Consider the following 56,079-nt stretch of genomic DNA (forward strand, 5'->3'; position numbering starts at 1 on the left):
GCCCTGGCCTTGATCAAGTCCATCGCCGGCAAAAACCAGCTGTTCAAGACCTACATCGGCCAGGGCTACTACGGCACCCACACGCCGTCGCCGATCCTGCGCAACCTGCTGGAAAACCCGGCCTGGTACACCGCCTACACCCCGTACCAACCGGAAATTTCCCAGGGCCGCCTCGAAGCGCTGCTGAACTTCCAGACCCTGATCAGCGACCTCACCGGCCTGCCGATCGCCAACGCCTCGCTGCTCGATGAAGCCACCGCCGCCGCCGAAGCCATGACCTTCTGCAAACGCCTGAGCAAGAACAAGGGCAGCCACGCGTTCTTCGCNCGCCAACGCCTCGCTGCTCGATGAAGCCACCGCCGCCGCCGAAGCCATGACCTTCTGCAAACGCCTGAGCAAGAACAAGGGCAGCCACGCGTTCTTCGCCTCGGTGCATTGCCACCCGCAAACCCTCGACGTGCTGCGCACCCGGGCCGAGCCGTTGGGCATCGACGTGGTGGTTGGCGACGAACGTGAACTGAGCGACGTGACGCCGTTCTTCGGCGCCCTGCTGCAATACCCGGCGAGCAACGGTGACGTGTTCGACTACCGCGAACTGACCGAACGCTTCCACGCCGCCAACGCCCTGGTGGCGGTCGCCGCCGACCTGCTGGCCCTGACCGTGCTCACCCCGCCGGGCGAGTTCGGCGCCGACGTGGCCATCGGCAGCGCGCAACGTTTCGGCNGCCAACGCCTCGCTGCTCGATGAAGCCACCGCCGCCGCCGAAGCCATGACCTTCTGCAAACGCCTGAGCAAGAACAAGGGCAGCCACGCGTTCTTCGCTTCCGTACATTGCCACCCGCAAACCCTCGACGTGCTGCGCACCCGTGCCGAGCCGCTGGGCATCGACGTGGTGGTCGGCGACGAGCAAACACTGACCGACGTAACGCCGTTCTTCGGCGCGCTGCTGCAATACCCGGCGAGCAACGGTGACGTCTTCGATTACCGCGAGCTGACCGAGCGCTTCCACGCCGCCAAYGCSCTGGTGGCGGTCGCCGCCGACCTGCTGGCCCTGACCGTGCTCACCCCGCCGGGCGAGTTCGGCGCCGACGTGGCCATCGGCAGCGCGCAACGTTTCGGCGTGCCGCTGGGCTTCGGTGGCCCGCACGCGGCGTATTTCTCCACCAAGGATGCGTTCAAGCGYGACATGCCGGGCCGTCTGGTCGGCGTCTCCGTGGACCGTTTCGGCAAGCCGGCCCTGCGCCTGGCGATGCAGACCCGCGAGCAACACATCCGCCGCGAGNATGCCGGGCCGTCTGGTCGGCGTCTCCGTGGACCGTTTCGGCAAGCCGGCCCTGCGCCTGGCGATGCAGACCCGCGAGCAACACATCCGCCGCGAGAARGCCACCAGCAACATCTGCACCGCGCAAGTCTTGTTGGCCAACATCGCCAGCATGTACGCCGTGTACCACGGCCCGAAAGGCCTGACGCAGATCGCCAAYCGCGTGCATCACCTGACCGCGATTCTGGCTACAGGCTTGAGCGCATTGGGCCTGAAGGTCGAGCAAGAAAACTTCTTCGACACCCTGACCCTGAACACCGGCGCCAACACCGCCAAGCTGCACGATCAGGCGCGCGCGCAGCAGATCAACCTGCGCGTGGTCGATGCTGAACGTCTGGGCCTGTCCCTCGACGAAACCACCTCGCAAGCCGATGTGGAAACCTTGTGGGCCCTGCTGGCCGACGGCAAAGCGCTGCCGGACTTCGCCGCCCTCGCCGCTTCGGTGGTCAGCACGATCCCGGCCGCCCTGCTGCGTCAATCGCCGATCCTCAGCCACCCGGTGTTCAACCGTTACCACTCGGAAACCGAGCTGATGCGCTACCTGCGCAAGCTCGCCGACAAGGACCTGGCGCTGGATCGCACCATGATCCCGCTCGGTTCCTGCACCATGAAACTCAACGCCGCCAGCGAAATGATCCCGGTGACCTGGGCTGAATTCGGTGCCCTGCACCCGTTCGCCCCGGCCGCGCAAAGCGCCGGTTATCAGCAGCTGACCGATGAACTGGAAGCGATGCTCTGCGCCGCCACCGGGTACGACGCGATCTCGNCACCCGTTCGCCCCGGCCGCGCAAAGCGCCGGTTATCAGCAGCTGACCGATGAACTGGAAGCGATGCTCTGCGCCGCCACCGGGTACGACGCGATCTCGCTGCAACCGAACGCCGGTTCGCAAGGTGAATACGCCGGCCTGCTGGCGATTCGCGCCTACCACCAGAGCCGTGGCGAAGACCGTCGCGACATCTGCCTGATCCCCTCGTCCGCCCACGGCACCAACCCGGCCACCGCCAACATGGCCGGCATGCGTGTGGTCGTCACCGCCTGCGATGCCCGCGGCAACGTCGACATCGAAGACCTGCGGGCCAAGGCCATCGAGCACCGCGAACACCTCGCCGCGCTGATGATCACCTACCCGTCGACCCACGGCGTGTTCGAAGAAGGCATCCGCGAAATCTGCGGCATCATTCATGACCACGGCGGCCAGGTGTACATCGACGGCGCCAACATGAACGCGATGGTCGGCCTCTGCGCCCCGGGCAAGTTCGGCGGCGACGTGTCGCACCTGAACCTGCACAAAACCTTCTGCATCCCCCACGGCGGTGGCGGCCCGGGCGTCGGCCCGATTGGCGTGAAGTCGCACCTGACCCCGTTCCTGCCGGGTCACGGCACCATGGAGCGCAAGGAAGGCGCGGTCTGCGCGGTACCGTTCGGCAGCGCGAGCATTTTGCCGATCACCTGGATGTACATTCGGATGATGGGTGGCGCGGGTCTCAAGCGCGCGTCGCAACTGGCGATCCTCAATGCCAACTACATTTCCCGTCGCCTCGAAGAGCACTACCCGGTGCTGTACACCGGCAGCAACGGCCTGGTGGCGCACGAATGCATCCTCGACCTGCGTCCGCTGAAAGACAGCAGCGGCATCAGCGTCGATGACGTCGCCAAGCGCCTGATCGACTTCGGCTTCCACGCCCCAACCATGTCGTTCCCGGTCGCCGGCACGCTGATGATCGAGCCGACCGAAAGCGAATCCAAGGAAGAACTGGACCGTTTCTGCGACGCCATGATCCGCATCCGCGAAGAAATTCGCGCAGTGGAAAACGGCACCCTGGACAAGGACGACAACCCGCTGAAAAACGCCCCGCACACCGCGGCGGAAATCGTCGGCGAGTGGACGCATCCGTACAGCCGTGAGCAAGCGGTCTATCCACTCGAAACCTTGATCGATGCCAAATACTGGCCGCCCGTAGGTCGCGTCGACAACGTGTTTGGCGACCGCAACCTGATCTGCGCCTGCCCGTCGATCGCTGACTACCAGGACGCCTAAAAACAACACATAACCCCTGTGGGAGCGAGCTTGCTCGCGATAGCTGACTGACATTCACCATCAATGTCGACTGAAAGACCGCTATCGCGAGCAAGCTCGCTCCCACAGGTGTACATCAGCCAATTCAGAGAACAAAAAGAGGACTCCACCATGTTCAGCAAGCACGACCAGATCAAAGGCTACGACGACGAACTGCTGGCGGCGATGAACGCCGAGGACGCACGGCAAGAGCACCACATCGAGTTGATCGCCTCGGAAAACTACACCAGCCAACGGGTGATGGAGGCCCAAGGCAGCGGCCTGACCAACAAGTACGCCGAAGGCTATCCGGGCAAGCGCTATTACGGCGGCTGCGAACACGTCGATGTGGTCGAACAATTGGCCATCGACCGCGCCAAACAGTTGTTCGGCGCCGATTACGCCAACGTCCAGCCGCACTCCGGCAGCCAGGCGAACGCAGCGGTCTATCTGGCGTTGCTGCAAGCTGGCGACACCGTGTTGGGCATGAGCTTGGCCCATGGCGGTCACCTGACCCACGGCGCCAAAGTCAGCTTTTCCGGCAAGTTGTACAACGCCTTTCAATACGGCATCGACACCGCGACCGGGTTGATCGACTACGACGAAGTCGAACGCCTGGCTGTCGAGCACCAGCCGAAAATGATCATCGCCGGCTTCTCCGCTTACTCGAAGACCCTGGACTTCCCACGCTTCCGGGCGATTGCCGACAAGGTCGGCGCTTACCTGTTTGTTGATATGGCCCACGTTGCCGGGCTGGTGGCGACCGGTCTGTACCCGAACCCGATTCCCTTTGCCGATGTCGTCACCACCACAACCCACAAAACCCTGCGCGGTCCGCGCGGCGGCCTGATCCTGGCCAAGGCCAATCCGGAACTGGAGAAAAAACTCAACTCCGCGGTGTTCCCCGGCGGTCAGGGTGGCCCGTTGATGCATGTCATCGCGGCCAAGGCTGTGTGCTTCAAAGAAGCGCTGGAGCCGGCCTTCAAAACCTATCAGGCGCAAGTGATCCGCAACGCCCAGGCGATGGCTAAAGTCTTCATTGATCGAGGCTACGACGTCGTGTCGGGCGGTACCGACAACCACCTGTTCCTGGTCAGCCTGATTCGTCAGGGCCTGACCGGCAAAGACGCCGACGCCGCCCTGGGCCGTGCCGGTATCACCGTGAACAAGAACGCCGTACCGAACGACCCGCAATCGCCGTTCGTGACCTCCGGCCTGCGCATCGGCACGCCGGCGATCACCAGCCGTGGTTTCAAGGAAGCCCAGAGCATCGAGCTGGCGGGCTGGATCTGCGACATTCTCGACCACCTCGGCGATGCCGATGTCGAGGCTCAAGTCGCCAGCTTGGCTGCTGCGATGTGCAGCGATTTCCCTGTCTACCGCGACTGACATGCAGCGCGATCCGTAGCAGCTGGCGCAGCCTGCGTTCGGCTGCGCAGCAGTCGTGAAATCAGGCAATGCGGTGTTTCAGAAAAACCTCGCACTCAGGTTTTACGACTGCTGCGCAGCCGAACGCAGGCTTCGCCAGCTGCTACAGGTCGCGTTGTGGGCCTGCCCTCCCGCTCGCACAAAAGGAAAAAGTACATGAGCACTCTCGTGGAATCGACCGGCCAAGCACCGGTAAAAATGCAAGTCGGGGTCAAACTGCGCGGTGCAGAAAAGGTCGCGCGAATTCCGGTGAAGATCATCCCGACCGATGAGTTCCCACGCAAACCCGACTGGATTCGCGTGCGCATTCCGATCTCCCCCGAGGTCGACCGGATCAAACAGCTGCTGCGCAAACACAAGTTGCACAGCGTCTGTGAAGAAGCCTCCTGCCCGAACCTCGGCGAATGTTTTTCCGGTGGCACGGCGACCTTCATGATCATGGGTGACATCTGCACCCGCCGTTGCCCGTTCTGCGATGTCGGCCACGGCCGGCCAAAACCGCTGGACGCCGACGAGCCGATGAACCTCGCCGTGGCCATCGCCGACCTGCGCCTGAAGTACGTGGTCATCACCTCGGTGGACCGCGACGACTTGCGCGACGGCGGCGCCCAGCATTTCGTCGATTGCCTGCGCGAAATCCGCAAGCTGTCGCCGGGCGTGCAACTGGAAACCCTGGTGCCGGATTACCGTGGCCGCATGGACGTTGCCCTGGCGATCACCGCCACTGAGCCACCCGATGTGTTCAACCATAATCTGGAGACCGTCCCGCGCCTGTACAAAGCCGCGCGGCCGGGTTCGGATTTCGAGTGGTCACTGGATCTGCTGCAGAAGTTCAAGCTAATGGTCCCGCGTGTACCCACCAAATCCGGCCTGATGCTGGGCCTTGGCGAGACCGACGAGGAAGTCATCGAAGTCATGCAGCGCCTGCGTGAGCACGATGTCGACATGCTCACCCTCGGCCAGTACCTGCAACCGTCGCGCAGCCACTTGCCGGTCCAGCGTTTCGTGCACCCGGACGTGTTCGCCTGGTTCGCCGAGGAAGGTACGCGGATGGGCTTCAAGAACGTTGCGTCCGGTCCCCTGGTGCGCTCGTCCTACCATGCGGACCAACAAGTTCAGCGGGCAACGAGCACTGTGGATTCCCTCCTTACTGCTGGATTCGACTCCCCTTGAAAGCCTCACGCCGTGCGTCGTAGACGGCCAATAAAAGCCATCCTTGAACCAGTCTTTGCCAACCCGCCCGATGGCGCCCGCTCGTTGAGCGGGGCCGCCGGACAAGTCCGCGGTCTCAGCCCTTGGCCGCCATCGCGGTGACTTCCACGCGCATGCCTTCAACCGCCAGGGAGGCCACGCCAACGGCGGCCCGAACCGGCCAGGGCTTGGCGAAGAAGCGCTGGTAGACCTCGTTGAAGGCGGCGCGGTCGGCCATGTCGGTAAGGTAAATGGTCAGATGCAGAACCCGGTCCATGGAACTGCCGGCGAGCTCGAGCGCTACCTTGAGCGCCTGCAGCGTGCATTCGCTTTGCAGGGTGATGTCGCCCAGTTCCAGGCTGCCGTCGGCGCGGGTGGGGATCTGAGTGGAGACCAGTAGGCCGCCGAAACCGGCAACATCCGAGGAGATGGATTGCGGATCAGGATCGGGGAGAAAGGTGAGGTCGTGGTTTGCCATGGGTGTCTCTTGCTTGAGGGGGTAAAGGGGCCGTCGAGTATATAGCGGCTGGAAAACTCAGTGTGGAACGCCCAGTTTGGTAGCTCATTCCACTAGCGAAACCAGACGCGGCTCAATTGAGGTCTCAAGCACCTCAAGCAGAGCCAGCGTCACCGGCAGCTTGAAGCGCCGGCGTCCCGCGCTGCCGGGATTGAGGTAGAGCTGTTCGCCGCGCCATTCTATGCGGGGCTTGTGCGAGTGGCCGGTGATTACCAGCTTTATGCCTGCATCAAGCACGGCTGGGACATCGGCACTGTCATGTACCAGCAAGGTCTGCCATCCGTTCAGGTCGAAACATAAGCAGTCGGCGAGATTTTCTGCCCAAGGGGCGTCCAGATCATTGTTCCCGCGGACCACGTGCAGCGGGGCTATTGATGCCAGTTGATCGAGGATTTCGGGGTTGCCGATGTCGCCCGCGTGAATAATCCGTTCACACCCCTGCAGTGCAGCAAGGGCTTCGGCGCGGAGCAAGCCATGGGTATCGGAAATCACGCCCACTTTCATACAACGCTCCAGACCCGGTTCAAGTATCGGCACCTACTCCTCAAAGCGACTCGTGGCGTCACGGTCGCGCTCGTATCGTCTCGTGAGTGGAAACGGCGGCAACCAGGACTCGCGACGCACGATCCAGCTTTCGTAGGTTGGCATCAGTTGGTCAGGGGTATCCAGGGACCCCAGGTTCACTTCGATTTCGTCGTCGGTGCGCGCAAAAACGGACGAGCCGCAGCGGGGACAGAAAAACCGCCCGGCGTAGTCGCCTGTTTCGCCTTCGATCGTCACCGCACTCTGAGGGAATATCGCGGAAGCATGAAAAAGCGCCCCATGATGCTTGCGGCAGTCGAGGCAGTGACAAAGGCCGACCCGGTATGGCAGTCCCGACGCCTCAATTCGGACGTTGCCGCACAGGCAACCACCCGTGAATCGCTCCATGCTGCGTCTCCTTTAAAATCAAGCGGTCGGAATGTGATCCCCCGACTCAAGGCGCATTAACCACGACATACGTCACATCGCTGCCCTGATATTGCGGTTGATACCAGGTTGAACCGCACTGCATGTAAGCCGTGTTGTACTGGATGACTTGCACGCAACTGGGGGGCAATTGCGCTGGCGTGAAGATCGATCCGACCACCGCTGCTGTCACCGCGACCGTTGCGGTGACGACCGCCGCCGCGGCGATCGGATGGTAGTGATCGTCGTAGCCATAGCGGCCATTCCCGTCTACGTCGATGTCCACGTCGCGGCTGTTGTCGATGTTGACGTTACGGTTGCTGTTGTTGACGTTGGTTCGGTTGCCGACCGTGTTTCCGGTATTGGCCCGATTGCCAGAGTTGACTGTGTTGACGGTGTTGACGGTGTTGCCAGCATTGACCCGATTTCCAGAATTGACCCTGTTGCCGGTATTGGCCCGATTGCCCGCGTTGACGTTGCTAGCGCGTTGCGCGGTATTGCCGGTGTTGACGCGCTGAGCCCTTTGGGCCGAGGGCGGTGGCGCACGATTGACCGATGCCCTGGCGTGCCCTTGGGCGCGCTGGGGTCGGGCATCCACATAACTGACCAGGCTCAGCGTCAGTACCGAGGTGGTTACGAGCGATAACAACAGGCTCCACGACATCGTCCTGTTCATGTCATTCCCCTCCCTGATCACTGGCTTTCTTCAAAGGAATCGCCACATCGCCCTTACGCGGTGCGAAGGTGAAGATCGAGTCCTTGATGCCCGGCTTCAGGTTCCAGCGATACACCGCGCTGTATTCCGGAAAACCCGGCTCATCGGTGGTCGTGATCACCAGTTTGCACGGCAAGGGCTTGTCGGATCGGGTGATCCACAACTGCCAGTCAACGCCCTCCTGCCGAAAGGCCAGGTGATCACACAGTTGCCCCTTGATCGTCGACGGGCCGACATACAGCGCCTCTTTCAGCGCATCGATCTGTGCCTGATCGCTGCCAAACAGAAACAGGTCCTCCATGGGCACCTGAATCCCGTAATGGTTTTCTATCAAGTGCAGCGTATCGGAGACTTCAGGCGGCGCATCCACGGTGGTGTAGTACTTGAGAAACGGTGAATACTGGGTCAATTTCTTGCCGTTGTAGAAGAACTCTCGCGTTCGAACATCGCCTTCCGTCTTGGCATACATCCGATCGCGACCCACCACTTTCAAGACCGTAGAGGCCTCGGTCTTGATCTTCTGGCCGGACTCCAGAACGGTATCCCGGGACACTTCGGCGTCGACCTGAAACGTCGGCAGACTGCGTAGATAAGTGCCCATATCGATGAGTTTATCGACCACTTGCGGGTTGATCGTCGTAGTGGCGTCCGGTGTTGGCGGGTCGTCGGCACGAGCGCCCGGGGCCAGCGCAAGGGTGAACAACAGGCAGAAAACACTCGCGTTGACTTTCATTGATCCCGCTCCTTGGCCTGTGCACGACGCTTAAGCCTAGACCCGGCGTGATCCGTTCGCCAGAAGGGCAAGAAACCCTATGGGCAAACCCGATTGCAGCACTCTATGATTGAACCCCATGACCACCACGCCTCCGATCCGCCAACCCTGCCCGCCCGGCGCCTGCGACTGCGGGCGTGACCCGCTGCTGGAAACACCGGGCGCGGACGTGCGCATCCTGTTTCTGACCCGTTCAGAGGAAAAGCGCCTGATCGAACGTCTGGAAAACCTCCAGAGCCTGAGTGACCTCGAGCGCCTGCAACAGCGGATGTTTGAGCAGTTGGGCATCCGCGTCGACATCGACCCTGGTTTCAACGAAGTACGCACCATGCGCGGTATCGGTATCAACCTCGGCGAACAACCGGGGCTATGCCGCAAAACCCGTCAGTCGATCCCGGCCGCGATTCGCCGCGCACTGGAGAAACGCCCGGAGATTGCCTACGCGCTGCTCAACGCCAACGACCTGTTGCGCGATGCGTGAGCCCTTCCGGCGTGGTGAAACAGGCTTCATCCACGGACTGATACAAAGGCAACGAAACAGGATCAGCGGTCATACGCAACGTCTGACCCGCTGCTATGCCTTCTCATGGGAGCAATGGTTTCAAGCCAGTCAGGGATGAAGCTGGACACTCAAGCGTGACCGTGGTCCCGGCACCCGCCAGGTGCGCGAAGAGCAACAGGTGCCAATCCGTAGCAGGAGGTGGCAAATGTTATTCATAGTCAGTTGGTCTATCAGCTCAGCAAATCGTAACAGCGCGATCGAGCGTTTCCTCAAGACCGGAGGTGCTCCACCCGCTGGCGTCAAGATGCTGGGACGCTGGCACGCCGTCGGTGGTGCATCCGGTTTTGGCGTGGCAGAGGCCAGTGATCCGGCAGCGATTCAGAAGTGGGTGCTGGAATGGAGCGACCTCATGACCATGGAGGTCCAGGCGGCACTGACCGATGAACAGATAGCGCCGCTGTTGGCGGCCGCTGTCGGCAAGCAATAGTTGTTGGGGCGGCGAGCCGGGCTCGTCGCTCCATGCCCTCCCGCACTTCGAACAACACATCCCTTATGGCCGGTCCAGGCACGGATTGAGGAAATCGTCTGGTTGAAGTGTCAGCAATCATCCGAATCCACGACCCAGCTGTAAAGCCCATGAAACAAAGGCCTGCGGCCGAAAAACAAATAACTGGATATTTCACAATTCGTACCTACTCTCTTCGCGGGGGATCCAATTTTTTCGTGGACGGTCGGGGGCTCGTCTCAGGGTACTAACGCTGCACAGGAGCTCGATATGAACCGGACAAAGCTATCCTCGGTGTTCGCTGTATCAATACTTTTGGCTGCAATGGTTGTCCCCGGCCTCTCTCAAGCTGCCGACAAAACAACCCCCAACATTGTCGTCATCATGGGCGACGATATTGGCTGGTCCAATATCGGTGTCTACAACCAGGGCATGATGGCCGGTCGAACACCCAACCTCGACCAGCTCGCTGCTGAAGGCATGCGTTTCACCGACTACTACGCCGAGGCCAGTTGTACCGCTGGGCGCGCCAACTTCATTACCGGCGAACTGCCGATCCGTACCGGGATGACGACTGTCGGGCAGGCCGGTTCTCCCATTGGTATTCCCGCCGAAGCCGTCACCATCGCCACCACACTCAAGTCCATGGGCTACGCCACCGGCCAGTTCGGCAAAAACCACCTGGGAGACTTGAACCAGTTCCTGCCAACCGTGCATGGTTTCGACGAGTTCTTCGGCTATCTCTATCACCTAGACGCCATGGAAGACCCCGCGCACCCCAATTATCCGAAGGAGCTTCTGGATACCGTCGGCCCACGCAACATGGTCCACAGTTGGGCGACGACGACTGACGACACGACCGTGATGCCGCGTTGGGGCAAGATCGGCAAACAGAAAATCGAAGACGCCGGCACCCTCTATCCGGACCGGATGAAAACCGTCGATGACGAGATTCGTGACAAGGCCTTCACCTTCATCGACAAGGCCAAGCAGGACAACAAACCGTTCTTTCTCTGGCTCAACCCGACCCGCATGCACATCGTCACTCACCTCTCCGACAAGTACGAAGCCATGCGCAATGCGCAAAATGGCTGGTCGGAACAGGAAGCCGGCATGGCGCAGATCGACGACATCGTCGGCGACGTGATGGCCAAGCTGAAAAAAGACGGCATGGATGACAACACCATCGTGATTTTCACCACGGACAACGGCGCTGAAACCTTTACCTGGCCGGATGGCGGCACCACGCCGTTTGCCATGGGTAAAGGCACGGTGATGGAAGGTGGTTTCCGGGCTCCGGCGATCATTCGCTGGCCGGGCAAGGTACCTGCTAACCAGGTGGCCAACGGCATCATGTCAGGCATGGACTGGTTCCCGACCCTGGTCGCGGCGGCGGGCAACCCGAACATCACCGCAGAATTGCTCAAGGGCAAACAACTGGGCGAAACCACTTACAAAGTGCACCTCGACGGCTACGACCAGACACCGATGATTACCGGCAAAGGTCCGTCCAATCGCCATGAGATTTTCTATTTTGGCGAAAGCACTCTGGGCGCGATTCGTATCGATGACTTCAAGTACCGCTTCATTGATCAGCCCGGTGGCTGGCTGGGAGCAAAAACCACGCTGGACGTGCCGATCCTGACCAACCTGCGTCTCGACCCGTTCGAGCGCGCCGGATGGCCGGAAAACATGGCGGCCAATGGCTCGCTGGAGTATTTCGAGTGGTTCAAATTCCAGTTCTGGCGCTTCGTGTTTGTGCAGCAGCAGGTGGTCAAACTGGCTGAAACAGCGGTTGAGTTCCCGCCCATGCAAAAAGGCGCGAGCTTCAACCTCGAAGCCGTCAAAGCCAAGATCGAAGCGGCTCGGGCGGCCATGGGCAAGTAAGCAGTTGAATTCGCGGGTGGCCAGCGCTCCCCACCCGCGTCCATGACGGACATTTGCTGAGGTAACCCCATGCAGATAAAAACATCCGCCCTGCCCGCCATTACCCTGTGTGCCCTGTGCAGTCAGCATGCTTACGCCGGCGGCATCATGCTCTACGAAATCGGCACCGATAACGCTGGCCTGGCCAACGCCGGTGCCGCCGCCCGTGCTCAAGGGCCCTCGACCATCGCCAGTAACCCGGCGGGCATGAGTTATCTGCCCGGCACTCAGATCACCGGAGGTTTGCAGGTTCTCTACGGCGACCTGACCTTCGATCGCGACTCGAACACCAACGGCACGGGCAGCGGCAGTGGCAACGCCCTCGACCCGATTCCCGGCGGCAGTTTTTTCATCAGCCATCAACTCGATGACCACTGGAGCGTTGGCTTCGGCCAGTATGCTGACTTCGGGTTGGCTGAGAATTACGACAACGACTGGTCCGGGCGCTATTTCGCGCAGAACGCCAGCCTCGGCGGTTTATCTTTTGTACCCAGCGTGGCTTATCGCTTTAACGAGCAATGGTCGGTGGGCGTCGGCGTGAAAGCCATGTACGGCATGCTGCAATCCGACACCGCGATCGACCGCTCGCCGTTCGGCTTTACCGACCGCAGCGACGGCCAGCTCAAGTACAAAGACAACGATTGGGGTTTTGGCGCGAATGTGGGGGTGATCTACGCTCCACAAGCCGGCACGCGCATTGGCCTGGCTTACACCAGCAAGATCGATCTTCAGTTTGAGGACGGGCTGGACGTCAAAGGTAATGGTCCGGCGCTGGATCGATTGAACGGCCTGAACACCCAACTCGACGTAACCGTGCCACAAACCGTCACCCTGAGCCTGTTCCAGCAACTCGACCGGCAGTGGGCCTTGCTCGCCTCGGTCAATTGGCAGGACTGGTCAGAGTTCGGCGAGGTCGGGGTCCAGCTCGACACCACAGCGGTCGATGCCCGATCGACCACGATTGATGCCAACTACAAAGACACCTGGCAACTGGCGCTCGGCGCTCAATTCCAGGCCACGCCACAATTGTTGTGGAACTTCGGAGTGGCCTACGACAGCAGCGCCGTCTCGGACAGTGATCGCACTGTAACTGTGCCAATGGCCGAATCCTGGCGCATTGCGACAGGAGCCACCTATGCTCTGAATAAGGACACCGACGTCAACGTCAGTTGGGCGATGGTCTGGCTCGGTGATATGCCGGTCGACCAGACCAAATCAACGTCCGGCAATCGAATTTCAGGTCAGTTCGACAATGCCTGGATTCAGGCCTTGACCGGCAACATGACCTGGCGCTTCTGATGCCCTGCTACTGAAAAAAAACGACTTAATCCATGGAGCAAACACCACTATGAACTTGTCCCGAAAACTGTTTATTGGCGCTGCGCTGGCCAGCCTGCTGCTCGGCGGTTGCACCTCGAAAGTCACCGAGCGTGAGCAGTATTCCGGCTTCCTGTCCAACTACAACAACCTGGGAGAAGTGACGACCACCAGTGGCGAGAAAGCCATGCGCTGGGTGAGCCCGTCCTGGAATCCAGATGCCTATAACACCGTTGCCTTCAACAAGCTGGAGCTCTACCCGGCGCCCAAGCCCACTGAGCGGGTTAACCAGCAAACCCTGGACGAGTTGCAGAACTACATGACCAGCAAGGCCAAAGGCGTGCTGGGCCAGAAATATCGGGTGGTGTCGAGCGCGAAATCAGCGCCAGCCGGTTCAAAAACCTTGATCATGCGCGCGGCGATCACTGGGGTGAGTGCCGAAAACGAAGGCATGAAGTGGTATGAAGTGGTGCCGGTTGCGGCTGTAGTCGGCGCTACACAGGCCGCCACCGGTCACCGGGACCAGGACACCACCCTGTTCATCGAGGCCGAGTTCATCGACGCAAAAACCAATCAAACGGTGGCCAAAGTGGTGCGCAAGGTATTTGGCAGCCAACTGTCGAACGAGAGCCAGAAGATCACCACCAAGGATTTCAAAGTGGCGATCGACAAGCTGACCAGCGATCTACAGGCATTTATCAAGTAACCCCCTGTAGATACCGTCTTGAACCTCACCGGGCAAGCGCAAGTTCGGGTCATAGGGTTGACCCGACTTGAGCACGCCGTAAACGAAATGCAGCAGCTTGCGCATCGCTGCACAGGTGATCTGCTTGGGGGCCTTGCCGTTGGCCTTCAAGCGATCCTTCATGGCCATGATTGCCTTGTTATGCTGCAACGCCACCAAGCCAGGCATGTAAAGGCCTGACCCGCGCCATGCCGCGCGCCCAGCGCCCGGAAGCCGGCCTGCTGCACTCGGTCCAGTGTGGGAGCGGGCTTGCTCGCGAAGAATCCCTCGCGGTCTAGTTGACCAGCTCATCCCAAGTAACGGACCACATTTCCCTGAACGGGATTGATGATACGGCCGCAAACTACGACCTGATTGCCTACCGTAACTACGCTGTCCTTGTGGAGAACTAGCCCTGCACCATCATTGAAGTCGGCCCAACCATCATCTCCAAACAACTGATCCAGGGAGCCATCGGCGAGATAGCGGGCAGTTACCATCGTGCTATTTTCATCGAGAGACTGACCGCCGCCCTGCCCGGTGACGATGATTTTTCCATCCGTCTGCAATGCACACCGCCGCCAGGACAATCCATTCGGCAGGAAATCAGAGATCACTGGCTTTCCATTGTTGAAGACGAGATTGAAATCCCCGCCAGGGTTTAGAGCGACGAGCAATCCCGCCCCTTTGTCATGAGTTGTCGAGGTGCCGGCGGCGACGATCCCACCGTCCGGTTTTAGCGCCATCGCTTCAAGGGAGAATTTTGTTCCGTTACCTTTGATGGTCACCAAACCACTTGCACCGTATTCCGAATCGACTGTTCCGTCCTGAAGGTAGCGCAGCACATAAGCCTCGACGAACGCACCCGTCTCATTACGGATGAAATCACCACAGACCAAAACCTTCCCGTCCCCCTGAATTGCGACATCCAGAGCATATGTCCAAGGATGCGTCACGCCTGGAAGATTGACGAATACAAAGCCTGTCTGATTGAAGGTCTTATCCAGCGAGCCATCAACATCAAGACGCAGCACAATCCCCAGCAAATTATCGAAAGCAAAGAAAACGGTGCTGACCAAGACGAGTTTCCCATCCTGTTGCTCGGCTGCCGACACAACAGCTAAATTCGGAACTTCACCGTGCATCTCAGCTGACTTTTCGTTGTGACGGCGAGTAACAAACCTGGCGTCAGCTCCGACACAGCTATCCAAAAGTTCGTTGATTTTAAGGATGACTTTACCGTCATTACCAAATGAAGCATCCAGCTGTCCATCTTCAAACTGGCGGACGATGGCCAGATCGCCGAAAGTATCACCTGGGTTTTCATCTGCCACGCCAACAGTCACCCATCCGCGATTTTGAAGCGGACGCAGTTGATATGGCACAAACCGTTCCCCATCCCCGAAAGGGAGATCAACGAAACCGCCCGCGCCAAACAAATAATCGATCTCTCCAGCCTTATTCAGCCGTATCACCTTGGCCGGTGAATTCTGCGCTTCCGTTGGGCTAACAGCGATAAGTAATTTGTTATTTGGCAAAGCGAGAACAGCCGTCGGAATGCCTCCGACAATGTCAGGGAACGGCAGCTTCACCACGCCATCCCTACCAAAGGACGGATCAAGAGTACCTGCTGTATTTGTTTTTATCTGATCCATGAGCGCGCTCCATGGTGGTGTAAAAGGATGTCCCTTCCAGGGGGCTTGCCCGCGAAGCGATCCAACTCGCTTCGTTTGAGCACTTCAAGCCGGGCGATCAGTCAGCCCAAAAAACGAAGTACAAAACCGCTAATATCTCCGGCGTCGCTGATGACCAAAGTGGCTGTAACAACTCTGTTATCCTCCATGTAGGTGGTACTGCGAAGCATGTCCTCACCTTCCGGATAATTAAATTCGATATAGCCTTGGCCGTCTCCAAAACCCCCATCCAATTTTCCGTTTGGCAAATAACGTGCGACCAGTTGCCCTCTGGATCCGCCAATTAAAGCCCCCCCGGCAGCAACAATTTTTCCATCACTCCGTACAACGCAGCTTCCCCAGACGTGCCCGCTGACTAATTGCTCAATGAGTGGTTTTCCGTTGTTAAAGACCATGTTGTAGCTGCCAGTTTCGTTGAGGTTGATCATCAGGGACTTGCTCGCTAATTGCACGCTCCCACCCCCAACGGCGAGCACCCCACCATCTTTTTTAAGGTTAAGACGACTGAGAAAAAGACTTCCTCTTTCGTCAGGATCAGAAATAGTCACTGCGCCATTTTTCGTGGGGCCGTACTGCGAATCTACCGTACCGTCTTCGTTGTAACGAATGACAAAGGCCTCGCTGGGCACGTCAAGGCCTCGATCAAAGTATCCACAGACAACAATCTTTCTGTCCGACTGAACAACCACGCCACGGGCGTAATTGAAAAGGTAGTTAACGCCAGGAATGTCAACCAAGAGATAACCAGCCTCATTGAAACTTTTATCCAGAATACCTGTTTCATCGAGGCGTAATACGATCCCTTGAATATCATCGAAACCAAAAGTGAGTGAAGAGCTCAGCAATATTCTTTCTTTGCTCCCAGACCCAAATGGCTCTACAGCGGAAAATACATTCAAGTTGAGCGTTGCAGGTAGCTTGGCATCAACTTTCTCACTGACGCTTTCGGATACAAGCCTGGCTTTTGCCCATTTTTTGCTATCCCCCAGCTCCTCGATCTTGAGGATAACAATGCCGTCAACACCAAAGGCGCTGTCCAAAGCACCTTCTGCATTCATGCGTACAACCGCCAAAGTGTCTGGGTCAAAAATTGAATCTGGGACTGCTCGCCCGGCAATGATCCAGCCGTCGCTTTCCAGCAAATGAATACTGCCAGGTGAAAAACTCATTCCTTTAACGAACGGAATATCTACAACGCCATTTTTGCCGAATGTATTATCAATTTTTCCGGAGGGATCTAACCGTGCAATTTTGCACAGGCCGTTACTTGGTTCTGTATAAACCAGAAGTAACTTTGCCTCCGGCAAAGCCTGAACAAGCGACGGGAATTTTCCCTCGACCCCAGGGAATGGCAGTGTCAGCACCCCACCATCGGCAAAGGACGGGTCAAGTCCGCTGACCACCGCTTTATCAAGAATCCGGCTCATGTGTCGCACTCCCTAGTGACGATTGATAAATGCCTTAAAGGGGCATAAATACGAGTGGAACACGAAGGAGTGCGGTTGTTAGCCTGTTATAAATGACAGTTTTATTGTCTTTAAGAGCCTGATTAGCGACTTAGCGTGCCAAAATGAATTCAAACTTTCGGCTTTGCCTTCCTTGGCTTCAAATACTTGGTCAACCCCTGGAACCAGATCACCAGCGCCGGGCTGCCCTTGATCTGGATCGACTTGTCATGAATCCCCGACATAAACGCCAACTGCTTGTTCTTCGCCTGCATCGTGGCAAAACCGTAGGCCGCATCTTTAAAAGCAATCGCAAATGCAAGCTCTGCATACACCTCGGACTTGCTGCTAATGCGAGATCGTCCGAACGCGGCCCGAGCCTTCGCCAGCTCCTACACCGACCGTGTTCACCCAACCGCTATTTTTTCATCCCGACCCGCCGCCGCATCTCGGCGGTGATCGACTGGCGGGTTTTCTTCAAGTCCTTCCAAGGCTCGTCACCGACCTCGGCCAATCGTTCATGCAAGGTGTGGATGTTCCACTGATTGCCCCCCTTGAGCTCGCCCACCTCTTCGCGAAAGATCGGCACCGACACCGGCAGCCCTTCGCGGGTGCGCACGGCGTAGGCGCAGATGGTCGTGGCGCCCAGACCGTTTCGCAGGTAATCGATGAAGATCCGCCCGACCCGGTTCTTCGGTCCTGACACAGCGGAAAAACGCTCCGGCAGTAATTTGGCCATGTGGCTGACGATCGCGTGGCTGAAGTCTTTCACCTCATCCCAGCCCAGCTTGTGGGTCAGTGGCACCACCAGGTGAATCCCTTTGCCGCCGCTGGTCTTGAGGAACGCCTTGAGCCCCAGTTCATCGAGCACCGACAGGGTCAGCTGGGTGGCTTCGACCATGCTTTTCCAGGGCAGCGCCGGGTCCGGATCGAGGTCGAGGACGAAGCGGTCGGGTTTGTCGAGGTTGTCCGAGGTGGCGTTCCAGGTGTGCAACTCGACGGTGCTCATCTGCACGGCGCCGATCAGGGCTTCGGCGTTGTTGATGATCATCACCGGTTGGCCGGTGAGTGCCTTGTCCAGGGTGGTGATTCCCGGAATGGCCAGGCGCTCGGCGTTCTTCTGGAAAAACAGTTCGCCGGCGATGCCGTCCGGGGCGCGCACCAGCGCCACGGGCCGGTCCTTGAGCTCGGGCAAAATCCATTCGGCGACGCTGGCGTAGTACTCGGCCAGTTGCACTTTGGTGGTGCCGCTGCTGGCGTCGATCACCCGGTCCGGGTGAGTGATGCGCACCTTGCCCTCGCCCAGGCCGATTTGTGAGGGCGCGGGCGCGGCTTTCTTTTTGGCAGGGGTGGAAGGTTTTTCGGCAGTGGTTTTTTTCGCGGCTGAAGTCTTCACGGCTTTCGGACGCTCCTCGGTAATGTCTTCGGCAGGTTTGTCGTCACGCAGGCCATGGAACACCGCGTGACGGACTGAACCTTCTTTGGTCATTTCGGCATAAGCGACCTCAGCCAGCAGCGTGGGCTTGAGCCAGTGCACACCCTTGGCTTCAAAACCACTCGGCGGGTTGACCACTGAAGTCTTTTTGGTCTGCAACGGTTTCAGTTGCTCGTAGATGCGCTTGAGCGTCATCTCGTTAAACCCGGTGCCAACCTTACCCGCGTAACGCAACTCACCGCTGTCGCGGTCATGCAATCCCAGCAGCAGCGCACCGAAGGCATTGCGCGAGCCTTTAGGGTCAGTGAAGCCGACAACCACAAATTCCTGCCGATGCTTGCACTTGAGCTTGATCCAGTCGCTGCTGCGTCGCGACACGTAAGCCGAGCCCAGACGCTTGCCGATCAACCCTTCCATCTGCATTTGGCAGGCGCTGTTGAGCAGCGCTTCCGGTTCTTCACTAAAGGCATCGGAGAAGCGCAGCAGCGGGTCTTTGTTGGGGTTGAGCACGGTCGACAGCGCCACCCTTCGCTCCTCGACAGGCACCTCGCGCAGGTCCACGCCGTTGAGGTAAGGCATGTCGAACAGGTAGTAGACGATGTTGCCGCTGCGGCCCGAGTCGAAGGCGTTTTGCAAGGCCTGGAAGTCCGGCACGCCCTGCTCGTCGGCGACCACCATTTCCCCGTCGAGCCAGGCGGATTCGAGGCCTAGCGCCGCCAACGCCTCGGCTTGTTTCGGCAGTTTGTGGGTCCAGTCGTGGCCGTTGCGGGTGAACAGTTTGACCTCGTCGTGGTCGATGCGCGCCATGATCCGATAGCCGTCGAACTTGATCTCATAGCTCCACTCGCCGCCCGGGGCCTTTTCGACCAGCGTCGCCAGTTCCGGTTTGAGCAGCTCCGGCAATTTGGCTTTGCGGGCGCCCGTCAACGGCGCCGACTTTTCTTTGCGCGCCGGGGTGGCGGGTTTTTTGACGGGTTTTGGTTTGGCAGCGGCCTTCGGCTTTTTGGCCACGATGGTCCGGTCACTGAGCACGCTGTCGGGTTCGGCGGCGACCACGTCGTAATCGCTTTCGGGTTTGGCCGCGCCGTCCTGATGCTTGATCAAAAACCATTGCTCCTGCTTGCCTGGCATGTGCGTGCGCACCAGGTTCCACAGGCCGCCGAGCTTCTCGCCTTTCAGCTCGAATTTGAGCTTACCCTTGGCGTAAGCCTCGGCCGGATCGTCCTGAGGAATCCACACCCCACGGTCCCAGACAATTACGTCGCCGGCGCCGTAATGCCCTTCGGGAATGCTGCCCTCGAACGTTGCGTAATCAATAGGATGGTCTTCGACGTGCACCGCCAGGCGCTTGACCTTGGGGTCCAGTGACGGGCCTTTGGGCACTGCCCAGCTTTTCAGCGCGCCATCGAGCTCCAGGCGAAAATCGTAATGCAGGCGCGAGGCGTCATGCTTCTGAATGCAGAACTGCAAGGCATGGTCTTTCGAGGTTTTCTTGCCCGAACGTTTGCCGGCGGCCGGTTCAGAGGTCGCCGAGAAATCGCGCATGCGGTTGTAATCGTCCAGGCTCTTGGTCATGGCGCACCGGCTGACGTAACGGTGCCCCCGATGCCCGGGCCGATCCTCGTGACAATCAGGGCGACGACGGCAATGCGTTCCACCCGCTGATAGCCAGGGGTCAACAGTTCTTCACCGAACACATCGGGGTCGAGTTCGTGGTAAGTCCAGCCAAACATCGGCGATTCCAGATACGGAGTCACCGCATCCAGAAACGGATCGACGCCATCGATCATCGCCACGCCGGTGTACAGCACCAGGGAGCCACCGGGGGCCAACCGATACAAGGCTTGCTCGACAATGCGCAACGACAATTGCGCGCCAAGCGCGCCGCCGCCATTCCGGTAAGCACGCTCGGCCGGGTCGGCCATGTAGGGCGGATTGGCGACGATCAAGTCGAAGTGGCCGTCGACGTCTTGCAGCACATCGCTGGCTTCAATGCAGACGTTAGCCACCTCGGCAAGCGCGACGTTGACCGCCGTCATGCGTAACGCCAACGGGTTGATGTCCACGGCCAGCACCTCGGCTTCACGGCGTGCGCGGGCAATCACAATCGCTCCGGCGCCAGCGCCGCAGCCGATGTCCACGGCGCGCCTGATCGGCGCGAAGCTCTGTTGCAGATGGGTGTGAATCAGCTGAGCAAAACGGTAGGTGTCAGGACCAAAGAACACCGCGTCAGCGGCATCAGTGGGGTAACCCGAATGCACGAACAACAGGTCATCGAGGCTTGACCAGCGCACATGACTTTTCAATCGACCATTGCATTCCTCTAGGACGCCTGCCTGTTGCAACTGCCGCTGCTCATCCACCGACAACAGACCGGGCTCAAACCACCGCGACCAGCCAAATACTTCGCGCAGGGTCCGGGCGCTTTGCCCGAAGACGCGATCATTGACCCGCTGATGGGTCAGCGGCGTTGGCGTGATGAAACGGTAACCGTCGGCCTGCAAGCGGCGCCCCAGTTGCAACAAGGCCAGATCGGCGGCGCCAAGGTGTTCTTCCTGATTCATGAAGGGCTCCCTATCGAAAACCGGATTTGAGTTCGATGAACCGTCGCGTGGCCATCAGGCCCGCGGGGTGGGCGTGCCGATGGGCAGACAACCATGGAATCAACACCTGCATTTGCTCGTCGGCGGCAAGCCCTTTAAGTGTAGCGTGCAGGCTTTGGACATCCGGGTCATTGACGGGCACTGGTGGTTCGGCCGCGGCACGGTTGCCGCGGCGAACCGCGGCCGGCGCTCGCTCAGCTCGCCAGTCCCCGGCAATCCAGTCGTGCAGCAGTTGTTTTTCGTAGGGGCTGAACACCCCGAACATCGCCGCGCCGTCGCCCTCGACCAATTGCCAGAAACGGCTGGCTTGCGGGTCCTGGTGGCGCTTGATCCAGCCCTTGTTTTCCATCGCGCTGAGGAAGCCTGGCAACTGCTCCGGTGACGACAACCATTGATTGACGGTCCTGCCCTCAAATCGGCAAAAGTCGGAATGCATGTGCTGACCAAACGGGCGCTTGCGCTCAAGCATGCTCAGCAATTCGCCGTACAGATTGAACGACTCGATGATCGTGCGACTGCCCTGCCCCAGATCGTTGAGCCGATAACCCAGCGCAACCCTGCGCAGAAAGTCTTCACGGTCGCCTTCCACCGGCAACAATTGCAACACCGACTGCACGGCCTTTTGCGCGTGACCGGTGCTGGCATTGTCGATGGTCACGTGCAGGGTGAAGTAATACGGATCGATGCCCAGCTCGCTGAGTTCATAGGCGCTGATCAGCAAGTGCAGCGGCAGTTGTTCATAACCGAGGTTGTAGCCGATCACTTCCGGCAAAAAATCGTCACTGCAATAACCCAACGCCAATTGCAGCGCGCCTTGCAGGTAGCGCTCGTCCGGGATGAACGCGTTGTCCAGCAAGCCATGTTCGGCGAGCAGCTTGCGGTAAATCACCACATGATTTTGCGCCGGGTTGCCGTCGCCCAGTTCTTCCAGATAGGTGCAAATCAGGCCTTCGAAACGCGGGTCATGCCAGTGCCGCAGCAGGCCATACAGCCACGCGCCATCCACCAGTTTGGTCGGGGCAACGGCTTGCAGGAAAAACAACGCATGCGCCTTGTTGGTGAAGAACTGCCGCGGCCCGCCGTCCTTGCGCTGTTGCAGGTAATCGGCGTATTGGCGAGCCACGTCGGCGCAGTGCTGTTCGACAAAGGTTTGCAGGGCCGACAGGTCTCGCGGCATGTCCTCAGGCAGGTCCGCGGCTTGCGCAAGTTGAGCCTCGAGAAAGGATTGGCCGAGTGCACGCTGGTGTTCGATATCGTCGCTCAGCAGTAACTGTTCGTAGACAGGTTTTATGCTGCCGGCGGTCAGGATCGCGCGTTCGTGGGCCGGCCGGGATTCAAGTCGTGTCAGGGCAGTCATGGGGTCGTCTCTCGATCTGAGGCCAGTGGCAGGACGTGAATCAGCACGTCTCTACATCAGCAGAGCGACACCCCCGGAAGAAAATTCCATCGGCGTTTAAATCGCCCGGACAGACGGGCTTGTGGCTCGGCACCCGGCGGCAGATCAAGTGAATATACTCAGCGGGTGTGGACTCATCCTTCGGAGAGCAATCATGCGAACGGTTCATGTCATCGAGCCCGAAAAAAACCCCGACCCGGTCAGTGTTGTGGGTGAGGCCATCACCATTCTTGCGGGCGGGGATCTGAGCAAGCCTTTTGAAATGCATATCCAGGAAGGCAGGCGGGTAATGCCGATCAGTTAAGGAGCGACACAATCCGTAGCAGCTGGCGAAGCCTGCGTTCGGCTGCGAAGCAGTCGTAAAACCTGAGTTTGCGGTCTTCCTGAAACACCGCATCGTCTGATTTCACGACTGCTAACGCAGGCTTCGCCAGCTGCTACGGATCGCGTTTGGGCTTAACTGATCGGTATTACCCTGCGGAGGCCGTTTTTATGATCGTTCCCACGCTCCACTCTGCGTGGGAATGCCTCTCGGGACGCTCCGCGTTCCTTCCACGAAGCCAGAGCCATGCCTGGCATCTTAGTGACGCAGAGCGTGGGAACGATCATCAGGCCACGCCACCTTTGGCCTGTTGCTCCAGATGCACTTGCAGCTCCGGATCGATCTTCAGTGCAGCAGCCAGTTCATCCAGATAGCTACGTTCGGCGTCCTGCTGATCGTCCACCAGCATCACACTGGCCAGATACATCTCCGCCGCCATTCCGGAATCCGTGGCCGACTGCGCCACATCGGCGGCGTCCAGCGGCCGCGCGACTTCGTCATCCAGCCATTGCTGGAGCTCGGGGTCATCGGTGTGGCGGCCGATTTCGGTGCTGATCATCTGCTTCTCGGCGTCATCTATCCGGCCATCGGCCTTCGCCGCCGCAATCAATGCACGAAGAATCGCGTGGCTGTGGTCCTCGACTTCCGGGCCGGACAACAGGTCGACAGTGCGCGGCGCCTGTTGCGGCGCCGAGGCCTGGCTGCGTTGCCAGGCTTGATAGGCCTGGAATGCCATCATTCCGAGCGAAGCCAGCGCCGCGTAATTGGTGCCTCCCCCCGAGCGGGTCTGGGTCGAACCACCCATGGTTGAGCCACCGCCCAGCAGACCACCGAGCAAACCACCCAGGCCACCGCCCCCGGCGCTTGAACCGGCACCACCGCCCAACAGGCCACCGAGCAATCCACCGAGACCGCCGAGACCACCTTGGGCCGACGCACCACCGCCACCCTGTTGCGACATTGAGCCTTGGCCGGCCCTTAGTAATTGTTCGAGCAGATCGCTGGTGTTCATGACGATGTCCTCATCGATTGGAGTGATCCAGTCAGGCAACGATAGTCCTCGCCGGCAAATGCGCCACCACCGTTTGGCTGACGTGAACCCCTTATCGCCCTTGACCCTGATGACCATCGGCTGCAAGTGTTCTACCCTCGCAAACCCGATGCCCACAGGATCAACGTACACATGGACCGCCACCTGATTGTCGTCAGCGACGTCATCGAACCTGAAGTCGAGCACGTACTCAGCGCCGGGCTGAGCGCCTTCAATGATCAGATGACCGGCATCAACGACCGCCGGTCGCTGGCAGTCATGGTCCGCGATCCGGATACCCATCAGGTGCTGGGCGGTATTACCGGGCGTACGTCGCTCGGTCTGCTGTTTCTCGATTTGTTCTACTTGCCCGAGTCTCTGCGCGGCTCCGGGCTCGGGTCTCGACTGCTCAACGCGTACGAGGAAGAAGGCCGTCGTCGCGGTTGCCGCTCGGCGGTGCTCTATACCCTCAGTTTCCAGGCCCCGCAGTTCTATGAAAAACACGGCTGGCAGCGCTTCGGGGAAGTGCCTTGCGACCCGCCAGGCACGAGTCGGGTGTTCATGAGCAAGGCGCTGTGAATGAGCCTGTCTGTACCTGATCAATCCGGCGATCGGCACGCTTGAGTCAAAGGTATCGCCGCGCCGATCTGTTTCATTTAATAGCCCGGATTAATCCGGGGTATTTTTTTGCCGCACAGCTAAGATTTACAGATGGTGAACCTTATCCCCGGATACCCGGTCGATACATGCAACCTGACTTGGTTTGCCGACACCCCCGATTGAAGGGGTGATAACAGGCTTGCTTCACTTTTTGGAGAACGCCCCCGTGATATCGACCCTACACATCGCCAGGCTCAAAGCATGGGGCGCCCATGGTTTTACCGCCACCGGCGTGGTCACTGCCTTCCTCGCGACCCTCGCCCTGCTGGAAAACCAGGCCACAAACTGCCTGCTGTGGCTGGGCGTCGCCCTGATCGTCGATGGGCTGGATGGCGCGTTGGCACGCAAGGTCAATGTCCAGTCGGTACTGCCAAGTTTCGATGGCTCGATCCTCGATCTGGTCATCGACTACCTGACGTATGTGTTTATCCCCGCACTGTTCATTTATCGTTACATCCCCTTGCCGGACTACACGCTGCTGCTGTCCGTGTCGCTGATTCTGGTCTCGTCGCTGTTTTGCTTCTGCAACGTCAACATGAAGAGCAAGGACAACTACTTCCAGGGCTTCCCCGCCGCCTGGAACGTGGTCGCCCTGTGCCTGTACATCATCGCCCCGTCACCGTGGATCACTTTTCTCACCATCATCGGCCTGGCGCTGTTGACTGTGACGCGGATGAAGTTCCTTCACCCGTTCCGCGTGCGCAAGTTCATGCCGATCAACATCGCGGTAACGGCCATCTGGCTGCTGTGCAGCTTGTCGCTGGTGGTCAACCATCCAGTGATCAACCCGCTGGTGATGGGGCTTTGGCTGCTGATGTCGGCTTACTTCCTGGGGATCTGCATCTGGCGCACAGCGCTGGAGTGGTTCGAAAACTCGCGGGGATAAGGGAACACATCGGCCATGCCCATCCATATCGTGCGCCTCGGTTCACCGCGCGCCGCCAATGAAGGCCTGCGCCTGGGCACGGTGCGTCGCCCGCCGCGTGGCGTGCCCAAGGCCGAGTTTGCCAGCCGGGATTTTTATGACGTGTGGCAGCCGCTGCTGTCTCCCAGTGCAGAACTGGTCGCAGAAGCCAAAGCGGCGGAAGACGCCAAGGCGTGGGAAGCCTTCAAGCGCAAATTCAAGACTGAAATGAACCACCCGGCACCCAGCCAATTGCTCGACTTGTTGGCGGCGTTGTCCCATCAAACGTCACTGGCGATTGGCTGTTATTGCGAAGATGAAGCGCATTGCCATCGGTCGGTGTTGCGGGCGTTGTTAGAGGAGCGTGGTGCGCAGCTCAAATAGTCGCTCAAGATCGAGCTAAAGGATTTCGGTAAAGACACAAGGATTAGGGTCTTCAAATGAATAACCAGATTCGACTCGCCACCCTTGACGATGCGACAGCCATCAGCCAAGTCATCATTCAATCGCTGCGCCAGTCCAATGCCCTGGATTACCCGCCCGAAGTCATCACACAAGTAGAGAAAAGCTTTTCTAGCGAGGCCATCCGCGCCTTGTTGAGCCAACGCCAGGTCTTTGTCGTCACCATCGATAAGCGTGTCGTCGCCACGGCCAGCCTTGATCAAGACGTTGTGCGTAGCGTATTCGTCGAGCCAGGCCATCAGGGGCGCGGACTCGGCAGGCAGTTGATGGCAACGATTCAATCTGTCGCCCAAGACGCAAAAATCGAGGTACTGCGCGTCCCCTCCTCCATCACCGCAGAAGCCTTTTACTTCAAGTTGGGTTATCGAAAGATCCGCGACGAGTTTCACGGGGCCGAGCGCACGATCATTATGGAGCGGCGTTTGACGCCCGTTGTCGACGCCTCGACGTCAGTTCAACGGGGCTGACATTCAAAATAAGTAGGAGTTGATCGATGCGCATCGCCTTGCTGTCAGACATCCATTTATCCGTCAACGCATTACCTTTTCCCGATGTGGATGCCGATATTGTCGTTCTCGCCGGAGACATCTCTCGTCCGGCTGCGGCCATTGAGTGGGCCAAATCGTGCCCTGTTCCGATCGTGTACGTGGCAGGGAATCACGAGTTTTATGGCAGCGACTTGATCTCTACCTACGAATATTTGAACAGATTGTCGCAAGGCACACAGATCCACGTATTGGAACGCTCGGAGTATGTCCACAACGGCGTGCGGTTTTTGGGTTGCACGCTGTGGTCTGACTATCGACTTTTCGATTCTGCAGAGGATCGGGCACAGGGTGTTGATCTGGCTACGAAGCTCATGCGGGACTTCACCCACATAAAAATCTCGCCCGATTTTCCAGACCTGTTCAGCCCGGCGGTTTCCCAACTGATTTTTTTACAGACCGTCGCTTGGCTGGAAGATTGCTTCACCCGCGACAGAACCACTCCCACGGTGGTGGTTTCGCATTTCGCACCAACACGGTTGAGCATAAGCCCGCTGTTTGAGAATTCGCCGATTAACGCGAGTTTTGTTTCAGACCTCGAAGACCGGATCAAGGTCTGGCAGCCGGCACTTTGGCTGCATGGCCATACCCATGGGAGCTTTGACTACCAGGTGGGCAAAACTCGCGTCATTTGCAACGCCCGGGGTTATGCAAAAAATGGCATTAATGAAAATCCGGATTTTAATGGCTCATACGTGATTGACCTGGATATCTGAGGCAACGCGACCCTGCCTCCTGGAAGCCGGGTCCAGAAAACCGAGCAAGGCCTGCCGGGTGTCATGCAAGGCCGCCGAGTGTTCCATATCGAGGAAATGTCCGGTGTTCTTGATGGTATGGAAACGGGACTGAGGGGCATGATCGGCGAACAGTCGGGCGTCTTCGACCGAGGTGTACTCATCCCATTCGCCGTTGACAAACAGCAGCGGTATCTCGATGGCAGCGGCACAGGCGACATAGCAATGGGTGTCTTGGGTCAGCACCTCATTGACGTGGAAATGCATCTGCCTGTACTCGTGTTCGTCCAAGCTTCTGACATGGCGGTCATTAAAGCGTTTGAACAGCGATGGCAGGTGCTTTCCGATCGTGCTGTTGATCAAGCGACCGACACCGAGGCGGTCGCAAGCCTGGAGATGGTTCAGGCCACTCTCCAGGTAATCGCGCATCGGTGTATTGATCCGCGCTGCGAATGAACTGATCACCGCCTTCTCGATTCGTTGCGGCCGCTGGGCCAGCGCCAGCAAGGTGGCCGCACCGCCCCAGGAAAAGGACAACACGTGGTGCGCACCAAAGTGTTCGATTAAATCCAGCAATATCGCGGCCTCGTCTTCCTTTCGGATCGGTTGGCCGTGGAGGTTGTGTTCCTTCGACTGACCGGCGTAGGGCTGGTCGTAGAGAACCACATTGAATCGCGGCTGCAGGTAACGCACCGTTTGGGCAAAAGATGCGGTCGTTGCCAGTGAGCCATTGACCAGAATGATGGTCTTGTCAGCGGCTGTGTTGAGATAGTGCTCGGTATAAACCTTGTACTTCCCGCAGATCTCGACGATGGCAGTTTTCGGCATCATGACATTTACTTCCTTGAACCCATTGGACTAAGCGCACAGCGTTTGGGATGCCCACAGGGCCCTATCGCAGAAAGCAGTACACGTGGACCTGACAGCGAAGTGTCAGGCCAATACATTAATAACTCAGGGTGATTTTCAAGCGTCAACGTATAGGCCTCCTCGGGCTTGATCTGGCAACACGGACAAGCAACAACAGCGCGAGGGTGCTCCGATGGTTACCGTGACCAATTAGTCACTGACTGACCATATGTTCAGAGTTAAGCAGGGATTTCCCCATCTGCAAGAACGCAGACGAGTTATTGCGTCGAATCGCAAGCTAAGGCTGGAGGCGTGAGGCGTGAGGCGTGAGGCGTGAGGAATCAGATGCGCAAGTGCGCACTCATGTAGTCAATGAAAACGCGCAGCTTGGGCGAGGCATAACGGCTGGCCGGCCACAGCATCCAGAAGACGACCTGGCGGTCAATGTAATCGTCCAGCACGGTGACCAGCTGGCCGCTTTCCAGCGCTTCGCGCACCAGGAAGGCAGGCAGAAAGGCAATACCCCTGCCCTGGATGGCAGCATAGGCAAGAGGCTCGATCGTGTTCGACGTCATCGTGGCGGGAAGAACCAATTCAGCCTCGGAGGCTTCGAGCCGCAGCGGCCAACGCTCCAGCTTTCCCGTTGCGGGGAATTTGTGTTGCAGGCATAAATGGCGTTCCAGTTCACGAGGATTAGCGGGTACACCCTGCCGCTTGAGATACGTGGGCGATGCCACCAGCACATGTGCGCAGGAGCCCAGGCGGCGCGCGGTCAAGCGCGAATCGGTTTGCTCGCCGGTCCGAATCACCGCATCGAACCCCTCCTCGATCACATCGACCATGCGGTCGCAAAAATCGATATCCAGTTCGACTTCCGGATACTGCTCCATGAACCCGTCAAAGGCCGGCATCATCAGGTCGCCCAGTAGAGGTGTGCCCACGCGAAGCCGCCCACGTGGACTGCCCGCCAGGCCTGACAGCTCGGACTCGGCAGCGGTGACCTCGCTGAGGATGCGGCGGCATCGCTCAAGGAACAGGGTCCCCTCGGCCGTCAGCGTGATGCTGCGTGTGCTGCGATGAAACAGCCGTACATGCAAGCGCTCTTCCATTCGAGCGATGGTTTTGCCCACGGTCGAGGACGACACCCCTAACTGGCGGGCGGCCTCGGTAAAGCTGCGCGTTTCGGCAACCTGCACGAACATTGAGATGCCACTCAGACTTTCCATCGCTGTTCCTGCTTGCCCCGGTACAACCCAACCTACAAGGCGGGATTACGGAAAAACCATCCGAAATGTTCGGCATCGCGGGATATTTTTCTCGACGCATTTTACGCCTACATTGCGCCCATCCCACCACTGATAGGTATCGATGTCATGTCCAAACTGCATACGAGCATCCAAATTGGCCCACACCAAATTGCCCATCGCGTCGTCCTGGCGCCACTTACCCGTATGCGTGCCGAGCCAGGCGCCATCCCCGGTCAGTTGATGGCCGAGTACTACGCCCAGCGTACAACTGCTGGTGGGCTGCTGATTGGCGAAGCCACTATCGCCGCACCCAATGGCAATGGATACCTCGGTGCTCCCGGTTTGTATGACGACAGCCAGATCGCCGGCTGGAAGCTCGTGACCGACGCCGTCCATGCCAAGGGCGGCAAAATCTTCCTGCAGCTCTACCATGCAGGGCGCCAGTCCAATAGCCTGTTGCAGCCGGACGGCGGCCAGCCAGTGGCCCCTTCCGTCGTGGACCACGGCGGCCTGGCCTTCACCGAGACCGGCTGGACCCCCGGCACCCCGGCGCGCGAACTGACCATCGCGGAAATCCGCGGGCTGGTAGACAGCTTCAGCGCTGCGGCCGAACGCGGTATCGCAGCCGGATTCGACGGCGTGGAGTTGCACTCGGCCAACGGCTACCTGTTCGATCAATTCCTCCAGGACGGTAGCAACAAACGTACGGATATCTACGGTGGCTCGTTCGAGAACCGCAGTCGGTTCCTGCTGGAAGCAGTAGAAGCGGTGATCGCCGTCTGGGGCAGCAATCGGGTGGCGGTGCGTCTGGGGCCAAGCGGCAATTTCGGCGATATGTCCGACAGCGACCCCGTCGGCCTGTTCACCTATGTCGCGCGCGAGCTGAACAAGCTGGACCTCGCCTATCTGCATCTGATCGAGCCGCGCATTTTAGGTGTCGCCGAGGACGATCGCCGGGACCAGAATCCGGTGGCGTCCCAACTCATCCGCCAGCACTACAAGGGCACCCTTATCGCGGCGGGCGGCTTTTCCGGTGAATCGGCGAAGGCGATCCTTGAGGCCGGCGATGCCGACCTGGTCGCGTTTGGTCGCCACTTCATCGCCAACCCTGACTTGCCAGAGCGCCTGCGCAAGGGCTGGCCGCTGAACCCTTACGACCGCGAGACGTTCTTCGGTGGCACCGAGGTGGGTTACACGGACTATCCTTTCCATACCGAAGCAGCATGACAATCCGCACCGCTGGCAACTGGGGGTCGTAGTACCCCCAGCTGTCCAAAAAACCTGATCCACTTCAGTAACGGGACCTGCCGGGCCCAAGGTGCATTCTGGCTGATGGGAGGTGCTGAAGAGATGAAGGACCTTTTCACCTACAGGCTTTTCACCAGGGTGGCGCGACTGGGCAGTTTTTCGGCCGCAGCACGCGAAGTGGGTCTTTCTCAATCCCAGGTTTCCAGGATTGTGGCCGAACTCGAAGCCGATCTCGGCACTCTGCTCTTGGCAAGATCGACACGCGCGGTCGTGCCCACTGAGGCAGGGGCGGATTTTCTGTCGCGCATGGAGCCCATTCTTGCAGCGGTTGAAGACGCTGAGCAGAGCGTTCGCGGGGGTGGAGAGCTGCGTGGCGTCGTCCGGATCAGCATGCCAACGAGCATCGGCGTCAGGGAAATCATTCCACGTATAGCGCCGTTCGCAGCAATACATCCCAACTTGCATATCCAGGTCCTGCTCGCCGATCACTGGCAGGATCTGGTCCGCGAAAACATCGATGTTGCGATAAGGCTAGGGCGGCTCTTGGATTCCAGCGCAACGAGCCGTCAGATCATGACCATCAAGCGATTCATTCTCGCCTCCCCCGCCTACTTGCGCGCCGCTGGAGAGCCGACGACACCGGACGACTTGCAATCACATCGCATAGTTGCAGGCCCAGCCTCGACTGTCCCGAGCGGCTGGATGTTCACACGCAATGGAGAGACCAGGACCATTCAGCTCGAGGCTCACTTCTCGACCGACGAAAATGAGGGCGCTGTCGCAGCCGCAGCCGCTGGGTTGGGGATCACGTCGACAACGGCCTGGGCATGCCGGCGTGAGCTGGAAAGTGGTGAACTCGTCACACTGCTCACCGATTGGGAGACCGAATCCGTGCCTGTTCATGCCTACTTCCCCCATGGTTCACGCACCCGGGGTGCCGGCCGCGCCTTGATCGAGCATCTTGTAACCAGTCTTCTGGCTGAGGGTTGTGACACGTCGAGCTTGTAGGTTTATGCATCCCTTACATAGAAGATAGCGAAAAAGAGTGGCTAATCAGATCCCGCCGAAGCTGCCAATTTAGTGTCACCCCCCTGCACGACGCACCGGTCGATCTATTCATCCGGACGGCGCGCTGGACGGCCTTTATTTTCATCCTTCCAGGAGAAGTGTCATGCGTATGACCGGCAATACTATCTTCATCACCGGCGGCGGCTCCGGCATTGGACGAGGCTTGGCCGAAGCCTTCCACACGCTCGGCAATCAGGTGATCATCTCTGGCCGGCGGATGGAGCGGCTACAGGAGACGCTCGGCGCCAATCCGGGTATGGCCGCCATTGAGCTCGACATTACCGACCCGGACAGCATCCAGGTGGCAGCGCAGACGCTCATTTCCAATTACCCGAACGTGAATGTGCTGATCAACAATGCCGGCGTCATGATGCTGGATCACGCAGACAAGCCAGTGGACGATGCGCTCGCACTGTCGACCGTCACCACTAACCTGCTCGGCCCGATTCGCATGACCTCGGTCCTGATCGAGCATCTGAAGGCGCAACCTGATGCGGGGACATGGCCTCCAACTGGTCGAAGTCGCGCCGCCTTGGGTACGCACCGAGCTGCTCGATAGCAGCGAGGAAGAGCGCGCCATTCCTCTCGACCAGTTCATTACGGAAGCGATGAAGCAGTTCGAGAGCGGCGTGGACGAAATCCTTGTCTCTCCCGCCGAAGCCATGCGTGCCAACCCTGGCCCGAACGAGCATGCGTGGGTCAATCAGTTCAACGACATGATCGCAGCCGGGCCCGCTTTGGGCTGACGCGACGATGTCAGAACTGGCAACATCGGGCGGCCCCAGCGGTCGCCTACCCCTCACATTGCTAACAGGACCAAGACCATGACCGCACGCACACCCGCCGAGAACAAGGCCATCGTTCTCGAAGGCTTCGACACCCTATTCAACCGCAAGGATTTGGCTGCGGCCGAACACTTCTGGTCGCCCTCTTATATTCAACACAGTGCTCATGTGCCCCCAGGCCGCGAGGGCCTGTTCGATCTCGTCGCCACGGGATCGCCCACCCTGCATTACGAATGCCAGCTCGCGGTGGCACAAGGCGATTTCGTCATGCTGCACGGCCGATTCTCTGGCCTCGGCCAGCCGGTGAACTGGGTCGTGGTCGACATACTCCGCCTCGAGAACGGCGTGATGGTCGAGCATTGGGATGTCATCCAGGACGAGGCCACGCGCGAAAGCTCCGCGGGCGGCCATCCCATGTTCGGAGATCACTTCCCCGGCTGACGCCCCTCGAACAACCACTCGGTCGTTTGTTGCGGCGACGAACAACACAACGCATCGGTCTCGTCGAAATACTTGGCTATTGGCCCGCGCCTTGCTTTGGCATCTGTTGCGTGATGGGCGTTGCAGGATGCAGACCGCAAGCCTGGCAACGATCATGGCGTTTATGCAGAACCTGAACGGGGTGTTGATTGTGGCAAGCATCTAGACGACAGACCGCCCTACTTTCAGGAACCCCCCCCAAGGTTGGGGACTTTCGCCCGCCAGCGCTGGCAGGCTTATTAATTGCCAAACTTCACTAAAAGCAGGCTGGCCACACTCCGCGCGCAAATAAAAAAATAAATGAATTACAAGGGGAGCCCTACCTTGAAAACTTCAACAATCTGCGTCGCGGGCAGCCTTTTGGTTTCGGTCGCGGCGTCTGCTACAGGGATGATTCCCGTCATCGACCTGGACTTCACAAGATCGGCTGCTGAAACGCTGAAAAAACGGGGCATCAACGACGCTTGTATCGTCGCCGCTTCAAACCCGAAAACGTTCACCTATTGCCGAGAAGGATCGCCAACGCTCTGGAAGTATCAGGCTTTGGATCTGGAGCAACAGGCGGTGATCCTGAATGACGAAAAGCTGCTCCTGACAGACAACGGGCAAATCACCGTCGCGGAAGCCGATAGCGCAGCCTGCCAACAAGACAACCCTGCGCCATTGGTTAAACCGGCGATTACTCGTGGGCTAGCCCTCGGCCTGATCACCCTTTTTCTGTTGATTGGTTTGCGATACACCTACCGGGCAAGCCGCCGTCCGTAACCAAAACATGATTGGCAAAGGGTCGTCGTAAACCTGCGCAAATCACGAGTCAGCACAGACTCAAAAAGCAGTGCTATTTGACGAGTCGCGTTTCCTTGGAAGGCCTGTATCCGAAGTACGAGCTATAGCACTTGCTGAAGTGGCTGGGCGATACAAAGCCACACGCAACCAACACGTCTACCTGGGACAGCTCTGTGTGCTGGAGCAGTCGACGCGCCTCTGTAATTCGCAGCTCCATGTAATACCGTTGCGGCGTTGTGCCCAGTTGCTCCTTGAACAAGCGCTCGAGTTGTCGACGCGAACGGCCTGCGTATACGGCCAACTGCTCCAACTCCAGAGGCTCTTCGAGGTTGGCATCCATCAGCTTCACCACCTCGCGTAATGGCGCACTCACGCAGACATTTTCAGTCGGTTTTATCCGCCGATAACGTGACTCCTCGAAAGCAAGAATGTCCTCAATCCCCTCGACGAGGGCTTTGTCGTGCAAGCCTTTGATCCAGTCCAGCGCCATGTGGAATGCCCCCGAGGGACTGGAAGCCGTGAGCCGGTCTCGATCAATGACGTAGGGCTCACTGGTGACATGCGTCGCCTTGGAGATTTCCGCGAGTGCGGGGCGATGTTCGGGGTGAATCGCGCAACGATATCCGTCAAGCAAGCCTGCCCTTCCCAGGAACCATGCGCCATTCCACAACCCGGCCAGACTGACACCCTGGTCTGATGCAGCCCTCAACAGGGAGATGAGTTCATCCGACGCTTTGAGTTCTGTCCTGTAACCGCCACAAATGACCAGAAGATCCAGGTCCTGGATCGCTGGACAATCGAAACGGGCATCCGGCCGAATGACCAGGCCCAGGTCACTGATGACCTCCTCATTGGTCAAGCCGAATGTTCGGGAAGAGAACAAGCCGGGGCGCAGAAGATTCGCGGTGACAATCGTATCCAGTGCTTGCGTGAATGCGGGCAGCGAGAAATGCTCAAGCAACAGAAATCCTGCCCGGACCATTTGAGTCTTCTCGTTGGGGTTCTCATTCAGATAGCGAAGATTTTTCCCCTTCATGCCTCCGCTAAATTGGCGTCGTTCGATCAATGTTCGACCTACTCGGTTACGTAACCCAACCTGTCGTTGGGTGCGTTGATAAACCTCAATGCTAACTGTAGAAGTTTCAAAACCACTAGCGCCATTTTTGCGATTGATCAGGCCAGCTGAAAGCCGTGACGTAGCTTTATGTCACTCGCAAGCTGCGCCTAAACGATGGCGGGATACCCATCGACACTGTCGGGCCAACGAGTCAGAACCTCGAAGCCGTCGTCAGTGACCGCGACCATATGCTCCCACTGAGCCGAGAGTGAGTGGTCCTTGGTGACCACGGTCCAGCCATCAGCCAGGGTTTTCACATGGCGTTTGCCAGCGTTCAACATGGGTTCAATGGTGAAGATCATGCCGGCTTTCAGTTTCAGGCCCTGGCCTGGGAAGCCGTAGTGAAGGACCTGCGGCTCATCGTGATAAATCTTGCCGATACCGTGACCGCAGTATTCGCGCACGACGCTGAATCCGTCTCTTTCGGCCACCTTCTGAATGGCATGGCCAATGTCACCCAGGGTAGCGCCGGGGCGGACGACGCGAATACCGGCACACATCGCTTCATAGGTCGTCTCTGCCAGACGTCGGGCTTCCGGGCCGGGCTCACCCACGAAGTACATGCGGCTGGTGTCGCCGTACCAACCCTCCTTGATAACGGCAATGTCAATATTGACGATGTCGCCATCCTTTAGTGGCGTGGCCGAAGGAATGCCATGGCAGACCACCTGGTTGACCGATGCGCACACGGTTTTCGGGAAGCCGTGATAGCCGACATTCCCCGGAATGGCTTTCTGCACGTTGACGATGTAGTCGTGACAGAGCCGATCCAGTTCGTCGGTGGTGACCCCCGCTTTGACATGCGGAGCAATCATGGCCAGGACCTCGGCGGCCAGCGTGCCCGCAGCTCGAGACATGGCTATTTCTGCCGGGGTATTGAGCTTTACATTAGTCTTCATTGCTTGGCTCCTGATGCTGCATCAACCTGGGCGCTTTGCGAAAAATCGGCGAGTGCGCACAGCTGTTTTACATCGAGGCCGCCAGCCAGTTCGGCACGAATCAGCACGCGGCAGATGTCGCTGTGGTCCAGGTTGGGATGTAACTCCGCAAGCATCCCGATGCGCATCCAGTGCTCGGCTTGTGCGTTGATCGAGCGACTCAACGCATCGCTGGCGACGCGCAGATTCTCGTGCATGGCTTCTGAAATTTTTACGATACCCACTGCTCAATCCAATATGAAATGTATATGGATCGTATATTAGTCGGTAGTCGTGTGAAATTGCAATTTCACGGACAAAACGCGCTGAGGCCGCCTGGATTGAAGGCGGGTCAGGTGGAGCCGATGGTGATCGGGTTCAGACCGGCACGCGAGTGGTGTACTTCACCCGCGATAGCGCGAACTGCGAGCTGGCATTCGCAACAGAGGGATGTCGCAACAGGGTGTGCATCAAGAATTGCTCGTAGTCTCGAATATCAGCCGCGACGATCCGAAGCAGGTAATCCCATTCGCCCGATACGGTGTAGCACTCGAGAATGTTCTCCTGGTCTGCGACGAAGCGTTCGAAGACTTCGGCATCCTGCTCGCCGTGGGACTTGAGCCGCAGCGAGCAGATCACATCGACATCGCGATTGACTGCCCGTCGATCAATCAAGCGAACGGTAGCCCCCAGGACGCCTGTTTCTTCCAATGCCCGAACTCTTCTCCAGCAGGAGGCTGGCGAACTGGACACCGCTTCAGCCAACGCTATTCCATTGAGGCTGGCATCGGACTGCAAGGTACGAAGGATACGTCGATCCAGATTATCGAGCTGAATGATTTTTTCCATTTTAGGCCTACTTGTGAATTCAGAATTTCATAGTAGTGCACCACCACGGAATACTGATCAAACAATATCGGCTCCAGTCGGCAAACTAACCATTCAGTTTGTCCGTCACTCTTTTCCCATCAAACCAGGCGATCTGCCTCGGTAGGGACGCAAACCGCACCGTGCTCCGTGCCTGTGTTCGTGCGCGCTGTGGCGGTGGAGATCTCATGCGGAAAATCAGTTTTTCCCCGGCCTGCATTGTCATCCTGTCGGGCGTGGTCGCAGCCCTGCACTTGGGCAAGGTTTCCCCGGCCATTCCCGCTCTCCAGGCCTCGTTGAACCTGACGATGGTGCAGGCAGGGTTCCTGCTATCGCTGACGCAACTGGCGGGTATGCTTGCCGGCGTTTTGATCGGTGTATTCAGCGATGGCATGGGGCTGCGCAGAAGTATCATTAGCGGTCAGATGATCCTGTGCCTCGCCAGTGTCATTGGTATGGGAGCGCGGCAGCCCGATGAGCTGCTGATGCTTCGAGCCCTGGAAGGCCTGGGCTTCCTGCTCACAACATTGCCGACGCCCGGATTGATACGACAACTGGTTTCTCGCGAGCGCCTGGCTTTACATCTGGGGCTATGGGGATGCTACGTAGCGATCGGTACCTCCATCGCTTTTATCGCCGGCCCCACATTGATAGAAACGATGGGATGGCAAGGGTGGTGGGGCGTTCCGGCCATCTGTTCGGCCGCAATGATTATCTGGCTTGTGCGAGCCGTACCATCCGATCGACAGCGCCAGCCACCAGAGAGTGCCTCTGCGCGGTGGACAGCGGTCCCCAGCGAAGTCTGGACGCATCGACTATGGACAACGCTGAAGGCGAGCGGCCCCTGGCGTGTAGGCATCGCCTTTGCCATGTACGCGGGGCAGTGGATTGCCGTCATCGGCTTTCTGCCATCGATCTATGCCGACACCGGTTTGTCGGTGCCGATGGCAGGTGCGCTAACGGCGCTGGCCGCGTTCGTCAATATCAGCGGAAGTACCTCGGCAGCGCTTTTGCTGCATCGGGGTATCAGTGCCAGGCGGCTGTTGATGGTCGGATACATGTGCATGGCCATCACGACGCTGTTCGCTTTCGGCCAGTTCACTCAAGGCATGCCTGTCGTGCGTTATGGCGCCGTACTGGTCTTTTCTGCCGTCGGCGGGGTAATCCCGGGGACGCTATTCATGCTCGCCGTGAGCGTTGCGCCCAGTGAACGAACCGTGTCGACGGCTGTGGGTTGGGTGCAGCAGATTTCATCAATGGGCATGTTTGTCATGCCGCCACTGCTGGCCAAGTTGGCCGGTTGGGCGGGTGGATGGCATTGGACCTGGTTGGCGTCAGGACTGGCATCGTTGATTGGCCTGCTGCTTGCGGCTGGCTTGGCACAAGACGATTACGTTTCATCTATGCCAGAGAAGGAATATTTGTGAGGCCTGGGCCTATGAGGTCGCCCCGGCCCCATGATCCGCACCGTTGAACCACTCCTATTGCAAGATTGCTCGATGGCCAGACTTGAAGCCAACTTCCCTGGCTTGCCAAACCACGACCAGACCGAGCAGCGCCAAAACCAGCAGCGTTGGGGGAAAAGAACTGGGTCCCTCCTTCTCCAGCAACAGCCCACCAACGATGCCACCCGCTGCCACTGCCAGATTGAAAATGGTGACCAGCATCGACTGCGCGACATCGGCGCCGTCACCGGCAGTATCGGCAATGGCCGTCTGTAGCAGTGTTGGCGCCCCACCGAACGTCAGCCCCCAGATCGCAATGCTCAGGAGCACAAGGCCGGGCGAGGTGCTTGCCATTCCCAACACCAGCGCCGCCATCGCGAAGACTGCCAGACTAAGAAGCGTCAGCGCGCGCAACCCGCGATCCACCCACATTCCTGTGACTGCGATGCCGACGATAGAGGCGACACCGAAGAGTAGAAGCACGAGGTCTATTCGCTGACCAAGTCCGACGGAAACCAGGAATGGCGCTATGTAGGTATAAAGGATGTTGTGCGCAAGTATCCAAACGAAAATCACGAAGAGTATCGAGCGCAGTCCTGGGGTCAGAAGAATGCTGCGGATCGGCTGACGCTGACGGTCAGTTTGTCCCGCGTAGTCAGGAACGCCAAACCGAACCCACACGAACAGCAGTAACGCGAGGGCTGACATGATCCAGAACACGCCACGCCAATCAAACAGAGCACCCAGCCAAGTGCCCAGGGGCACACCGAGACACAAAGCAACGGGTTGACCGATACCGACCACCGCCAAGGCCCGTCCCTGCAAATCATGGGGCACCATGCGGCGTGCATAACCGGCCAACAGTCCCCATATCACGCCCGCCGCCATTCCGGCGATGAAGCGCGCAACCAGGGTCAGTACATAGTGGGAGGACAATGCCGTCACGGTGTTGAAGACCAGCAACCCGCCGATCGCCATCAGGAACAACGGCCTCCTGCGCCATTTTCGCGTAGCAGCAACGACCGGAATCGCCGCCAGCACCGAACCCAAGGCGTAGAGCGTAATCAACTGACCCGCCATGGCCTGCGAGACGCCCAGCCCCTGCCCAATCAGGGGCAGCAGGCCGGCAGGCATGGTTTCCGTCATGATGGTGATGAAGCCAGCCATCGTAAATGCCAACAGTCTCCACACAGGCAGCTTTTGCGCAGAAGACGTTTCGTCGGGCCCCATTGTTATCAATCCATTGTCGCGGTGCATGGTCATCCTGGTATCCCGGATAAAGACTTCATTTCCTGGAATGATCGTTCCAGTACTGGACAAAAAAAACCTGGCCGATGCCAGGTATCGCGCTCGCGACGCCGGAACAATCGCTTGCGCGCTATAACGAATCTAGCGCGACATCGACCACATCCAACAAGCGTTGCCGACGATTCTGGTGAGCGCTGCCTTTACTCAATACCCGCAGGCCCTGGATCGTATTCACGATAAAACGTGCGAGCGCGCGAGGGTTCTTATGCATGGCGATTTCTCCTTCTGCCTGGCCACGGATGAGCGCGCGCTCCAACGCTTTCTCCAGACGCAGGAAGTTACGCGAGACCAACTCGGCAACGGACTCGTCCTGGCCGGCCAGTTCCAGTGTGGCATTGGCAGCAAGGCAGCCACGTTGCCCGGTATCGCTGAGTTCATCATTCACGATCCTCATCAGCAATTGCTGGATCAGTCCTTTGACCGAGCCAGACTCCTCGAGCAGCGCTACGTTCGTGACAGTCAGATCGTGATATCGGCGCAGTGCATGCTCGTACAATCCATGCTTGTTCTCAAAGGCGTTGTAGAGGCTGCTTCGAGACAATCCGGTACCGTCAACCAGATGCTGTATCGACGTGGCGCAATAGCCGAGTTGCCAAAAAACCTGCATGGCAGCGTCGACAATTTCGTCGTGCTCAAATTCCTTGGGACGCATCGGATTACTTCTCTGGAATGATCATTCCAGAAAGGTACGGACTTCCTTTTCGCCAGTCAAGGATGGTATGAGGCACCCACCTACTCCGTCTCACCGGGAAAATCTGGCGACTTGAAGTCCGACTTCAATAGCTGAGGGAATGAAGTGCTGAGCAATCATCGTTTGTACCCCTACTCGATGATGCTCAGAATTCGTGGTGCAGACGTTAGCCGTTGTTCTTCCAATTGATCGAGTCAGTACCTGTCAGAAAGAGAGCGATTCACCCTTTTACACCGCACCATTCGACTCAGGAGATAACAATGAATAAAACCATTTCTCGTCGTAGCGGAGGTCAGATATTGGTGGATGCCTTACGCATCCATGGCGTCAAAAGAGCTTTTTGTGTTCCGGGAGAAAGCTACCTCGCGGTTCTCGACGCATTGCATGACGTGCCAGAAGAAATCGATCTGGTGGTGTGCCGTCAGGAAGGTGGGGCGGCCTATATGGCAGAAGCCTACGGCAAGCTCACTGGAGAGCCAGGCATCTGCTTCGTGACCCGAGGCCCGGGTGCAACGAACGCCTCGGTTGGCGTTCACACTGCGTTCCAGGATTCATCGCCGATGATTCTGTTCATTGGCCAGGTCGCTCGCGATCAGCAGTATCGCGAAGCCTTTCAGGAAGTTGATTTTCGCCAGATGTTTGGCCCCTTGGCGAAATGGGTCGTGCAAATAGACGACACCCGCAGAATTCCCGAACTGATCAGCCAGGCGTTCCACCGAGCGGTCAATGGCAGGCCTGGGCCTGTAGTGGTCGCACTGCCGGAAGACATGCTGACCGAAATGGCGGAAGTCAGTGATGCAGGGCCGTTCAAACGCGTATTGATGACCCCGGCAGCCGAGCAAATGGCCGCCATGCAGCCACTGCTTGAGCGATCGGAGCGGCCATTGATGGTGCTGGGTGGCAGCGGTTGGGATACCGAGTCAGTACACGACATTCGCCTTTTTGCTGAACAGCAAAATATCCCGGTTGCCGCCTCCTTTCGCTGCCAGGACCTGTTCGACAATCGACACCCGAACTATGTCGGTGATCTTGGTTTCGCCGCGTCAGCGCAGCTGTCCTCCGCGGTAAAAAACGCCGACCTGCTGTTGGTCGTGGGCTCCAGAATGGGTGAGGTTTCAACGGGCGGATATGCGGCCTTGGACATCCCGGTACCGAAGCAAACCCTGATCCATATTCATCAAGGCATCGAGGAACTGGGGCGGGTTTACCAGCCTGCGTTAGCGATAAACAGCAGCATGTCGACCTTTGCCAAATCAGCCGCAAAACTTCCGGCGGTGACCAGCCAGATAAAGAGTGAATGGACGCGCACCCTCAACAAAAACTACCGCGAAAATCTGCAACACTCGCCCTCCCCAGGCGACGTCCAGATGGCCGAAATCATTGAGTGGTTGAATCGCAGACTTCCAGACGACGCGATCCTGACCAATGGCGCCGGAAATTATGCCGTTTGGCTTCAACGCTTCTATCAGTTCCGCCAATACCGCACCCAGCTAGGCCCTACCAATGGCTCCATGGGCTACGGCGTTCCTGCTGCTGTGGCCGCCAAACTGACGTGCCCGGACAGAGTGGTGGTTTCGTTTTCCGGGGATGGCTGCTTCTTGATGAACGGGCAGGAGATAGCGACTGCAGCGCAATATGGCGCCCATGTGATTTTCGTTGTGATCAACAACGGGATGTACGGAACCATCAGAATGCACCAGGAACGCAATTACCCTGGACGCGTGTCAGGCACTGAATTGCTCAACCCGGATTTCGCCGCACTTGCCCAAGCCTATGGACTGCATGGCGAGGTGGTAACAACCACGTCGGAGTTTGCGCCAGCGTTTGAACGCTGCCTTGAACTGTCCCGGCCATCCTTGATTGAGGTCAGAGTCGACCCTGAAGCATTGACCCCTCGACTCAGCCTGACTCAGATCAGAGAGCAATCAAGCAAGAAGTGAGCGGTAATTTTTTCCATTTTGGGCGCCTGATTCACGCTGTAGAAGGCGCCTTTTTTTGAGCTTGTGACTCATCAGTTCATCGACCTGTCCCACCTACAACAGCAGTCGATCAATGGCCTGAACAGCATGCATCCGCAAAGACAAACCCTGCACAACGAACTACACGCGCGTCCGTCACTGTATTTCGACGAGCCGGCCCATGTGTTTCATCTGGCCTTCCTTGGCGGGGAACCGGAGTGCAATGCGCTGCTGGAGCGCTGCTGCCCTATCCCGATCGATCCTCATGCCGCCCAAGGCATCACCCAACTCGATGGCCACGCCCTGAAATGGGAGCGCCACGCCGAGTTCTTCACCCTGACCCTGGTGGTCACTTCATCCAGCGATGACCTGTCCTGGACATCGCTGCCCGAGGTGCTGGCGCAGAAGGTCGAAGCGCATTTGCCGCAGCTGATCAACTCGGTGCAGATCGTTGTGCGTGGCGAAGCCGACCTGGACCTCGCCGGCTACGGCTTCAAGGACCCGTGCGGTTCCTGCGTGGGCGGTGGCGATGCGGTGGTCTGGAGCGATTTTCGTCTCAGCGAGGACGGCAATAACCACATCCTGTTCATCAACCGGCGCCTCAATGCCTACCGCCAAGGGCGGATGATCCGCCGCCTGCTGGAAATCGAGACCTACCGCATGATGGCCTCGCTGTCGTTGACCACAGCCAAGACCTTGAGCGCGCAACTCGATGTCTTTGACAAGACCTTGGTCACCCTCTCAGAGCGTAACGCCGACGCTGACAGCGGCAACGCGAAAGCCCTGCTGGCGGACATCTCCAACCTGTCAGCCCAAGTGGTCAGCAGTACCGCGAAAACCCGCCACCGCTTCAGTGCCACCCAAGCCTATGCCCAACTCGTGTACGAGCGCCTGGGCGAATTGCGGGAAAGTCACGTCGGCGATTGCCAGCGCCTCGGGGTGTTCATCGAGCGCCGCTTCAAACCCACCGTCAGGTACTGCACCGCCACCGAACAACGCCTGGAGCACCTGGCCAAAAGCGTGGCCAACCTGGGCGACCTGTTGCAGGCCCGGGTTCAGGTGGAAATGGAAGAACAGAACTCGGAAATTCTCAAAAGCCTGAACGCCCGCGCCGACGCCCAGATCAAAATCCAGCGCGCCGTCGAAGGTCTGTCGATTATCGCCATTACTTACTACCTGCTGAACCTGCTCAAGCTTGGCTACTCAGGGTTGCACCTGCTCGGCGTCGAGGTGGCCCCGCGAGAGGCGATGCTGGCGATGACGCCCCTCGCGATCGCGATACTTGCGCTGATTATTTTCCGCATCAAGAAAGTCAAAGAGCACTGATACGGTGAATCGCAGGGAGGCACCATCATTCATCAGGATGGGAACAGGTCCAGTGTGCGCTCAACCTCTTGAATGTCGATGTTGAAGCCATCGCCCTCCGGCGTTCCGACCACAAAGCCAAAATTCTGGTTGTCGCGATCCGTCAGGTACTTGAAGTAGCTGACGAAACGGTTCGGTGGCTGCAGTACCAGCAACGAACCACCCTGCGGCAGTACATTGACACCATGTACAAGCTGGCTCCCTTCGACCCCTACCACGGTCCGCGCCCCGGCACACGTCGCCACTATGGTAGGGACATCGGTTTTCAAAGGATTGATTATGCGAAAACCCCTGGTCTTGCGCAGATGTTCAGCGAGCTCCATTTCATTGCGCAAAAAGCGCAAGTCACCATCGCCACCCCGGAGAATGAACACGCCAGGGTGAGCGTCATAGCTCACGTGCGACAGTAGCTTTTCACCCATGGCACGGAAACGTAAATGCCTGCTTTGATTGTTGCTCACATCGTCGAATAGCACGAGCTCACGAAAGAACGCACCGTTCAAGCGAACCGGTTTCATGCCAAACCAGTCCTCGTAAGCGGGGGCCTGGGTAAATAAGGGAAACCTGGCAGATGGCGCAGTGGTTATCGGGACGCCTTCATCGCAGGCCAATGAATAGGTCGGACAGTCTTCCATCAACCATGTCCCAAACCATGTATTTCCATTTTGCGTGCAGTAAGCGGCCGCGCGATCGATCTCGTTTTCCACGACAATTCGCGGAAACACACCAGGCTTGAGAGACAGCCAGAAACTTGCATTGTCCTTGTAGAGCGCGCCATCGATCAGCCAGACATCCTTGATCAAGTAGCCACGTGTCGGGCCTTGTACTACGTCGCCCAGCCCTTCCATTGTGCGAGCGGGATGCTCGAAAGGATAAAAGCGTTTCGCCTCCCATCCTGTCACACGGTCCATTTGATTGGGCAGGAAGAAAGCCGGTGGAGAATGCGATATCCCACCCGGAGCAACATCCCAGCTTTTCACCGCCAGTTTTTTTAAACTGATCTCCGCCTTTCGTGCGAGTCTTTTTCTTGCCATATACCGGTAGGCGGCAAGGGTCCATTTTTTCCGATTGCCAGTGGTCGAAGTGCTTATTGGCGAGACATCGCTTTCCATGAAGAGTCCTCCCTGCGGGACAGGGTCAAAAACCAGACGCGAAGCGCTCTGTTTATTTCAGTCGTGGAAACTGCTCAGCTGGATGCAATCCTTTTCATAATGGGTGGGGTCTGCAAACTGGCGTAGCGACTACGCAAGGTGTCGAGAAACTGTTCGCCCGAGCTCTTGGCGCAATAAAGATAAATTTTGTGCAGCCCGCCAAATACCATTTCATGATAACGACTGGCGACCTCCTCATCACTTAGCCCGTCCGGCAAGCCAAGGTGAAGGGTCAACTCCTTTCCTTCGACAGCGAATAACGGCGTGTCCCAAAGGAATTTGGCTGCCCCAGTCTTGGGCAGCCGGACAAACATATAAGCGTGGTTTCCCAGGGAATCAATATCACCGCCGCGCCTTCTTTTCCATTTCAGAAGTCCGTCGTCTGGTCGTGCCAGGCAAAGACCGATGTCGTAATAATCGAAGCCATTGTCTATCGCCCATTCAAGTGCCATGAAGGTAGTAATCGAGTTCACTTCACGCAGTTTTTTGGCGTCTGAAAAAATCGCCTCGGTATATCCGAAACGTAGCGTGCTCCAGTAGCGTTTTCCGCCCCGGGTTATTACGCAGCCAAGGTGACATGCAACAACCTCGTCCTCCAGCATGATCAGGTCGAGCCGGCCGACAGTCTTGGCAATCCTGGAAACCTCCTGCGTGGCAAGTTGCGCAGCGTGGATGCCTTGCCTTGCCGTGGCATAAGGTCGAAGCATTTCCTTGTCTGCCTTTTCAATGTCTTCATCCAACAGCGTCTGGACCATTCGGTAGCGCGGTCGGTTCTTGCGTATATTTCGACGCAATTCGCTATCGTATTTTGTGGTGATCTCCTCGATGGATCGCCCCAGCGGTACGACGGCACTCAGATACAAGGGTACAGACAAGGCCCCCGAGGTCGGCATTTCACTGACCACTACCACATGATTCAACGCGCCAGGTTCTGGTTCGCTGTCGACCATGGGGGAATCACCTTGAGCCTTTCCCCTTATGAGAAGCTTGGCCATCTCCCGCTTCTTTTTCCTTCCGATATAGAGGATTTCGTAAGGACTTTTGTTCTGCACTCTGAACCTGGCAATCTCCCAGCGCCAGAAACACGCACGGCGAAGGAAGTTTCGCAACCAGTTTAAAGCGTTCCTTATCTCATATCGCATTGAAGGAGATATAAGTTTCCTGACAACTGCCGCCACGTTCTCTTTCATTTCTTCGTCATCCGTTGAGCTTTATTTTGGGTAGATCAGAAAAAGATCAAGGCGGAACTTCAAGAGGCGAGCTTAAACCTTGATATAAAAGACATATTTGATGAGGAACGCTCCCACGTTCAGTGACTAGTAAAGATCAAGGTAGAGACTTTGCAAGCGGCATGGGGTGGCGCCAGTCGTCTATTTCATGACGCCAATTTTTCTTCCTGTAGTGGTCAACTAATCCCGGACACGACGTTAGTGCTTGAAGCAGAAACATTAAGGAAGGCATTCCAGATTTCGTAAGCATCGTGATGCCGTTTGGTCGCCTCTTCCCATTCTGGTCCTGAAACACATTTGGAAGAGACCAGCGTCATCATGCCCATCGTTGCGGCGTCCAACTCGATCAGGAAAGCGTGGGACTGGATTCTGAAATCTTCGACCGATGGCATTACGTGTTCCCCCGGCGGATTACACCGCTATTAAGGAGCGGCTGCTCCTCGGACGGTGGAGTACCGCCAGGAGGGAAAATTCAGGCAGTCTGACCGCCGGTACGTTTCATTGCCCAAGCTGATCGCCGAGTGCCGTGAGACTATAATCTTGAAGACACGCCGTTCCTTCACTACTGTAATTAGCACTGACGTTGGACGGGGCCAGGCCGGTTCCGGTGCTACGCTTTCATTTCCTGATAGAGAACGAAGCGATGTCCACCGAACTCTCAACCCCCATACTCACGACTGTAGCCATGAAACGGATCCTGATCGGTGGTATCACCGCAGCAATTATCGGCACGATGACGTATGGATTTTTCCAATGGAAAATCGTCGAAAGCCAAAAACACGAAATGCTGTGCGGACAGGCCAAGCAGACGCTGAAAGGCGTGGAAATCCGGGCGCGGGCATTGGCTGCAGGACTGTCTGTAGAAGCCTATGGCAAGGCTGAAGAAGACGAAGTGGCGACACTCATTGGTGCGCTCGACGCCGCCAAGAACGACGCAGAAGTCGACTCGGTCATAGAGGCTCACGCTGCCACCATCGAAGCAGAGGATGCGGCTATTGACGCTCAGGTTGATACCCAAGGCGATCAGACATTCCTCGAGCAACGACTCGTGAAACAGCGGATACCGGTCGACGTTAAACAAGAACTGCGACGCGCCGCGAAGGCCGTCAGCGTCATGTGCAGTTAGTGCTCAACAGTGCCCTACCCCACGACCCCCAAGTAGTAGTTCTGGATATCCTCGCGCGCAGCCAACTCGGCCGCCGAACCTTCATCCACCACCCGCCCGTTCTCCAGCACAAAAGCGTACTGAGCGTAATCCAGGGCGATGTTGATGTTTTGCTCGGCCACCAGCAGGCTCAAACCCTCATCGCGGTTGAGCCGGGCGAGGATCTCGAAAATCTCCTCGACCACCTGCGGCGCCAGGCCCATGGACGGTTCATCCAGCAACAACAGGCGCGGCTCGGACATCAGTGCCCGGCCGATGGCGACCATCTGCTGCTCGCCACCGGAGGTGTAGCCGGTCAGGCGCTTGCGCAGCAGGCGCAACCTGGGGAAGTAACCGTAGATGCGCTCCAGACGCTGATTCAGCACCTTGCGTGACGGCCGCCCGACAAATCCGCCGATCAGCAGGTTCTGTTCGACGCTCAGGTGGGTGAAGCAATGCCGCCCTTCAAGCACCTGGGCGAGCCCTGCCAGCACCAGGCTGGCGGGGTCGGCATCGGTGATCACTTGCCCTTGATAGACAACTCGGCCCTTGACCACTTCACCGCGTTCGGCCCGCACCAGGCTGGAAATCGCCTTGAGCGTCGTGCTCTTGCCTGCCCCATTGGCCCCGAGCAGGGCCACCATTTGCCCCTTGCCGACCTGCAGCGTGACGCCGCGCAAGGCGAGAATCGACTGTTCGTAGAAAACTTCGACCTGCTCCACGCTCAGCAATGGTGGGTCGGCTTGTAGGCTCTGGCTCATCGGACCTTATTGCTCCTGGCTGCAGTTGCGCGGGGTGATGCCCTTTTCCTTGGCATATTGGGCTGAGGAGGCTTCGATGATCGGCCGCAACAAGGCACGATCAGCCTGGACCCAGTCACTGATCAGGTTCCAGCGTTGGCCGTCCCATTGCTGAAAGCGCACGGCGCCGCCGCCTTCATGGTCGGCACACGACAGCTTCAATGGCTGCACCAATCCTTTGGCGCCCAAGGCCTGCAAACGCGCATCATCGAGGTTCAGGTGCTCGAAGCCCCAGCGCACTTGCTCACCGGTCAGTGGCTTGTTGCCGTATTTTTCCTGAGCCAGTCGCAGGGCTTCGACGTTGAGAATGCCGTTCACCACGCCGAGGTTGTAGTACACGGTGCCGAAACGTTTCGGATCGGCCAGATTGCCTTTGCCGGCGTCCACCACGTTTTGCTTGATGCCTTGCAGCACCGGGAAATCGGTGCCCGAAGGGTGGGTGGTGATCGAGATGAATCCTTTGGCGGCAGCACCGGCCGGGACCACGTCTTCTTCCGAGTTGCTCCAGATATTGCCGATGATGTGATCCGCCGGGTAACCGACCTTTTGCGCCGACTTCAGCGCCACCGGATTCATCACCCCCCAGCCGCGCAGGATCACCCAGTCAGGCTTGAGGCGACGGATATTCAGCCACTGCGATTGTTGCTCGTTGCCGGGGTGCGGCACTTCCAGAAGGGTCAGCTCGAAACCAGCGTTTTTCGCCAGGGTTTCCAGTACGCCGTTGGTTTCCTTGCCATACGGCGAGCCGTGGTAGAGCACGGCGATTTTCTTGCCTTTGAGTTTGTCGGCCCCGCCTTCGCGCTGGCCGATGTAATTGATGATCGCCGAGACTTCAGAATACGGGTTGAGCTGCAACGGAAACACGTAAGGGAAGACGCTGCCATCGGTGGAATCGGTGCGACCATGATTGATGGTGATCAGCGGCAGTTTGTCGGCCGTCGAACGATCCAGTGTCGCGTAGGCAATTCCCACCGACAGCGGGTTGGTCGCAGCCGCTGGCGCACCGTTGAGGCCACCTTTGAGACGCTCGTAGCATTCGACGCCCTTCTCCACCACGTACTCGGTTTCGCATTCGCTCCAGGTCAGCCTGACCCCGTTGACCCCGCCCTTGGCGTTGACGTATTGCAGGTAATCGATAAACCCGCCGAAGAAGCCAGTGCCACCGGCGGCGTACGGGCCGACCCGATAGCTCTGCAAAGGAAAGTACTGCTCGTTGGCAGCCTGAACGCCGGCACTGAGCCCGGCAGTCAGTAAAGCCAGGCCCAACGCCAGGCGGCGCAGCGGTTTACGGTGAGTCATAAGGGCAGTTCCTCGTGGGAGATCGATGGTGTTTTGTCAGGGATAAAAGGAGTCAGTAACGCAACGGCCAGACCCGCGCCCGTTGACGAAAGCGCTGCCAGAGCCGCGCCAGGCCTTCGGGTTCCTTGATCAGGAAGGCGATGATCAGCGCGCCGAAAAGCATTTTCTGGATGTTTTCCAACTGCCCGGAATCGATCAGCCCCGAGGGCAACAGCCCGAAGACATTGGCCAATAGAATCGGGAACAGCACGAGGAACGCAGCGCCCAGAAAGTTGCCGAGCACACTGCCCAGGCCGCCGATAATGATGATGAACAACACCTGGAATGAGCGGCTGAGATCAAAGCCATGGGGCTCCACTGTGCCCAGGTAGGCAAACGCCCAAAGAGAACCGGCGACGCCGAGGTAGAAGCCGCTGATGGCAAACGCCAGCAGCTTGGCTTTGAACAGACGAATGCCGATCACCGCCGCGGCCGTGTCCATGTCGCGCACCGCCATCCAGTTGCGCCCCAACTCGCTGCGCACCAGGTTCTTGCCCAGCCAGAACAGCGCCACCACCACGGCCAGGGTCAACAGGTAACGGCCTCGGGGCGAACTGAAATCCAGCCCGGCGATCAACAGCGGTGGCGAGGTGATGACCCCGGACGCGTTGTCGTTGGTAAACCAGCTGAACCGGGTCAGCACCCACTCGACGACAAACTGCGCAGCCAGGGTCGCCACCAACAGGTAAAAACCCTTGATCCGCAGACTCGGCAAACCGAAGAGCACGGCCACCAGCGCGGCGATCACTCCGCCCAGGGCAAAACTCACCAGCAAGGGCAAGCCGGGAACTCGCAATTGCAGGTTGTAGGCCGCAAAAGCCCCCACTGCCATGAACGCCGCCGAGCCCAAGGACAATTGCCCGGCGTAGCCGGTCAGCAGGTTCAGACCCAGCCCCGCCAGGGACAGCACCAGCAGCGGCACCAGAATCGCGCTGAACCAATAGTCATTGCCGAGCAAAGGCACCGCGATGAACGCAAAGCCCAATAGCAGCCACAGACCCACGCGGTCCTGGCGCAAGCGAAACGTGCGCCACTCCGCCGCGTAGGTGGTGCTCAGTTGACCGGCTTCTCGATAAAGCATGGAAGTATTCCTTGAAAGAAAATCAGACCCGCTCGATCGCCCGCTCGCCGAACAACCCGGCAGGCCGCACCAACAGAAACAGCAACGCAAGGACGTAAGGCACCCAGTTTTCGATCCCGCTGCCGATGATCGGGCCGAGGTAAATCTCGGCGAGTTTTTCCGCAGCACCGATGATCAGCCCGCCGGCAATGGCGCCACCGATAGAAGAGAAACCGCCGATGATCAGCACCGGCAACGCCTTGAGCACCACCAGCGACAGGGAAAACTGAACCCCAAGACGAGCGCCCCAGAGCAGCCCCGCGACCAGGCCGACGAAACCCGCCACCGCCCACACCAGCGCCCAGATTCGTGGCAGTCGAATGCCTACCGCCAGTGACGCCAGCGGATCATCGGCCACCGCTCGCAAGGACAAACCGACCCGGGTCTTGTTGAACAACAGCGACAAGGCAATCACCAGGGTGGCAGCAGTGCCTGCGGCGAACAGGTCGAATTGCGAAAGCAACATGCCGCGGATTTCCAGTGGCTCATCGGCAATGCCCAATTCAAGGCCGTGGACCTGAGCGCCCCACAGAAACTGCGCAAGGCCTTCGATCATGTAAGACAGCCCGAGGGTTGCCATGAACAGGATGATGGGCGGGCGATTGACCAAGGGCCGAAGCACCATTTTCTCGACCAGCAACGCCAGCACCACCATGCTCGCCAGGGTGGCGATAAAGGCCCAGACAAATGGAAAGCCGCGTTCGAGCAGGCTGACAAAAGTCAGCGCGGCGAACAGCACCATCGCCCCCTGGGCGAAATTGAACACGCCGGAGGCCTTGTAGATCAGCACAAAACCGATGGCCACCAAGGAATACATGACACCGGCCAGCAACCCGCCAATCAGCACTTCAAAGAAAAATTCCATGCTCAGTGGCGCTCCGTGCGGGTTCGCCGCGTGCCCAGATAGGCCGCGATCACCTCGGGGTTGGCGCGCACTTGCTCAGGGGTGCCATCGCCAATTTTTCGACCGTAATCGAGCACGACCACGTGATCACACAGCCCCATGACCACACCGATGTCGTGCTCGATCAGCACAACGGTGGTGCCGAACTCACGGTTGATGTCACGGATGAACTGGCTCATCTCCCCCTTCTCTTCCGCGTTCATACCGGCCATCGGCTCATCCAGCAGTAATAACTTCGGTTCAGCGGCCAGGGCTCGGGCCAGCTCGACACGCTTCTGCAATCCATAAGGCAACTTGCCCACCAGCACATGGCGCCAGGGATGGATGCGCAGGAAGGCGATGACATTTTCGGCGTGACGACGCTGCTCGTCGTCCTCACGAGGGGCACGGCCCAGGCGCAGCATCTGCTCGACCCAACTGCTGCGTCGTTTGAGGTTGCGCCCGGTCAGCACGTTGTCGAGCACGCTCATGCCCTTGAACAGCGCGATGTTTTGAAAGGTCCGCGCAATGCCGCGCTCGGCAGCCTGGTGCGGGCGCATGCGCCGACGCGTCTGCCCGGCATAACTGACGCTGCCGCTCTGGGCCTGGTAGACGCCATTGATCACATTCAGCAGCGAACTTTTACCCGCGCCGTTGGGGCCGATCAGCGCGCAGATTTCCCCGGCCTTCACGGCGAAGCTGATGGACGTAATGGCCTTGACGCCCTTGAACGACAGGGAGATGTCATCGAGCCGCAGTAATACGGATTCAGTGGTTGCGCTCATGGGGGCTCGTCAGACGGATTGAGAAATCAGGTGGGCTGGCGCATCGACCAATGCCCGAGGGGTGGATGGCTCCTGCCAGTTGCCTGGGCGAATGCCCAGGGCACCAAAGAACTCGGCGCTCTCTTGGCTCAGCGCTGGCCCGACCAACAACGGCACCCGCAGGCGGCTCATGCCCAACACGTCGAGCAAGGGCCGGCGGATCAGCCACTCACCTAGCCAGCGGCGAACACTGTTCACCTCCTGCACCATCGCCCAGCGGTACACACGATGACTGAGCGAGCCCGGCAACGGCAGGCGTTCCCGGGCCCAGAATTCAAGGCGGGCATAGGATTCGCGGGTACCCAGCACAAGCGTTGGCCCGAGCTCGCGGCGATCGGTGTCGCGTGTGGCCAGGGCCTCAGGGAAGTTCAGGCAGAAGCCGGCGCTCAGCCACGGCGCCAGCAAGTAACGCGCCTGGCCGCTGGCGGCGAACACCCGGGCCGCCAGCGCTTCTTCGCGGGCGCTCAGCGATTCTCGCGCCACCAATTTGCGGGCACCGTCCAGCAACTGCCCATGACTCAAACGCTGGGGCTGACCAAGGCCGGCAGGATGAAAAACAAACGCCGTGGCCGTCGAGTCACTGACGGGTGCGGGTGCATCAGCCGTTACGCCAACGGACAACTCGGCATAAGCGTTCAATTCGCGATCTTCGGCAGTGTTCAGACCACGCCCGTCCAGGTACAGCAACACCCGTGGCGATCTTTCGGTACTGCGTACCTGTTGCACGGCGTCCAAGGCTTCGGCCAACACAAAGGCCGGTTTCAGTCGGGCCAACAGCGGTCGATTGTCGAGATCAGGGTCCAGCAGCGTGACGCTGCCACCCAGCCATTGCGCGGCCAATGCCAGCAACAACGCTTCGGACCGTGCCTGGCTGATGATCAGCAAGTCATCACCGCGACTGAACCCGCATTGATGTAAAGCAGCGGCGAGACGCCTGACATCCTGTGCCAGTTCGCTCCAGCTGCGGACGTGCCAGATGCCCAGGCGTTTGTAGCGCAGGGCGATCGCCGAACCTCGAGTTTCGGCTTGTAGCAATAAGGCCTGGGGCAGTGTCTGGATCATGTGGCCTTCCTTCGGAGTGCTGTCTGCAAACAGCCATTGCAGCCTCCGTGCCAGCCACTAAATACTTATTTATCAACGGGTTAAACGATGCTACCGATCCAGCCCCCTGTATCGCTTGAGCACAGCCTGCCTAATCTCTGTTGCCTCACCAACACTTGCGCCCACTTGAGTGGATGCGCTGCCTTAATAAGAACCAAAAAGCATTAATAAATACAAAATCAGTATTTATCGTTATAAAAATATCCGCGTACTCTCAGCTCATCCCGTCATTCATCACCACAGTGAAGTGCCCCATGAATCCGACTGACAACCTCATCGACTTCGCCAGCTACCGCAAACGCAAACAGGCTCAGCAACGGGCACGGGCCATGTGGGAAATGTATGCACGCAATGCAGGTTTGCAGGCCTTTCAGTGGGTGCAAGCCGCTAAAGCCACCGAGACGCGTCACGCATGAACGCGCAGCAACCCTCGCGCTTTCTGGCGAGCGCCGACGAACCCGTGCTGGATTTGAATAACCTGGAACCACTGGAAGAAGACCCGATCTGCGAACGCGTCGCACAGAACCTGCAACGTCTGCGCGGCAAGCGTCATCTGTCCCTCGACGCCCTCGCCCGACAGTGCGGCGTAAGCCGGGCCATGCTGGCGCAGATCGAATCCGGGCGCAGCGTGCCGTCGATCAAAGTGCTGTGCAAAATCGCCAAGGGCTTGAAGGTGTCGGTGGCCGCGTTTCTTGAGCATCGGGCCTTCGAAGGCGTGGCGGTGCTGTCGGCCAGCCAGAGCAAACGCCTGGTCAGTGCCAGCGGCGCTTTTGTCAGCCGCGCGCTGTTCCCGTTCGACGTAGCGCGCCAATCGGAGTTTTACGAACTGCGCCTGAGCCCGCTAGGTGAAGACGTCTCCGAGGGCCATGGCCCCGGCGTACAGGAAAACCTGGTGGTGTCGCAGGGCGTGCTGGAAATCAGTGTCAACGACGAACGCTACTTGCTCTCCACCGGCGACTCGATCCTGTTCTATGCCGACCAGCCCCATCGCTACCGCAACCCGGCCGACAGCGAGGCAGTGGCCTATCTGGTGGTGACGTACCCGGAACGCCTGGACTGAAAAGCAGGCGACAAAAAGCCCGGCAGGTTTAACCCCTGCCGGGCTTTTTTAATGTCTGTTGCTGAGGATCAGCAGGTGCAGCACATCAGCGGCATGCCATTGCAGCTCATCATCATCGGCATGCTGCAGTCGTTCATCATTTTCATCATCAGGGTGCAGCAGTTTTTCATCATGTCCATGTTCATGCCGGCCATCGGCATGATTTTGCACATCATGCAGTCGGCCATCAGCGTGCATTCCATCACGCACTTCATCGATGGCATCGGCATGCCCATCATCGGCATTGGCATCATGGTGCTCATCATCGGCATGGCCATGCTCGCCTGGGACATGCACATCATGCTCATGTTGCCGCAATGCATCATCATCGGCATGCCGCAGTTCATCATCATCTGCATCATTTCAGCGCTGTTCTTGAACATGGCCATGTCCATGCCCGCCGCCGGCATCATCTTGCACATCATGCCGTCGTCCATCATTTCGCAGGTCATGGTCGCCATCATCATCGGCATGCCCATCATCGGCATCATTGGCATGGTGGTGTTCATCGGCATTTGCATCGGCATGGCATTCATCTTGGTGTTGCTCCCTGAAGGATTGAATAGGTGGACGAAGCTGATGGAGCGAATTCTAAGGACTGACGCAGAGGCGGCAAGATGATGATCGAACAGCAAAAATAGATGCTGGAACCGCCCTAGTGTGGCCTTCAGGGCAACAATGGCTGCTACAACGAACAAGCCGCTGTCATCGCGAATACATGCACAGCCATGACGCGGCTTTGCGGGTCATGGATATGCGAACAACAGCTATATAAATAACCGAAAGAAATAATCGATCTAAACAGGATCCGGTTTTTTCAATTCAGGCGCTTATCAGGCACCCGTACGAACCTCAGCCAGCACCCGGTTTACGGACGGGAGGTTGATCATGGTCAATACTTAGAGACTGGATGTACGTCGCACGAGCCGCACGTCGGGCGGCTATTCCACGGGAGGTTCGTCATGTCTGGTCAATCCCGCTTCATGCTGGTTGCATCACCGCTGATGGAACACAGCCCCGCTTTCGACAGGGCCGCTGCACTGGCCAAGGCCGAAGACGCCGCGCTGCACATCGTCGCCTTCGATTATCTGGAAGGCTTGGCGACCGCCAGTCTGGTCAACGAAAAGGCCCTGGAACAGATGCGCGTGGGCTACGTCGAGCGCCACCGCCAATGGCTTGAGGAACAGGCCCGCCCCTTGCGCAAAATCGGTGTGCACGTCACCACCGAAGTGGCCTGGGTCGAACGCCCATTGGAGGAGATCCTGATTCACCTCAAAGAGCAGCCGATGGATGTGCTGATCAAGGCACTGGAACACGAATCGCTGCTGTCGCGGTTGATGTTTACCCCGCTCGATGTGCATTTGCTGCGCGAATGCCCGGTGCCGCTGCATTTCGTCAGCCACGCCGTGCACGCCTTGCCGCGAAAGATCGTCGCGGCGGTCGACCCTTTTCATCGCGATGACCATTACAAAACCTTCAACGACCGGATCCTTCACGAGGCGGCGAAACTGGCGAGCGCCTGCAATGCCGAGCTCGATGTGGTCTACGCCTATGACCTTTCATCCATCAGCGCCGACGAATTCGGCTTCGACAACGGGTCGGCATTCTTCTCGTCGGGCAAGGCCAAGACCGTGTTCGATTACCAGGAGGATGCCTTCAACGACCTGGCCGAGCGTAACGGCATCGCGCCGGAGCAGCGGCACATGATCATGGGCAACCCGGCCAAGGTCCTCACCCGCTATGTCGATGCCTATGACGTTGACGTGATTGTCATGGGCCGGATCGGCCATCGCGGCATGGGCCGGCTGATCGGCAGTACGGTGGAGCATCTGCTGTACAAAATGCCGTGCAGCGTTTGGGTGGTGTACACCGAGCGGCTGGATGAATAATTACCCTACCAGACACCACAACCCCCTGTGGGAGCGGGCTTGCTCGCGAAGGCGGAGTGTCAGGCAACATCATTGTCGACTGACACTCCGCCTTCGCGAGCAAGCCCGCTCCCACAGGGGTTTTGCATTGTCATTTAGCCCGTTCAGTTCAACGCCGCGTAATCACTACCTCAAGGTATTCACTCGGCACCACCAGCGATTTCTCTCCCGCTCTGT

At 58.4% G+C, this 56,079-nt stretch carries 56 protein-coding genes and 7 pseudogenes (1 of these 63 only partly in view); 31 read left to right on the forward strand and 32 right to left on the reverse strand.

Annotation, left to right across the window (positions count from 1 at the left end; all coding sequences use genetic code 11):
- Positions 1-9: 9 nt before the first annotated feature.
- From ASC74_RS32380 to lipA, 7 genes and pseudogenes are all read left to right on the forward strand, one after another.
- Positions 10-326: pseudogene (locus ASC74_RS32380) on the forward strand (glycine dehydrogenase (aminomethyl-transferring)); the annotation flags it as partial.
- A gap of 47 nt (positions 327-373) precedes the next feature.
- Positions 374-724, forward strand: a pseudogene (locus ASC74_RS32120) (glycine dehydrogenase (aminomethyl-transferring)); the annotation flags it as partial.
- A 1-nt stretch (position 725) separates the two neighbouring features.
- Positions 726-1,283, forward strand: a pseudogene (locus ASC74_RS32125) (glycine dehydrogenase (aminomethyl-transferring)); the annotation flags it as partial.
- A 1-nt stretch (position 1,284) separates the two neighbouring features.
- Positions 1,285-2,088 (forward strand): annotated as a pseudogene (locus ASC74_RS32130) (glycine dehydrogenase (aminomethyl-transferring)); the annotation flags it as partial.
- A gap of 76 nt (positions 2,089-2,164) precedes the next feature.
- Positions 2,165-3,361: pseudogene (locus ASC74_RS32135) on the forward strand (glycine dehydrogenase (aminomethyl-transferring)); the annotation flags it as partial.
- Positions 3,362-3,511: 150 nt separating this feature from the next.
- On the forward strand, positions 3,512-4,768 hold the full coding sequence (gene glyA / locus ASC74_RS13465; protein ID WP_056741815.1) for a serine hydroxymethyltransferase: 1,257 nt from the start codon (positions 3,512-3,514) through the stop codon (positions 4,766-4,768).
- Positions 4,769-4,963: 195 nt separating this feature from the next.
- Positions 4,964-5,980, forward strand: a complete 1,017-nt coding sequence (gene lipA / locus ASC74_RS13470) for a lipoyl synthase (RefSeq protein WP_056741816.1) — start codon at positions 4,964-4,966, stop codon at positions 5,978-5,980.
- 115 nt (positions 5,981-6,095) lie between these two features.
- Here lipA and ASC74_RS13475 read toward each other — a convergent pair whose 3' ends face one another.
- The 5 genes from ASC74_RS13475 to ASC74_RS13495 form a co-directional block, all read right to left on the reverse strand.
- The gene (locus ASC74_RS13475) at positions 6,096-6,476 is read right to left on the reverse strand and encodes a RidA family protein (RefSeq protein ID WP_056741817.1); all 381 of its coding nucleotides are present in this window, start codon (positions 6,474-6,476) and stop codon (positions 6,096-6,098) included.
- Positions 6,477-6,560: 84 nt separating this feature from the next.
- Positions 6,561-7,019, reverse strand: a complete 459-nt coding sequence (locus tag ASC74_RS13480; protein ID WP_056741818.1) for a metallophosphoesterase family protein — start codon at positions 7,017-7,019, stop codon at positions 6,561-6,563.
- A 33-nt stretch (positions 7,020-7,052) separates the two neighbouring features.
- Complete coding sequence (locus tag ASC74_RS13485) at positions 7,053-7,445, reverse strand: GFA family protein (protein WP_056741819.1); 393 nt, start codon at positions 7,443-7,445, stop codon at positions 7,053-7,055.
- A 46-nt stretch (positions 7,446-7,491) separates the two neighbouring features.
- A complete protein-coding gene (locus tag ASC74_RS13490; RefSeq protein WP_056741820.1) occupies positions 7,492-8,139 on the reverse strand; it encodes a hypothetical protein in 648 nt (215 codons plus the stop codon).
- A gap of 1 nt (position 8,140) precedes the next feature.
- On the reverse strand, positions 8,141-8,911 hold the full coding sequence (locus ASC74_RS13495; RefSeq protein WP_056741821.1) for a DUF2092 domain-containing protein: 771 nt from the start codon (positions 8,909-8,911) through the stop codon (positions 8,141-8,143).
- Between the two features lie 118 nt (positions 8,912-9,029).
- On the opposite strand from ASC74_RS13495, the gene ASC74_RS13500 reads away from it, so the two are divergent.
- From ASC74_RS13500 to ASC74_RS13520, 5 genes are all read left to right on the forward strand, one after another.
- Entirely contained in the window at positions 9,030-9,431 is a 402-nt protein-coding gene (locus ASC74_RS13500) for a hypothetical protein (RefSeq protein ID WP_056741822.1), read from the forward strand.
- A 226-nt stretch (positions 9,432-9,657) separates the two neighbouring features.
- Entirely contained in the window at positions 9,658-9,939 is a 282-nt protein-coding gene (locus ASC74_RS13505; RefSeq protein WP_056741823.1) for a DUF3303 domain-containing protein, read from the forward strand.
- 288 nt (positions 9,940-10,227) lie between these two features.
- Positions 10,228-11,844: an arylsulfatase gene (locus ASC74_RS13510; protein ID WP_056741824.1), complete on the forward strand. Its 1,617-nt coding sequence runs from the start codon at positions 10,228-10,230 to the stop codon at positions 11,842-11,844.
- 69 nt (positions 11,845-11,913) lie between these two features.
- Complete coding sequence (locus ASC74_RS13515) at positions 11,914-13,182, forward strand: OmpP1/FadL family transporter (RefSeq protein WP_056741825.1); 1,269 nt, start codon at positions 11,914-11,916, stop codon at positions 13,180-13,182.
- Positions 13,183-13,231: 49 nt separating this feature from the next.
- The gene (locus ASC74_RS13520; RefSeq protein WP_056741826.1) at positions 13,232-13,906 is read left to right on the forward strand and encodes a DUF3313 domain-containing protein; all 675 of its coding nucleotides are present in this window, start codon (positions 13,232-13,234) and stop codon (positions 13,904-13,906) included.
- Here ASC74_RS13520 and ASC74_RS13525 read toward each other — a convergent pair.
- From ASC74_RS13525 to ASC74_RS13555, 7 genes and pseudogenes are all read right to left on the reverse strand, one after another.
- Positions 13,886-14,113: a hypothetical protein gene (locus ASC74_RS13525; protein ID WP_056741827.1), complete on the reverse strand. Its 228-nt coding sequence runs from the start codon at positions 14,111-14,113 to the stop codon at positions 13,886-13,888. The two genes, ASC74_RS13520 and ASC74_RS13525, sit on opposite strands and share 21 nt — an antisense overlap.
- Positions 14,114-14,232: 119 nt before the next feature.
- Positions 14,233-15,579 carry a hypothetical protein gene (locus ASC74_RS13530; RefSeq protein WP_056741828.1) on the reverse strand — a complete coding sequence of 449 codons (1,347 nt, stop codon included), beginning with the start codon at positions 15,577-15,579 and terminating at the stop codon, positions 14,233-14,235.
- A 101-nt stretch (positions 15,580-15,680) separates the two neighbouring features.
- On the reverse strand, positions 15,681-17,045 hold the full coding sequence (locus ASC74_RS13535; RefSeq protein ID WP_056741829.1) for a hypothetical protein: 1,365 nt from the start codon (positions 17,043-17,045) through the stop codon (positions 15,681-15,683).
- Between the two features lie 149 nt (positions 17,046-17,194).
- A pseudogene (locus ASC74_RS13540) lies at positions 17,195-17,419 on the reverse strand (helicase); the annotation flags it as partial.
- Between the two features lie 62 nt (positions 17,420-17,481).
- Positions 17,482-20,073 (reverse strand): DNA ligase D, encoded by a 2,592-nt coding sequence (gene ligD, locus ASC74_RS13545; RefSeq protein ID WP_056741830.1) that lies wholly within the window; start codon positions 20,071-20,073, stop codon positions 17,482-17,484.
- Positions 20,070-21,062: a methyltransferase gene (locus ASC74_RS13550; protein ID WP_056741831.1), complete on the reverse strand. Its 993-nt coding sequence runs from the start codon at positions 21,060-21,062 to the stop codon at positions 20,070-20,072. The genes ligD and ASC74_RS13550 overlap by 4 nt, the downstream gene beginning before the upstream one ends.
- A gap of 10 nt (positions 21,063-21,072) precedes the next feature.
- Positions 21,073-22,458 (reverse strand): iron-containing redox enzyme family protein, encoded by a 1,386-nt coding sequence (locus tag ASC74_RS13555; protein ID WP_056741832.1) that lies wholly within the window; start codon positions 22,456-22,458, stop codon positions 21,073-21,075.
- Positions 22,459-22,651: 193 nt separating this feature from the next.
- Between ASC74_RS13555 and ASC74_RS31085 the strand changes: the two are divergent.
- Positions 22,652-22,777 (forward strand): annotated as a pseudogene (locus tag ASC74_RS31085) (cupin domain-containing protein); the annotation flags it as partial.
- A 328-nt stretch (positions 22,778-23,105) separates the two neighbouring features.
- Here the strand turns inward: ASC74_RS31085 and ASC74_RS13560 are convergent.
- Complete coding sequence (locus ASC74_RS13560) at positions 23,106-23,831, reverse strand: tellurite resistance TerB family protein (RefSeq protein ID WP_056741833.1); 726 nt, start codon at positions 23,829-23,831, stop codon at positions 23,106-23,108.
- Positions 23,832-24,002: 171 nt separating this feature from the next.
- On the opposite strand from ASC74_RS13560, the gene ASC74_RS13565 reads away from it, so the two are divergent.
- From ASC74_RS13565 to ASC74_RS13585, 5 genes are all read left to right on the forward strand, one after another.
- A complete protein-coding gene (locus ASC74_RS13565) occupies positions 24,003-24,428 on the forward strand; it encodes a GNAT family N-acetyltransferase (RefSeq protein ID WP_056741834.1) in 426 nt (141 codons plus the stop codon).
- Positions 24,429-24,675: 247 nt separating this feature from the next.
- On the forward strand, positions 24,676-25,395 hold the full coding sequence (gene pcsA / locus ASC74_RS13570) for a phosphatidylcholine synthase (RefSeq protein WP_056741835.1): 720 nt from the start codon (positions 24,676-24,678) through the stop codon (positions 25,393-25,395).
- Positions 25,396-25,410: 15 nt separating this feature from the next.
- Positions 25,411-25,797, forward strand: a complete 387-nt coding sequence (locus ASC74_RS13575; protein WP_056741836.1) for a DUF488 domain-containing protein — start codon at positions 25,411-25,413, stop codon at positions 25,795-25,797.
- Positions 25,798-25,853: 56 nt separating this feature from the next.
- Positions 25,854-26,342, forward strand: coding sequence for a GNAT family N-acetyltransferase (locus tag ASC74_RS13580; protein WP_056741837.1), 489 nt, complete (start codon positions 25,854-25,856; stop codon positions 26,340-26,342).
- Positions 26,343-26,368: 26 nt separating this feature from the next.
- A complete protein-coding gene (locus ASC74_RS13585) occupies positions 26,369-27,136 on the forward strand; it encodes a metallophosphoesterase (protein WP_056741838.1) in 768 nt (255 codons plus the stop codon).
- Here ASC74_RS13585 and ASC74_RS13590 read toward each other — a convergent pair.
- Positions 27,110-27,985, reverse strand: a complete 876-nt coding sequence (locus tag ASC74_RS13590; protein ID WP_056741839.1) for an alpha/beta fold hydrolase — start codon at positions 27,983-27,985, stop codon at positions 27,110-27,112. The two genes, ASC74_RS13585 and ASC74_RS13590, sit on opposite strands and share 27 nt — an antisense overlap.
- A gap of 359 nt (positions 27,986-28,344) precedes the next feature.
- Positions 28,345-29,229 carry a LysR family transcriptional regulator gene (locus tag ASC74_RS13595; protein ID WP_056741840.1) on the reverse strand — a complete coding sequence of 295 codons (885 nt, stop codon included), beginning with the start codon at positions 29,227-29,229 and terminating at the stop codon, positions 28,345-28,347.
- Between the two features lie 147 nt (positions 29,230-29,376).
- On the opposite strand from ASC74_RS13595, the gene ASC74_RS13600 reads away from it, so the two are divergent.
- The 6 genes from ASC74_RS13600 to ASC74_RS31090 all read left to right on the forward strand — a co-directional run bounded on the left by ASC74_RS13600 (position 29,377) and on the right by ASC74_RS31090 (position 33,596).
- The gene (locus ASC74_RS13600; RefSeq protein ID WP_056741841.1) at positions 29,377-30,477 is read left to right on the forward strand and encodes an alkene reductase; all 1,101 of its coding nucleotides are present in this window, start codon (positions 29,377-29,379) and stop codon (positions 30,475-30,477) included.
- Positions 30,478-30,600: 123 nt separating this feature from the next.
- Positions 30,601-31,506: a LysR family transcriptional regulator gene (locus ASC74_RS13605; RefSeq protein WP_056741932.1), complete on the forward strand. Its 906-nt coding sequence runs from the start codon at positions 30,601-30,603 to the stop codon at positions 31,504-31,506.
- Between the two features lie 163 nt (positions 31,507-31,669).
- A complete protein-coding gene (locus tag ASC74_RS13610) occupies positions 31,670-32,125 on the forward strand; it encodes an SDR family NAD(P)-dependent oxidoreductase (protein ID WP_236713289.1) in 456 nt (151 codons plus the stop codon).
- A gap of 49 nt (positions 32,126-32,174) precedes the next feature.
- The gene (locus ASC74_RS32140; protein ID WP_236713290.1) at positions 32,175-32,312 is read left to right on the forward strand and encodes a hypothetical protein; all 138 of its coding nucleotides are present in this window, start codon (positions 32,175-32,177) and stop codon (positions 32,310-32,312) included.
- 78 nt (positions 32,313-32,390) lie between these two features.
- Positions 32,391-32,792, forward strand: a complete 402-nt coding sequence (locus tag ASC74_RS13615) for a nuclear transport factor 2 family protein (RefSeq protein ID WP_056741842.1) — start codon at positions 32,391-32,393, stop codon at positions 32,790-32,792.
- A gap of 363 nt (positions 32,793-33,155) precedes the next feature.
- Positions 33,156-33,596, forward strand: a complete 441-nt coding sequence (locus ASC74_RS31090) for a hypothetical protein (protein ID WP_177338855.1) — start codon at positions 33,156-33,158, stop codon at positions 33,594-33,596.
- A gap of 73 nt (positions 33,597-33,669) precedes the next feature.
- Here ASC74_RS31090 and ASC74_RS13630 read toward each other — a convergent pair whose 3' ends face one another.
- From ASC74_RS13630 to ASC74_RS13645, 4 genes are all read right to left on the reverse strand, one after another.
- Positions 33,670-34,683: a GlxA family transcriptional regulator gene (locus ASC74_RS13630; protein WP_177338856.1), complete on the reverse strand. Its 1,014-nt coding sequence runs from the start codon at positions 34,681-34,683 to the stop codon at positions 33,670-33,672.
- A gap of 158 nt (positions 34,684-34,841) precedes the next feature.
- A complete protein-coding gene (gene map / locus ASC74_RS13635) occupies positions 34,842-35,633 on the reverse strand; it encodes a type I methionyl aminopeptidase (RefSeq protein WP_056741846.1) in 792 nt (263 codons plus the stop codon).
- The gene (locus ASC74_RS13640) at positions 35,630-35,896 is read right to left on the reverse strand and encodes a ParD-like family protein (protein WP_046046601.1); all 267 of its coding nucleotides are present in this window, start codon (positions 35,894-35,896) and stop codon (positions 35,630-35,632) included. The genes map and ASC74_RS13640 overlap by 4 nt, the downstream gene beginning before the upstream one ends.
- A 133-nt stretch (positions 35,897-36,029) precedes the next feature.
- Positions 36,030-36,500 (reverse strand): Lrp/AsnC family transcriptional regulator, encoded by a 471-nt coding sequence (locus tag ASC74_RS13645; RefSeq protein ID WP_056741847.1) that lies wholly within the window; start codon positions 36,498-36,500, stop codon positions 36,030-36,032.
- A gap of 206 nt (positions 36,501-36,706) precedes the next feature.
- Here ASC74_RS13645 and ASC74_RS13650 point away from each other — a divergent pair, with 206 nt between their 5' ends.
- A complete protein-coding gene (locus ASC74_RS13650; protein WP_082555819.1) occupies positions 36,707-37,945 on the forward strand; it encodes an MFS transporter in 1,239 nt (412 codons plus the stop codon).
- A 54-nt stretch (positions 37,946-37,999) separates the two neighbouring features.
- Here ASC74_RS13650 and ASC74_RS13655 read toward each other — a convergent pair whose 3' ends face one another.
- Together ASC74_RS13655 and ASC74_RS13660 are read right to left on the reverse strand one after the other, a co-directional pair.
- On the reverse strand, positions 38,000-39,220 hold the full coding sequence (locus ASC74_RS13655; protein ID WP_056741934.1) for an MFS transporter: 1,221 nt from the start codon (positions 39,218-39,220) through the stop codon (positions 38,000-38,002).
- 121 nt (positions 39,221-39,341) lie between these two features.
- Entirely contained in the window at positions 39,342-39,923 is a 582-nt protein-coding gene (locus tag ASC74_RS13660; RefSeq protein WP_056741848.1) for a TetR/AcrR family transcriptional regulator, read from the reverse strand.
- Between the two features lie 299 nt (positions 39,924-40,222).
- On the opposite strand from ASC74_RS13660, the gene ASC74_RS13665 reads away from it, so the two are divergent.
- Both ASC74_RS13665 and ASC74_RS13670 read left to right on the forward strand, forming a co-directional pair.
- Positions 40,223-41,902: a thiamine pyrophosphate-binding protein gene (locus ASC74_RS13665; protein ID WP_056741849.1), complete on the forward strand. Its 1,680-nt coding sequence runs from the start codon at positions 40,223-40,225 to the stop codon at positions 41,900-41,902.
- 126 nt (positions 41,903-42,028) lie between these two features.
- Positions 42,029-43,246: a DUF3422 domain-containing protein gene (locus ASC74_RS13670; RefSeq protein WP_056741935.1), complete on the forward strand. Its 1,218-nt coding sequence runs from the start codon at positions 42,029-42,031 to the stop codon at positions 43,244-43,246.
- Between the two features lie 32 nt (positions 43,247-43,278).
- Here the strand turns inward: ASC74_RS13670 and ASC74_RS13675 are convergent, their stop codons facing one another.
- From ASC74_RS13675 to ASC74_RS13685, 3 genes are all read right to left on the reverse strand, one after another.
- On the reverse strand, positions 43,279-44,397 hold the full coding sequence (locus tag ASC74_RS13675) for a glycosyltransferase 61 family protein (protein ID WP_056741850.1): 1,119 nt from the start codon (positions 44,395-44,397) through the stop codon (positions 43,279-43,281).
- A gap of 74 nt (positions 44,398-44,471) precedes the next feature.
- A complete protein-coding gene (locus ASC74_RS13680; protein WP_056741851.1) occupies positions 44,472-45,626 on the reverse strand; it encodes a hypothetical protein in 1,155 nt (384 codons plus the stop codon).
- A gap of 215 nt (positions 45,627-45,841) precedes the next feature.
- On the reverse strand, positions 45,842-46,057 hold the full coding sequence (locus ASC74_RS13685; RefSeq protein ID WP_056741852.1) for a hypothetical protein: 216 nt from the start codon (positions 46,055-46,057) through the stop codon (positions 45,842-45,844).
- 293 nt (positions 46,058-46,350) lie between these two features.
- Between ASC74_RS13685 and ASC74_RS13690 the strand changes: the two genes are divergently transcribed.
- Positions 46,351-46,791: a hypothetical protein gene (locus ASC74_RS13690; protein ID WP_056741936.1), complete on the forward strand. Its 441-nt coding sequence runs from the start codon at positions 46,351-46,353 to the stop codon at positions 46,789-46,791.
- A gap of 14 nt (positions 46,792-46,805) precedes the next feature.
- Here ASC74_RS13690 and ASC74_RS13695 read toward each other — a convergent pair whose 3' ends face one another.
- The 6 genes from ASC74_RS13695 to ASC74_RS13720 are packed head-to-tail and all read right to left on the reverse strand — an operon-like array spanning position 46,806 to position 52,836.
- A complete protein-coding gene (locus ASC74_RS13695) occupies positions 46,806-47,570 on the reverse strand; it encodes an ABC transporter ATP-binding protein (protein ID WP_056741853.1) in 765 nt (254 codons plus the stop codon).
- Between the two features lie 6 nt (positions 47,571-47,576).
- Positions 47,577-48,908 (reverse strand): ABC transporter substrate-binding protein, encoded by a 1,332-nt coding sequence (locus ASC74_RS13700; RefSeq protein WP_056741854.1) that lies wholly within the window; start codon positions 48,906-48,908, stop codon positions 47,577-47,579.
- A 52-nt stretch (positions 48,909-48,960) separates the two neighbouring features.
- Positions 48,961-50,028, reverse strand: coding sequence for a branched-chain amino acid ABC transporter permease (locus tag ASC74_RS13705; RefSeq protein ID WP_056741855.1), 1,068 nt, complete (start codon positions 50,026-50,028; stop codon positions 48,961-48,963).
- A gap of 22 nt (positions 50,029-50,050) precedes the next feature.
- Positions 50,051-50,932, reverse strand: a complete 882-nt coding sequence (locus tag ASC74_RS13710; protein WP_056741856.1) for a branched-chain amino acid ABC transporter permease — start codon at positions 50,930-50,932, stop codon at positions 50,051-50,053.
- A 2-nt stretch (positions 50,933-50,934) separates the two neighbouring features.
- Complete coding sequence (locus ASC74_RS13715) at positions 50,935-51,735, reverse strand: ABC transporter ATP-binding protein (protein ID WP_056741857.1); 801 nt, start codon at positions 51,733-51,735, stop codon at positions 50,935-50,937.
- Between the two features lie 9 nt (positions 51,736-51,744).
- Positions 51,745-52,836: an AMP-binding protein gene (locus tag ASC74_RS13720; protein ID WP_056741858.1), complete on the reverse strand. Its 1,092-nt coding sequence runs from the start codon at positions 52,834-52,836 to the stop codon at positions 51,745-51,747.
- Positions 52,837-53,129: 293 nt separating this feature from the next.
- Between ASC74_RS13720 and ASC74_RS31850 the strand changes: the two genes are divergently transcribed.
- Positions 53,130-53,291: a hypothetical protein gene (locus ASC74_RS31850; RefSeq protein WP_008156931.1), complete on the forward strand. Its 162-nt coding sequence runs from the start codon at positions 53,130-53,132 to the stop codon at positions 53,289-53,291.
- Positions 53,288-53,935 carry a helix-turn-helix domain-containing protein gene (locus ASC74_RS13725; protein WP_008156932.1) on the forward strand — a complete coding sequence of 216 codons (648 nt, stop codon included), beginning with the start codon at positions 53,288-53,290 and terminating at the stop codon, positions 53,933-53,935. The genes ASC74_RS31850 and ASC74_RS13725 overlap by 4 nt, the downstream gene beginning before the upstream one ends.
- Before the next feature lie 68 nt (positions 53,936-54,003).
- Here the strand turns inward: ASC74_RS13725 and ASC74_RS32145 are convergent, their stop codons facing one another.
- Complete coding sequence (locus tag ASC74_RS32145) at positions 54,004-54,510, reverse strand: hypothetical protein (protein ID WP_082555820.1); 507 nt, start codon at positions 54,508-54,510, stop codon at positions 54,004-54,006.
- A 426-nt stretch (positions 54,511-54,936) separates the two neighbouring features.
- On the opposite strand from ASC74_RS32145, the gene ASC74_RS13735 reads away from it, so the two are divergent.
- Positions 54,937-55,863, forward strand: coding sequence for a universal stress protein (locus ASC74_RS13735; RefSeq protein WP_056741859.1), 927 nt, complete (start codon positions 54,937-54,939; stop codon positions 55,861-55,863).
- Positions 55,864-56,011: 148 nt separating this feature from the next.
- Here ASC74_RS13735 and ASC74_RS13740 read toward each other — a convergent pair whose 3' ends face one another.
- Positions 56,012-56,079, reverse strand: the 3' portion of a protein-coding gene (locus ASC74_RS13740; RefSeq protein ID WP_056741860.1) for a class I SAM-dependent methyltransferase. Its footprint extends 745 nt past the window's final position; the window shows 68 of its 813 coding nt (coding positions 746-813); its start codon lies beyond the right edge, outside the window — the gene reads right to left on this strand; it ends in the stop codon at positions 56,012-56,014.

The organism is Pseudomonas sp. Root329 (assembly GCF_001424925.1).
Lineage (GTDB): Bacteria > Pseudomonadota > Gammaproteobacteria > Pseudomonadales > Pseudomonadaceae > Aquipseudomonas > Aquipseudomonas arabinosi.

Coding starts and splice junctions, on each gene's coding strand:
- ASC74_RS13605 (WP_056741932.1), top strand. CDS start 30,601: ATGAAGGACCTTTTCACCTACAGGCTTTTCACCAGGGTGGCGCGACTG.
- ASC74_RS13715 (WP_056741857.1), bottom strand. CDS start 51,735: ATGAGCGCAACCACTGAATCCGTATTACTGCGGCTCGATGACATCTCC.
- ASC74_RS13590 (WP_056741839.1), bottom strand. CDS start 27,985: ATGATGCCGAAAACTGCCATCGTCGAGATCTGCGGGAAGTACAAGGTT.
- ASC74_RS31850 (WP_008156931.1), top strand. CDS start 53,130: ATGAATCCGACTGACAACCTCATCGACTTCGCCAGCTACCGCAAACGC.
- ASC74_RS13645 (WP_056741847.1), bottom strand. CDS start 36,500: ATGGAAAAAATCATTCAGCTCGATAATCTGGATCGACGTATCCTTCGT.
- ASC74_RS13655 (WP_056741934.1), bottom strand. CDS start 39,220: ATGCACCGCGACAATGGATTGATAACAATGGGGCCCGACGAAACGTCT.
- ASC74_RS13695 (WP_056741853.1), bottom strand. CDS start 47,570: ATGAGCCAGAGCCTACAAGCCGACCCACCATTGCTGAGCGTGGAGCAG.
- ASC74_RS13565 (WP_056741834.1), top strand. CDS start 24,003: ATGGACCGCCACCTGATTGTCGTCAGCGACGTCATCGAACCTGAAGTC.
- ASC74_RS13535 (WP_056741829.1), bottom strand. CDS start 17,045: ATGAGCCGGATTCTTGATAAAGCGGTGGTCAGCGGACTTGACCCGTCC.
- ligD (WP_056741830.1), bottom strand. CDS start 20,073: ATGACCAAGAGCCTGGACGATTACAACCGCATGCGCGATTTCTCGGCG.
- ASC74_RS13685 (WP_056741852.1), bottom strand. CDS start 46,057: ATGCCATCGGTCGAAGATTTCAGAATCCAGTCCCACGCTTTCCTGATC.
- ASC74_RS13690 (WP_056741936.1), top strand. CDS start 46,351: ATGAAACGGATCCTGATCGGTGGTATCACCGCAGCAATTATCGGCACG.
- ASC74_RS13495 (WP_056741821.1), bottom strand. CDS start 8,911: ATGAAAGTCAACGCGAGTGTTTTCTGCCTGTTGTTCACCCTTGCGCTG.
- ASC74_RS13575 (WP_056741836.1), top strand. CDS start 25,411: ATGCCCATCCATATCGTGCGCCTCGGTTCACCGCGCGCCGCCAATGAA.
- ASC74_RS32145 (WP_082555820.1), bottom strand. CDS start 54,510: ATGAATGCCATGCCGATGCAAATGCCGATGAACACCACCATGCCAATG.
- ASC74_RS13580 (WP_056741837.1), top strand. CDS start 25,854: ATGAATAACCAGATTCGACTCGCCACCCTTGACGATGCGACAGCCATC.
- ASC74_RS13705 (WP_056741855.1), bottom strand. CDS start 50,028: ATGCTTTATCGAGAAGCCGGTCAACTGAGCACCACCTACGCGGCGGAG.
- ASC74_RS13610 (WP_236713289.1), top strand. CDS start 31,670: ATGCGTATGACCGGCAATACTATCTTCATCACCGGCGGCGGCTCCGGC.
- ASC74_RS13505 (WP_056741823.1), top strand. CDS start 9,658: ATGTTATTCATAGTCAGTTGGTCTATCAGCTCAGCAAATCGTAACAGC.
- ASC74_RS13680 (WP_056741851.1), bottom strand. CDS start 45,626: ATGAAAGAGAACGTGGCGGCAGTTGTCAGGAAACTTATATCTCCTTCA.
- ASC74_RS13555 (WP_056741832.1), bottom strand. CDS start 22,458: ATGACTGCCCTGACACGACTTGAATCCCGGCCGGCCCACGAACGCGCG.
- ASC74_RS13530 (WP_056741828.1), bottom strand. CDS start 15,579: ATGGATCAGATAAAAACAAATACAGCAGGTACTCTTGATCCGTCCTTT.
- ASC74_RS13550 (WP_056741831.1), bottom strand. CDS start 21,062: ATGAATCAGGAAGAACACCTTGGCGCCGCCGATCTGGCCTTGTTGCAA.
- ASC74_RS13485 (WP_056741819.1), bottom strand. CDS start 7,445: ATGGAGCGATTCACGGGTGGTTGCCTGTGCGGCAACGTCCGAATTGAG.
- ASC74_RS13490 (WP_056741820.1), bottom strand. CDS start 8,139: ATGAACAGGACGATGTCGTGGAGCCTGTTGTTATCGCTCGTAACCACC.
- ASC74_RS13665 (WP_056741849.1), top strand. CDS start 40,223: ATGAATAAAACCATTTCTCGTCGTAGCGGAGGTCAGATATTGGTGGAT.
- ASC74_RS13600 (WP_056741841.1), top strand. CDS start 29,377: ATGTCCAAACTGCATACGAGCATCCAAATTGGCCCACACCAAATTGCC.
- ASC74_RS32140 (WP_236713290.1), top strand. CDS start 32,175: ATGAAGCAGTTCGAGAGCGGCGTGGACGAAATCCTTGTCTCTCCCGCC.
- ASC74_RS13480 (WP_056741818.1), bottom strand. CDS start 7,019: ATGAAAGTGGGCGTGATTTCCGATACCCATGGCTTGCTCCGCGCCGAA.
- lipA (WP_056741816.1), top strand. CDS start 4,964: ATGAGCACTCTCGTGGAATCGACCGGCCAAGCACCGGTAAAAATGCAA.
- ASC74_RS13520 (WP_056741826.1), top strand. CDS start 13,232: ATGAACTTGTCCCGAAAACTGTTTATTGGCGCTGCGCTGGCCAGCCTG.
- map (WP_056741846.1), bottom strand. CDS start 35,633: ATGAAGACTAATGTAAAGCTCAATACCCCGGCAGAAATAGCCATGTCT.
- ASC74_RS13700 (WP_056741854.1), bottom strand. CDS start 48,908: ATGACTCACCGTAAACCGCTGCGCCGCCTGGCGTTGGGCCTGGCTTTA.
- ASC74_RS13615 (WP_056741842.1), top strand. CDS start 32,391: ATGACCGCACGCACACCCGCCGAGAACAAGGCCATCGTTCTCGAAGGC.
- glyA (WP_056741815.1), top strand. CDS start 3,512: ATGTTCAGCAAGCACGACCAGATCAAAGGCTACGACGACGAACTGCTG.
- ASC74_RS13710 (WP_056741856.1), bottom strand. CDS start 50,932: ATGGAATTTTTCTTTGAAGTGCTGATTGGCGGGTTGCTGGCCGGTGTC.
- ASC74_RS13675 (WP_056741850.1), bottom strand. CDS start 44,397: ATGGAAAGCGATGTCTCGCCAATAAGCACTTCGACCACTGGCAATCGG.
- ASC74_RS13510 (WP_056741824.1), top strand. CDS start 10,228: ATGAACCGGACAAAGCTATCCTCGGTGTTCGCTGTATCAATACTTTTG.
- ASC74_RS13585 (WP_056741838.1), top strand. CDS start 26,369: ATGCGCATCGCCTTGCTGTCAGACATCCATTTATCCGTCAACGCATTA.
- ASC74_RS13725 (WP_008156932.1), top strand. CDS start 53,288: ATGAACGCGCAGCAACCCTCGCGCTTTCTGGCGAGCGCCGACGAACCC.
- ASC74_RS13475 (WP_056741817.1), bottom strand. CDS start 6,476: ATGGCAAACCACGACCTCACCTTTCTCCCCGATCCTGATCCGCAATCC.
- ASC74_RS13515 (WP_056741825.1), top strand. CDS start 11,914: ATGCAGATAAAAACATCCGCCCTGCCCGCCATTACCCTGTGTGCCCTG.
- ASC74_RS13500 (WP_056741822.1), top strand. CDS start 9,030: ATGACCACCACGCCTCCGATCCGCCAACCCTGCCCGCCCGGCGCCTGC.
- ASC74_RS13735 (WP_056741859.1), top strand. CDS start 54,937: ATGTCTGGTCAATCCCGCTTCATGCTGGTTGCATCACCGCTGATGGAA.
- ASC74_RS13720 (WP_056741858.1), bottom strand. CDS start 52,836: ATGATCCAGACACTGCCCCAGGCCTTATTGCTACAAGCCGAAACTCGA.
- ASC74_RS13595 (WP_056741840.1), bottom strand. CDS start 29,229: ATGGAAAGTCTGAGTGGCATCTCAATGTTCGTGCAGGTTGCCGAAACG.
- ASC74_RS13650 (WP_082555819.1), top strand. CDS start 36,707: ATGCGGAAAATCAGTTTTTCCCCGGCCTGCATTGTCATCCTGTCGGGC.
- ASC74_RS13560 (WP_056741833.1), bottom strand. CDS start 23,831: ATGAACACCAGCGATCTGCTCGAACAATTACTAAGGGCCGGCCAAGGC.
- ASC74_RS13670 (WP_056741935.1), top strand. CDS start 42,029: ATGCATCCGCAAAGACAAACCCTGCACAACGAACTACACGCGCGTCCG.
- ASC74_RS13660 (WP_056741848.1), bottom strand. CDS start 39,923: ATGCGTCCCAAGGAATTTGAGCACGACGAAATTGTCGACGCTGCCATG.
- ASC74_RS13525 (WP_056741827.1), bottom strand. CDS start 14,113: ATGCCTGGCTTGGTGGCGTTGCAGCATAACAAGGCAATCATGGCCATG.